The 56592-nt window shown below is 67.8% G+C and carries 50 protein-coding genes, 1 tRNA gene and 2 pseudogenes (2 of these 53 running past the window's edge); 28 read left to right on the plus strand and 25 right to left on the minus strand.

Features of this window, described 5'->3' with window-relative positions; all coding sequences use genetic code 11:
- Positions 1-832, plus strand: the 3' portion of a protein-coding gene (locus tag ACYQ6W_RS16230) for a LysR family transcriptional regulator (protein WP_459676769.1). It extends 74 nt beyond the left edge of the window; only the last 832 of its 906 coding nucleotides appear in the window; its start codon lies off the left edge, out of view; the stop codon is at positions 830-832.
- 22 nt (positions 833-854) lie between these two features.
- Here ACYQ6W_RS16230 and ACYQ6W_RS16235 read toward each other — a convergent pair whose 3' ends face one another.
- Complete coding sequence (locus ACYQ6W_RS16235; protein WP_459676770.1) at positions 855-1670, minus strand: MurR/RpiR family transcriptional regulator; 816 nt, start codon at positions 1668-1670, stop codon at positions 855-857.
- A 130-nt stretch (positions 1671-1800) separates the two neighbouring features.
- On the opposite strand from ACYQ6W_RS16235, the gene ACYQ6W_RS16240 reads away from it, so the two are divergent.
- Genes ACYQ6W_RS16240 through ACYQ6W_RS16265 form a run of 6 tightly spaced genes read left to right on the plus strand, consistent with a single transcriptional unit; the run spans position 1801 to position 8655 of the window.
- Complete coding sequence (locus tag ACYQ6W_RS16240; RefSeq protein ID WP_459676772.1) at positions 1801-3243, plus strand: extracellular solute-binding protein; 1443 nt, start codon at positions 1801-1803, stop codon at positions 3241-3243.
- 1 nt (position 3244) lies between these two features.
- On the plus strand, positions 3245-4171 hold the full coding sequence (locus ACYQ6W_RS16245; RefSeq protein ID WP_459676773.1) for a carbohydrate ABC transporter permease: 927 nt from the start codon (positions 3245-3247) through the stop codon (positions 4169-4171).
- The gene (locus tag ACYQ6W_RS16250) at positions 4171-4998 is read left to right on the plus strand and encodes a carbohydrate ABC transporter permease (protein ID WP_459676774.1); all 828 of its coding nucleotides are present in this window, start codon (positions 4171-4173) and stop codon (positions 4996-4998) included. Before ACYQ6W_RS16245 ends, ACYQ6W_RS16250 begins: the two co-directional genes overlap by 1 nt.
- 12 nt (positions 4999-5010) lie before the next feature.
- Positions 5011-6036 carry a Gfo/Idh/MocA family protein gene (locus ACYQ6W_RS16255; protein WP_459676776.1) on the plus strand — a complete coding sequence of 342 codons (1026 nt, stop codon included), beginning with the start codon at positions 5011-5013 and terminating at the stop codon, positions 6034-6036.
- A gap of 43 nt (positions 6037-6079) precedes the next feature.
- Positions 6080-6409 (plus strand): hypothetical protein, encoded by a 330-nt coding sequence (locus ACYQ6W_RS16260; protein ID WP_459676777.1) that lies wholly within the window; start codon positions 6080-6082, stop codon positions 6407-6409.
- A gap of 32 nt (positions 6410-6441) precedes the next feature.
- Entirely contained in the window at positions 6442-8655 is a 2214-nt protein-coding gene (locus tag ACYQ6W_RS16265) for a N,N-dimethylformamidase beta subunit family domain-containing protein (protein ID WP_459676778.1), read from the plus strand.
- A 51-nt stretch (positions 8656-8706) separates the two neighbouring features.
- Here the strand turns inward: ACYQ6W_RS16265 and ACYQ6W_RS16270 are convergent.
- Together ACYQ6W_RS16270 and ACYQ6W_RS16275 are read right to left on the minus strand one after the other, a co-directional pair.
- Positions 8707-8925: pseudogene (locus tag ACYQ6W_RS16270) on the minus strand (hypothetical protein); the annotation flags it as partial.
- Between the two features lie 339 nt (positions 8926-9264).
- Positions 9265-10065, minus strand: coding sequence for an alpha/beta fold hydrolase (locus ACYQ6W_RS16275; protein ID WP_459676779.1), 801 nt, complete (start codon positions 10063-10065; stop codon positions 9265-9267).
- Between the two features lie 119 nt (positions 10066-10184).
- Between ACYQ6W_RS16275 and ACYQ6W_RS16280 the strand changes: the two genes are divergently transcribed.
- Positions 10185-11105, plus strand: a complete 921-nt coding sequence (locus tag ACYQ6W_RS16280) for a LysR family transcriptional regulator (RefSeq protein WP_459676780.1) — start codon at positions 10185-10187, stop codon at positions 11103-11105.
- Between the two features lie 75 nt (positions 11106-11180).
- Positions 11181-11336: a hypothetical protein gene (locus ACYQ6W_RS16285; protein ID WP_459676781.1), complete on the plus strand. Its 156-nt coding sequence runs from the start codon at positions 11181-11183 to the stop codon at positions 11334-11336.
- A gap of 65 nt (positions 11337-11401) precedes the next feature.
- Here the strand turns inward: ACYQ6W_RS16285 and ACYQ6W_RS16290 are convergent, their stop codons facing one another.
- Positions 11402-13033: an amylo-alpha-1,6-glucosidase gene (locus tag ACYQ6W_RS16290; protein WP_459676782.1), complete on the minus strand. Its 1632-nt coding sequence runs from the start codon at positions 13031-13033 to the stop codon at positions 11402-11404.
- A gap of 11 nt (positions 13034-13044) precedes the next feature.
- Positions 13045-14529, minus strand: coding sequence for a rhamnogalacturonidase (locus tag ACYQ6W_RS16295; protein ID WP_459676783.1), 1485 nt, complete (start codon positions 14527-14529; stop codon positions 13045-13047).
- A 97-nt stretch (positions 14530-14626) separates the two neighbouring features.
- Here ACYQ6W_RS16295 and ACYQ6W_RS16300 point away from each other — a divergent pair, with 97 nt between their 5' ends.
- Positions 14627-15907 (plus strand): MFS transporter, encoded by a 1281-nt coding sequence (locus ACYQ6W_RS16300; protein ID WP_459676784.1) that lies wholly within the window; start codon positions 14627-14629, stop codon positions 15905-15907.
- Here the strand turns inward: ACYQ6W_RS16300 and ACYQ6W_RS16305 are convergent.
- The 6 genes from ACYQ6W_RS16305 to argH all read right to left on the minus strand — a co-directional run bounded on the left by ACYQ6W_RS16305 (position 15843) and on the right by argH (position 26185).
- A complete protein-coding gene (locus tag ACYQ6W_RS16305; protein ID WP_459676785.1) occupies positions 15843-17246 on the minus strand; it encodes an FAD-binding oxidoreductase in 1404 nt (467 codons plus the stop codon). The two genes, ACYQ6W_RS16300 and ACYQ6W_RS16305, sit on opposite strands and share 65 nt — an antisense overlap.
- Positions 17247-17317: 71 nt before the next feature.
- Positions 17318-20584, minus strand: a complete 3267-nt coding sequence (locus ACYQ6W_RS16310; RefSeq protein WP_459676786.1) for a Hint domain-containing protein — start codon at positions 20582-20584, stop codon at positions 17318-17320.
- 261 nt (positions 20585-20845) lie between these two features.
- Positions 20846-23347: a DUF4175 family protein gene (locus ACYQ6W_RS16315; protein WP_459676788.1), complete on the minus strand. Its 2502-nt coding sequence runs from the start codon at positions 23345-23347 to the stop codon at positions 20846-20848.
- Positions 23314-24672, minus strand: a complete 1359-nt coding sequence (lysA, locus tag ACYQ6W_RS16320) for a diaminopimelate decarboxylase (RefSeq protein ID WP_459676790.1) — start codon at positions 24670-24672, stop codon at positions 23314-23316. Before lysA ends, ACYQ6W_RS16315 begins: the two co-directional genes overlap by 34 nt.
- 2 nt (positions 24673-24674) lie before the next feature.
- On the minus strand, positions 24675-24803 hold the full coding sequence (locus ACYQ6W_RS16325) for an LPS translocon maturation chaperone LptM (protein ID WP_459676791.1): 129 nt from the start codon (positions 24801-24803) through the stop codon (positions 24675-24677).
- Positions 24800-26185, minus strand: a complete 1386-nt coding sequence (argH, locus tag ACYQ6W_RS16330; RefSeq protein WP_459676871.1) for an argininosuccinate lyase — start codon at positions 26183-26185, stop codon at positions 24800-24802. Before argH ends, ACYQ6W_RS16325 begins: the two co-directional genes overlap by 4 nt.
- A gap of 85 nt (positions 26186-26270) precedes the next feature.
- On the opposite strand from argH, the gene ACYQ6W_RS16335 reads away from it, so the two are divergent.
- On the plus strand, positions 26271-26882 hold the full coding sequence (locus tag ACYQ6W_RS16335) for a TlpA family protein disulfide reductase (protein WP_459676792.1): 612 nt from the start codon (positions 26271-26273) through the stop codon (positions 26880-26882).
- A 3-nt stretch (positions 26883-26885) separates the two neighbouring features.
- Here the strand turns inward: ACYQ6W_RS16335 and ACYQ6W_RS16340 are convergent, their stop codons facing one another.
- The gene (locus ACYQ6W_RS16340) at positions 26886-27602 is read right to left on the minus strand and encodes an SDR family oxidoreductase (RefSeq protein WP_459676793.1); all 717 of its coding nucleotides are present in this window, start codon (positions 27600-27602) and stop codon (positions 26886-26888) included.
- Positions 27603-27808: 206 nt separating this feature from the next.
- Here ACYQ6W_RS16340 and ACYQ6W_RS16345 point away from each other — a divergent pair, with 206 nt between their 5' ends.
- Both ACYQ6W_RS16345 and ACYQ6W_RS16350 read left to right on the plus strand, forming a co-directional pair.
- On the plus strand, positions 27809-29563 hold the full coding sequence (locus tag ACYQ6W_RS16345; protein WP_459676794.1) for an ATP-binding protein: 1755 nt from the start codon (positions 27809-27811) through the stop codon (positions 29561-29563).
- A gap of 48 nt (positions 29564-29611) precedes the next feature.
- A complete protein-coding gene (locus tag ACYQ6W_RS16350; protein WP_459676795.1) occupies positions 29612-32077 on the plus strand; it encodes a tetratricopeptide repeat protein in 2466 nt (821 codons plus the stop codon).
- 66 nt (positions 32078-32143) lie between these two features.
- On the opposite strand, the gene phaR is transcribed toward ACYQ6W_RS16350, so the two are convergent.
- Positions 32144-32824 carry a polyhydroxyalkanoate synthesis repressor PhaR gene (gene phaR / locus ACYQ6W_RS16355; protein WP_459676796.1) on the minus strand — a complete coding sequence of 227 codons (681 nt, stop codon included), beginning with the start codon at positions 32822-32824 and terminating at the stop codon, positions 32144-32146.
- A 388-nt stretch (positions 32825-33212) separates the two neighbouring features.
- Between phaR and ACYQ6W_RS16360 the strand changes: the two genes are divergently transcribed.
- The 7 genes from ACYQ6W_RS16360 (at position 33213) to ACYQ6W_RS16390 (ending at position 40495) form a co-directional block, all read left to right on the plus strand.
- On the plus strand, positions 33213-34475 hold the full coding sequence (locus ACYQ6W_RS16360; RefSeq protein WP_459676797.1) for an alpha/beta fold hydrolase: 1263 nt from the start codon (positions 33213-33215) through the stop codon (positions 34473-34475).
- Positions 34476-34596: 121 nt separating this feature from the next.
- The gene (locus tag ACYQ6W_RS16365) at positions 34597-35769 is read left to right on the plus strand and encodes an acetyl-CoA C-acetyltransferase (protein WP_459676798.1); all 1173 of its coding nucleotides are present in this window, start codon (positions 34597-34599) and stop codon (positions 35767-35769) included.
- A gap of 124 nt (positions 35770-35893) precedes the next feature.
- Positions 35894-37096: a pyridoxal phosphate-dependent aminotransferase gene (locus ACYQ6W_RS16370; protein WP_459676799.1), complete on the plus strand. Its 1203-nt coding sequence runs from the start codon at positions 35894-35896 to the stop codon at positions 37094-37096.
- Positions 37097-37175: 79 nt separating this feature from the next.
- A complete protein-coding gene (locus ACYQ6W_RS16375; RefSeq protein WP_459676800.1) occupies positions 37176-37418 on the plus strand; it encodes a hypothetical protein in 243 nt (80 codons plus the stop codon).
- Positions 37419-37449: 31 nt separating this feature from the next.
- Complete coding sequence (locus tag ACYQ6W_RS16380; RefSeq protein WP_459676801.1) at positions 37450-38655, plus strand: pyridoxal phosphate-dependent aminotransferase; 1206 nt, start codon at positions 37450-37452, stop codon at positions 38653-38655.
- Positions 38656-38762: 107 nt separating this feature from the next.
- Positions 38763-39851 carry a substrate-binding periplasmic protein gene (locus ACYQ6W_RS16385; protein ID WP_459676803.1) on the plus strand — a complete coding sequence of 363 codons (1089 nt, stop codon included), beginning with the start codon at positions 38763-38765 and terminating at the stop codon, positions 39849-39851.
- Positions 39852-40093: 242 nt separating this feature from the next.
- Positions 40094-40495: a VOC family protein gene (locus ACYQ6W_RS16390; protein WP_459676804.1), complete on the plus strand. Its 402-nt coding sequence runs from the start codon at positions 40094-40096 to the stop codon at positions 40493-40495.
- Between the two features lie 11 nt (positions 40496-40506).
- Here the strand turns inward: ACYQ6W_RS16390 and ACYQ6W_RS16395 are convergent, their stop codons facing one another.
- The 6 genes from ACYQ6W_RS16395 to ACYQ6W_RS16420 all read right to left on the minus strand — a co-directional run bounded on the left by ACYQ6W_RS16395 (position 40507) and on the right by ACYQ6W_RS16420 (position 45851).
- Positions 40507-41658: a GNAT family N-acetyltransferase gene (locus ACYQ6W_RS16395; RefSeq protein ID WP_459676805.1), complete on the minus strand. Its 1152-nt coding sequence runs from the start codon at positions 41656-41658 to the stop codon at positions 40507-40509.
- Positions 41659-41708: 50 nt separating this feature from the next.
- Positions 41709-41945, minus strand: coding sequence for a hypothetical protein (locus ACYQ6W_RS16400; RefSeq protein WP_459676807.1), 237 nt, complete (start codon positions 41943-41945; stop codon positions 41709-41711).
- A gap of 112 nt (positions 41946-42057) precedes the next feature.
- Entirely contained in the window at positions 42058-42522 is a 465-nt protein-coding gene (locus ACYQ6W_RS16405; RefSeq protein ID WP_459676808.1) for a RidA family protein, read from the minus strand.
- Positions 42519-42854, minus strand: a complete 336-nt coding sequence (gene fdxA, locus ACYQ6W_RS16410; RefSeq protein ID WP_459676809.1) for a ferredoxin FdxA — start codon at positions 42852-42854, stop codon at positions 42519-42521. Before fdxA ends, ACYQ6W_RS16405 begins: the two co-directional genes overlap by 4 nt.
- A 28-nt stretch (positions 42855-42882) precedes the next feature.
- Entirely contained in the window at positions 42883-43335 is a 453-nt protein-coding gene (locus ACYQ6W_RS16415; RefSeq protein WP_459676810.1) for an RNA-binding S4 domain-containing protein, read from the minus strand.
- On the minus strand, positions 43332-45851 hold the full coding sequence (locus ACYQ6W_RS16420) for a helicase-related protein (RefSeq protein WP_459676811.1): 2520 nt from the start codon (positions 45849-45851) through the stop codon (positions 43332-43334). The genes ACYQ6W_RS16415 and ACYQ6W_RS16420 overlap by 4 nt, the downstream gene beginning before the upstream one ends.
- A gap of 164 nt (positions 45852-46015) precedes the next feature.
- Here ACYQ6W_RS16420 and htpG point away from each other — a divergent pair, with 164 nt between their 5' ends.
- The 4 genes from htpG (at position 46016) to ACYQ6W_RS16440 (ending at position 50208) form a co-directional block, all read left to right on the plus strand.
- Positions 46016-47929 (plus strand): molecular chaperone HtpG, encoded by a 1914-nt coding sequence (htpG, locus tag ACYQ6W_RS16425; protein WP_459676812.1) that lies wholly within the window; start codon positions 46016-46018, stop codon positions 47927-47929.
- The gene (locus ACYQ6W_RS16430) at positions 47926-49350 is read left to right on the plus strand and encodes a leucyl aminopeptidase family protein (protein ID WP_459676813.1); all 1425 of its coding nucleotides are present in this window, start codon (positions 47926-47928) and stop codon (positions 49348-49350) included. The genes htpG and ACYQ6W_RS16430 overlap by 4 nt, the downstream gene beginning before the upstream one ends.
- A 208-nt stretch (positions 49351-49558) precedes the next feature.
- A complete protein-coding gene (locus ACYQ6W_RS16435) occupies positions 49559-49951 on the plus strand; it encodes a MarR family transcriptional regulator (protein ID WP_459676814.1) in 393 nt (130 codons plus the stop codon).
- Between the two features lie 181 nt (positions 49952-50132).
- Positions 50133-50208, plus strand: a tRNA-Lys gene (locus ACYQ6W_RS16440).
- A gap of 180 nt (positions 50209-50388) precedes the next feature.
- Here ACYQ6W_RS16440 and ACYQ6W_RS16445 read toward each other — a convergent pair.
- From ACYQ6W_RS16445 to fzlA, 3 genes are all read right to left on the minus strand, one after another.
- The gene (locus ACYQ6W_RS16445; RefSeq protein ID WP_459676815.1) at positions 50389-50721 is read right to left on the minus strand and encodes a hypothetical protein; all 333 of its coding nucleotides are present in this window, start codon (positions 50719-50721) and stop codon (positions 50389-50391) included.
- Between the two features lie 83 nt (positions 50722-50804).
- Positions 50805-51680 carry an NAD-dependent epimerase/dehydratase family protein gene (locus ACYQ6W_RS16450; RefSeq protein ID WP_459676817.1) on the minus strand — a complete coding sequence of 292 codons (876 nt, stop codon included), beginning with the start codon at positions 51678-51680 and terminating at the stop codon, positions 50805-50807.
- A 7-nt stretch (positions 51681-51687) separates the two neighbouring features.
- On the minus strand, positions 51688-52356 hold the full coding sequence (gene fzlA, locus ACYQ6W_RS16455) for an FtsZ-binding protein FzlA (RefSeq protein ID WP_459676818.1): 669 nt from the start codon (positions 52354-52356) through the stop codon (positions 51688-51690).
- Here fzlA and fdhD point away from each other — a divergent pair.
- On the plus strand, positions 52355-53230 hold the full coding sequence (fdhD, locus tag ACYQ6W_RS16460) for a formate dehydrogenase accessory sulfurtransferase FdhD (protein WP_459676819.1): 876 nt from the start codon (positions 52355-52357) through the stop codon (positions 53228-53230). The two genes, fzlA and fdhD, sit on opposite strands and share 2 nt — an antisense overlap.
- Before the next feature lie 9 nt (positions 53231-53239).
- Here the strand turns inward: fdhD and mobA are convergent.
- Positions 53240-53854, minus strand: a pseudogene (mobA, locus tag ACYQ6W_RS16465) (molybdenum cofactor guanylyltransferase MobA); the annotation flags it as partial.
- Positions 53805-54305 (minus strand): molybdopterin-guanine dinucleotide biosynthesis protein B, encoded by a 501-nt coding sequence (gene mobB / locus ACYQ6W_RS16470; protein ID WP_459676820.1) that lies wholly within the window; start codon positions 54303-54305, stop codon positions 53805-53807. The gene mobB and the pseudogene mobA, both read right to left, overlap by 50 nt.
- A gap of 96 nt (positions 54306-54401) precedes the next feature.
- Between mobB and ACYQ6W_RS16475 the strand changes: the two genes are divergently transcribed.
- Positions 54402-54614 carry a hypothetical protein gene (locus tag ACYQ6W_RS16475; RefSeq protein WP_459676822.1) on the plus strand — a complete coding sequence of 71 codons (213 nt, stop codon included), beginning with the start codon at positions 54402-54404 and terminating at the stop codon, positions 54612-54614.
- 24 nt (positions 54615-54638) lie between these two features.
- Entirely contained in the window at positions 54639-55739 is a 1101-nt protein-coding gene (locus tag ACYQ6W_RS16480; RefSeq protein WP_459676824.1) for a sensor histidine kinase, read from the plus strand.
- Positions 55740-55749: 10 nt separating this feature from the next.
- Here the strand turns inward: ACYQ6W_RS16480 and ACYQ6W_RS16485 are convergent, their stop codons facing one another.
- Positions 55750-56334, minus strand: coding sequence for a RecX family transcriptional regulator (locus ACYQ6W_RS16485; protein ID WP_459676826.1), 585 nt, complete (start codon positions 56332-56334; stop codon positions 55750-55752).
- An 84-nt stretch (positions 56335-56418) separates the two neighbouring features.
- Here ACYQ6W_RS16485 and ACYQ6W_RS16490 point away from each other — a divergent pair, with 84 nt between their 5' ends.
- On the plus strand, positions 56419-56592 hold the beginning of the coding sequence (locus tag ACYQ6W_RS16490) for an acetylornithine transaminase (RefSeq protein WP_459676827.1). It continues 1017 nt past the right edge of the window; only the first 174 of its 1191 coding nucleotides appear in the window; the start codon lies at positions 56419-56421; its stop codon lies beyond the right edge, outside the window.

Below are 56592 nucleotides of genomic sequence, written 5' to 3' on the forward strand. Positions count from 1 at the left end.
GGCCGTGCAGCTCGGTCGCTCGCAATCCGCCGTCAGCATGCAGTTGAAGCGCCTCGAAGACCAAGCGGGCCGCCCCCTCTTCCAACGCAAAGGGCGCGGCCTGATCCCGACCGAGGCCGGCGAAACTCTTCTCGCCTACGCGCGCCGGATGGTCGCGATCCACGACGAAGCGGCGATGGCACTGGGCGCGCCCTCGGCGCTGCCCGCTATCCGGCTCGGGCTGCCTCAAGACTTCTTCGAAGACGTCATGCCGGCGGCGCTCGCAGCCTTTGCGGATGTGCGGCCGAAAGCCCATGTCGACGTGCGGGCTGGCCGCAATTACGCGCTGGAGGAAGAGGTGACTGCGGGGCGGCTCGATGTCGCCCTCGCCTTCGCCGAGCCCGGCCGCGCCAGATCAGGCGTGCTGCTCTCCTTGATGCCGACACTCTGGTTCGGGCCTGACCGTCTCTCGCACGGGGCGCTCGCGTATCCGGGCGACCTGCCGCTCGTTCTCTTCGATTCCCCATGCCTGTTCCGGCAGGCAGCGCTCCGGTCTCTCGATGAGGCCGGCATCCGTTGGCGCCTGTCTCTGACGACGCCCAGCCTGTCAGGCATTTGGGCCGCGCTTCGTTTCGACCTCGGCATCACCGTCCGGACGGCGCATGGCGTGCCCCCGGGCATCGCGCGGCTCGATCACGCCCTGCCGGCCTTGGGCGCGCTGGAACTGCGCATGCTGACGGCAAGCGATCTGTCACCCGTGGCGATGGAGTTCGCCGAGGTCCTGCGCGCGACCACGGAGCGGCAGATCAGCGGGGGTGCCGAGAAGCAGCACCCTGCTGTTCCTAAGCGATGATGCCCTGGTCCGCGCAGCGGTCTCAGGGTTCCGTCTGATCGGCCGCGCGCGTCACCGCCTCCACGAGCGCCTGCAGCACGAAGACCTGAGCCACGAGCGAGGTGACGAATCCCGGAGCGGGCGGTTGCGCGATGGCACCCGTCAGCAGCAGATGGTCGGCATGGGCGGCAAGCGGGCTCGTGGGGCGGCTGGTGATGGCGACCGTATGCGCGCCGGCCCCTCGCGCCGCACGCAGCAGCCGGACGGTTTCCACCGTCGTCCCTGAATCCGAAATGGCGATCGCCACCGCTTCCCGCGAGACGGGGCCGATCAGTTCGAGCCCGAGATTGGCATCGGCATAGGAGACCGCCCAGATGCCGGCGCGCAGCAGCTTGGCGGCGAGGATTTCACCCACCATGGCGGACACGCCGCCACCATAGATATTGACGTGCCGCGCCCGCGCCACGGCCTGAGCCACCGCACGCAGCACGCTGCGATCGAGAAGGCTGCCGGTGCGATCGAGGCTGTCGCTCATCTCGCGCCGCAGCCGCTCCACCGCATCCGGCGCCGCGCCCTCCGGCAGGGCGCTCGCCGCCGCACCGCATTGCGCGGCGAGTGCGAGCTTGAAGGAGCGGAAACTGTCGAAGCCCAAACTATGCACCAGGCGCACGATGCTCGCCTGCCCGCTCTCCGTCACACGGCTGAGCGCTTCGATGGAAAGCGTGGTGGTCTCCAGCGGATAGTTGATGACGTGCTTGGCGACGCGGGCAAGCGCGGGGGGAAGCTCAGCGAATTGCATCTGTAGGCGGACCAGGATGGGCGGCCCGCCCCCTGCCTGCCAATGTCCCGAAGCGTCCATACCTTCATTGTCCCCTTGAATGTCTTGTTGACAACCCTGCAATGAAGGTGGAGCATTACTCCACATCGGCAGAGTAATCTGGAGCGTGCCCTCGTTCAACCCGCTATCCTGAAAGCCAAGGAGCAGTCTGATGTCGGCCAAGTTTTCCGCAGGATTGACGCGCCGTTCGGCATTGAAGGCAGGGGCCGCCCTCGGCCTTGCCGCTGCGCCCTTGGGCAAGCCCGCCATCGCGGCGACCGGCAAGACGGTCCGGGTCCTCGTCGTCGCCGATCCCTTCTATTATGCGCTGCGCGAAGTCATCCCGCAGTTCGAGAGTGAGACAGGCATTTCCGTCCAGCTCGAAAACCTCGCTTATGACGCGCTGCAGGCGCGCCTCGTCTCCTCCTCCATCGCGCGCAAGCCGGATGCCGACGTCGTCACCGTCGATCAAATGTGGACGGGACAATATCTCGACAACAAATGGATCAAGCCGCTCGACGATCTCATCAAGGCGGACAAGGATATCGACCTCAAGGACTTCATCCCCGAGGTTCTCTATTCGCTCAACACGTGGCGCGGCCATATGGCGACCCTGCCGATCGCGGCCTACGGCCAGGGCGTGATGTATCGTAAGGATGCCTTCTCCTCTCTCGGCCTCTCCATGCCGGATGCGAAGGATTTCACCTGGAGCGCCTATGCCGATCTGCTGAAGAAGCTCAATGGCGCGAGCGTCGGCGGCAAAAAACTCTTCGGCACGGTCGTCGCCGGATCACAGCCGCAGCCGATCGTTCATATGTATTCGCAACTTGCGGCGAGCCAGGGCGTGCGCTGGTTCAAGGATTTTCCCGCGGCCTCCCCATGGGATTTCACGCCGGCCATCAACACACCCGAGAATGTCGCCGCACTGACGATGTTCGAATCCTTCTACAAACTGTCTCCCCCCGAGGCGGTCAATTTCAACTGGTTCGACGCCGGCATGCGCTTCGCCCATGGCGATGTCGGCATGTTCTATTGGTGGACCTGCTACTTCTACCTGACGCAGCGCGACGGCTATATGACGGGCAAGGTCTCGCCCGTGGCTGATCAGATCGGCTTCGCCCCCCTTCCGCATGATCCGGCCCATGATCAGGTGATCAGCGCCGGCGGCTGGAGCCTCGGCATCCCGACCCTCGCACCGAACCAGGACAATGCCTGGGCCTTCGTGAAGTGGGCGACCTCGGCGAAAGCTCAGAAGGCCATGGCAAAGGTCACCAAATACGGGCCGCAGTTCTCGGATTTCTCCCGCGTCTCACTGTATCAGGATCCCGAACTCGGCAAGATCTATCCCTATCTCGCCCTGCAGCTCTCCCTGCTGCGCCAGTCGAACGGCAAGATCGTGCGACCGCCCGCCCCCGTCTACACCACGCTCGAAGGCATCTACGGCCTCAATCTCAACCGCGTGCTCGCGGGAAGTTCCTCGCCGCAAGCGGCCCTGTCGTCCAGCTCCGATCTGTTCGAGAACGTGCTGAAGGGCAATTACATGATTCCGTATCAACTGCCCTCTTATGACGATACCCTCGCCAATACCCAGGCCCTGATCGACAAGCTCGCCTGAGATGTCGGCCGTTCTCTCGCTGGATGCGCCAAACGGCAAGCGTGGCAGAGGCGCGAGGCGCCGCTCGCTTCTGCCACTACTGCTGCTTGCACCGTCCGTCGTGCTGCTGACCGTGCTGGTTGCCTTCCCGCTCGTCTTCTCGCTGCGCAACAGTTTCTATTTCTGGAATTTGCAGATGAGCCCGCAGCCCTTGGGCTTCATCGGACTCGGCAACTACAAGGCGGCCTTCACCCAGTCGGATTTTTTCCAGGCGCTTGGCCACACCATCGCGATTGCGCTGGTCGGCACCGTCATCGAAGTGGCGGCCGGTCTCGCGATCGCGCATCTGCTGATGGTACGGCTCCGCGGCGTCAATCTCTGCCGCACCCTGCTCATCATGCCGACGACGATCGCGCCCATCGTCACCGGATTTCTCTTTCGCTATCTCTATGATCCGCAGGGCGGTCTCATCCCCTGGCTTTTGCAGGTCGCTCATATCCCGATCCCGTCGCAAGGGCTGCTGGGCAGCGGGCAGACGGCGCTCTGGGCCATCCTCGCCGCCGATGTCTGGCAATGGACGCCCTTCTGCGCGATCGTGCTCTATGCCGGGCTGCTCTCGGTGCCGGACGACATCGTGGAGGCCGCGCGCATCGATGGCGCGAGCGGCTGGACGATCCTCTGGCGGATGACGATTCCGATGATCCGCAAGCCGATGAGCTTCGTCGCCGCTCTTCGGCTCATGCAGATCTTCAACCTCTTCGATCTCGTGTTGGTGCTGACGCGCGGCGGCCCCGGCTCCGCCTCCCGCACGCTCTCCTACAACCTCTATCAACAAGGCCTCGTCGATTTCAACATCGGGCTATCGAGCGCCAGCACCTGGCTCATCGTCATCCTCGTCAACATCCTGATCGGGCTCTTCGCCGTCTTCGCCTTCAAGGACATCGTCTGATGAGGATGAGCGCAGCCCGCCGGCTCTGGCTCTATCTCGCTTTGTGTCTGCTCATGCTCGTCTTCATCGGGCCGATCGTCTGGTTCTTCCTGCTTGCCATCAAGCCGCCGGACGTTGCCTTCGCACGGCCGCCGGCCCTCTTCTTCCACCCGAGCTGGACCGGCTTCTACGAGACCTTCATCGACCCTGGCCTCAATGCACGGCAGTTGCTCAACAGCATCATCGTCGCGGGGGGCGCCGTGCTGCTCAACCTGCCCTTCTCCATTCCGGCGGCCTATGCGATCTCGCGCTTCGCCTTCCGCGGCCGGCGCAACCTCATGCTCTGGTATCTCGGGTTGATGATGGCGCCGCCCGTCGCCTTTCTCATCCCCTATTTCATTCTGGCAACCGCAGTCGGCCTCACCGGCACCTATCTTGCCATGATCCTGGTGCTGCAAACCGTCGTCGTTCCCTTCTCGATCTGGCTGCAAAAGAGCTTCTTCGACGACATCCCGGTTGATCTCGAAGCCTCTGCGGCACTCGACGGTGCGCGGCTGCCGGCGATCCTCTGGCATGTCACCCTGCCGCTCGCCGCTCCCGGCCTCATCGTCACCGCGATGTTTGCCTTCGTCTTCGCCTGGAACAATGCCGCCTTCCCGCTCGTGCTCAGCAACCAGGCGACGGCGACGCTGCCGATCGGCACGCTCGGCTATTTCGGCAATACCGGCGTCACCTGGAACGACATCGGCGCGGCCGCTATCGCCGCCATGCTGCCGCCGATGCTCATCTTCCTGGCCATGGGCCGCTACGTCGTGCGCGGCCTCACTTTCGGATCACTCAAAGGATAGGAGCGTTCCCTCATGACGCAGACGGGATTCGCCATCGTCGGCGCGGGCCTCTGGGGCTCGCAGCATGCGCGGGTATTGAGCACGCTCCCTGCCGCTCGCCTCGTAGCCGTCTGCGACACCGACGGCGCGCGGGCGGAGGCGATGCGCGCCCAATTCGGCGCCGAGCGCGCCTATACGGATCTCGGCCAACTGCTCGCCGACCGCGAGGTGGATGCGGTGACGGTGGCGACGCCGGATTTCGCGCATGCCGCCATCATCCTCGCGGCTCTCGCGGCCGGCAAGCATGTGATGAGCGAGAAGCCGCTCGCGACCGATCTTGCCGAGACCGAACGCGTGGTCGCAGCCGCGGCGAACAGCGACCGTATCCTCATGCTTGATTTCCACAATCGCGTGAACCCTGCAGTCGCGGCCCTGCAGGAGACGGTGGCGCGGGGCGAGATCGGGCGCGTCATCCACGGCAATCTTCGTCTCAGCAACACGACCTTCGTGCCGCGGGAGATGTTGCGCTGGGCGGGACAATCCTCCGCCCTTTGGTTCCTCGGCAGCCATGCGGTCGACGCGCTGCGCTTCGTGACGGGCGATGAGGTCGTCGCCGTCCAGGCGGTGCGGCGCGATGGCTTCCTCAAGGGCCTCGGCGTGGAGACGGCCGATGTGCATCTCGCTTTGCTCCAATTGGCCTCGGGCGCGGTTGTCACGCTCGAAAACAGCTGGGTGCTGCCACCCGATTCCCCGATGCTCTACGATTTCCGGCTGGAACTGGTGGGGGAAGCCGGCGCCGTGCACGTCAGCACGGCGGATAACGGCGCCTTTCGCAAATTCACGGGCCAAGGCCTGCGGGCGACCGATCTCTTCGGCAGCACCCCGGCCGGCATCGGCCGTATCGGTGGCTTCGTCTATGAGGCCATCGCGCGCTTCGTCGATGCGGTCGTCGCCGGCGGCCCGCTGCTGGCGACCGCGGCCGACGGGCTGGCGGCAACCCGCATTCTCTCCGCCATCGAAGCGGCGGCCGCGAGTGGGGAGACGATCCGACTCGCTTGAGCGGACCGCTTGTTGATAGATTCCCTGGCGTGGGAGGCCGCTCATGTATCGCATCGATCCCGAGACCGACATGCAATTCGTCGAGGAGTTCCGCCGCCAGCCGGTCGGGCGGCACAGCCCGGGTCTCATGCGCGTGCTCAACACGCTACGCTTTGATCCGAGCGGCCGGCAGATCGTGCTGTTCTGCCGTGTGCCTTTTGCCGAATGGCAGATCGCGGAAATGCCGGCCGATCGGCGCGAGCCCTTGGTCTTCGAGGAGGGCGCGATCTTCACCGACAGGAACGAGGCCGAATGGGAAGTCTTCCGGCGTCGCTGGTACGCGGCGACGGGCCAGCACATCAACCTGCCGATGAGAGACGCGGACGAGGAATGATATCCCTCGCCCCCTTTGCCTAAGGAGCGCTCATGCTGAAGATCCTCGGCTATCCGGACCGCTACAGCGTGGCACCGGGTGAGCCCATCGCCTTTCATATCTCGCTTGAAGAGGGCGAGAGCTTTGCGGCGCGCATCGTGCGTGTCATCAATGGCGACAGCAATCCTGAAGGCCCCGGCCTCAACCTGCCGCATTATCCGAGCAGTCTTGACGGCCACTATGCCGGGCAGCCGCGCCGCGCGGACGCCGGGTCCTACCTCATCATCGAGGATTTCCCGAGCCTCGCCGATTACCGGAGCATCACCTTCAAAGCCTTGATCTGGCCGACGCTGCTCGCGCGCCAGGACCAGGTGATCGTCGCGCAATGGGATCCGGTGCGGCAAAGCGGCTTCATCCTCTCCGTCGATGAGCGCGGTCTCACACTCACCTTGGGCGACGGCACGGGGCGGACCGCGCGAGCAACCCTGCCCCTACGGCTTCTCGAGCGGAAATGGTATTCCATCGAACTGACCATCGACAGCGCCGCCGGTCGCTTCTCGCTCCGCCAGATGGCTCCGAAAAGAGATGTCGGCGTGGAGGATGATGGCAGCCAGGAAGACGCCTTGCCGCTCGCGCCGCAGTTCGGCGCGGTACCGCTCTATATGGCCGGGGCGCCGCAGGCAGACGGATCAATCGGCGCCCATTTCAACGGCAAGATCGAAGCCCCGGCCTTCCTCGGTGATGACGACTGCATCGGGTGCTGGGACTTTTCCAAGGACATCCGCTCCACCACCGCCACCGATACGAGCCCCTTCCGCCATCACGGTCGGCTCGTCAACCTGCCGACGCGCGGCATGAAGGGCATGCGCTGGACGGGCGAGCATCACAGCTGGCAGGCAGCTCCACGCGAATACGCCGCGATCCATTTTCATGAAGACGATCTCTATGATGCCGGCTGGCCGGCCGATCTCGTCTGGACCGTGCCGGAGGACGCGAAAAGCGGCGCTTACGCCCTGCATGTGACCTGCGGCGACAACGAGCCGATGGCCATGCGGGAGAGTTACATCCCCTTCTTCATCCGCCCGCCGCGGCAGCGGGCGCCGGGCTCGCGCCCGAAGGTCGCCTTCCTCGCGCCCACCTGCTCCTACATCGCCTATGCCAATCATGGCGAGCACATCACCGTGCGCGGCGTGGAGCGACTCATGGGCCGGCTTCTGCATTTCGGGCATCAGGATGTCTATCTCTACGATCATCCCGAGCTTTGCCATTCGCTTTACGACAAACACGCGGATGGCTCGGGCATCTGCTATTCCAGCCGCCTGCGCCCCAACATCAATTGCGCGCCGCGCTACCACTCCTGGCTCGGCGGTGATGGATCAAGTCTCTACCAGTACAACGCCGATACGCATCTCTTCGGCTGGCTCGACCATAACGGCATCGACTATGACGTAGTGACGGACGAGGACCTGCATCAGGACGGCTATCCGCTGATCGCGGATTACGACGTCATCCTCACAGGCTCGCATCCCGAATATCACTCCACCGCGATGTGGGATGCGATGAAGGCCTGGATCGATCGCGGCGGCCGGCTGATGTATATGGGCGGCAACGGCTGGTACTGGCGCATCGCCTTTCATGACGAACTGCCCGGCGTCATCGAAGTGCGCCGGGCGGAAGACGGCATCCGAACCTGGGAAGCCGAGCCTGGCGAATACTACCACTCCTTCACCGGCGAATATGGCGGCCTCTGGCGCCGCTGTGGTCGGCCGCCCAATCTCATGGCGGGCATCGGCTTCGTCGCTCAGGGCTTTGACGTGTCAGCGCCCTATCGGCGCGCGCCGGATGCGGACAATCCCCGCGCCGCCTTCATTTTCGAGGGTGTGACGGAAGAGGTGATCGGCGATTTCGGCCTCATCGGGGGCGGCGCCGCCGGAATCGAACTCGATTGCATCAATCCTCTGCTCGGCTCGCCGCCGCACGTCCTGCGGCTTGCCTCCTCGGAAGGCCATAGCCCGCTCATTCTTCTCGTCAACGAGGAGTTCACCGCGACCTTGCCCAATCTCGGCGGGGACCAGAACGACCGCGTGCGCGCCGATCTCAGCTTCTACGAGACGGCGGCGGGGGGCGCCGTCTTCGCCACCGGTTCGATTGCTTGGTGCGGGTCACTGCCGAGCAACGGGTATGAGAACAACATCGCCCGCATCACGTTGAATACGCTGAAGCGCTTCATGGACCCCGCGCCCTTCGCCGCGCCGCCGGCCGGCTGACCGTCCGGGCGGGCGGCAGGCTGCGCAGCGATGCGCGCTCTAGTGAGGCTGAGCCGCCTGTTCCTTCATATGCTTGCGGTATTCGTGCCGTTTGTACATTCCCGCCGCGCAGCCTGCCGCCGCGCCCAGCACGGCATGATGCCCAGCCACATGGCCGCCGACCGCGCCCACGGCGCCGTATTTCACGCAACCGCCGGGCTCCGCATGAGCCACGCCGGTGAACCCACCGAGGATCAGGGCCGTCATCGTCAGATACGTCCAGGAGCGCATACCGTCATCCATCCAAAGCAGCCGAGCCCGATGCTCTGCGCTGCAAGCGATAGATGGGGCGGTCGCGCCGAAAAGAAGACCCTGTGCGTTTGGCGTCGGAGACCCAGAGGCGAGCCTCCTCGTCTCAGCGCTCACGGCTCCGGGGCTCTGTCAAAGTCTCCGACATCACGCTCGATTGAGGGTTCATGCATTGGGGCCGCTTCGCGATGCATGACAAGTCTCTCTTCGGCGAAACGCCTTCGGGAACCACTCGAGCAGCCATCGACCGATGATACCGATGGCACGCCGATCGAATGGTCCGAGCAGAAACCGGTGGCCTCGCCCCCTGTCCGAATAGCCTCAGGCCTCCGTACCGCCGCCGTTCTCGACCTCCGCCACGAAAGCGAGGATCTGCGCCGCGACCTCCAAGGGCGCTTCCAGCGGCAGAAGATGCCCAGCGCCCTCGATCACCGTGAGCCGCGCTGCGCCGAGCGACGGAAGGACCAGGCTTTGCAACATTGCCACGCTGTCGACCTTGTCCATCTCCCCGCCGATGACGCGCACCGGCACCTCGATCCGGCCGAGATTTGCGCTGACATCCTCGGCAATCCCGGTGTGCGGCCAGGCGCGCTTGGCGGCCTCGGCACCGGCGAGACTGCCGGCGATGAGCTCCGCCCGAACAGCAGCGGGTAGAGGCCGCCCGCTGAGGATATTGTCCACCGTCCATTCTGCCGCCTCCGCACTGGCATAGGCGGCGGCCATCGCCTGCCGCTCCGCGAGAGGGAGACGCTTCCCCTGGGCCGGTGACGGCGCCACGAGGACGAGGCCGGCGAGCCCCGCCGGGCGCCTGGAGGCGATGAGCTGCGCCACCTTGCCGCCCATCGAATGGCCCACGAGCAGGTAGCGCTCCAGGCCGAGGGCTGCGATCGCCGCCTCTACGTCATCGGCCATCGTGCGAATGTCATAGCCATCCGCCGGACGGCCGGAGCGGCCCCAGCCGCGGGCATCCAGCGCCACGCTGCGCAGGGTCTCAGGCAGCGCGGCGATCACCGGCTGCCAGCTCCGTGCCGTGCCGCCCCAATAATGGAGGAAAACGAGAGCGAGGCCGTCCTGCCCGCTCATCTCCGCATGCAGGGTCATGCCGTTTGCCGTGATCATCATGAATGCATCTCCTGTCGTGGTTCGGGCCGAAAGCGCCAGGCAGGAGATGGAGCCTTTCCCACACGAGGATAATCACCTATTTTCTCGATTCACTCGATAATCAGATGATCGAATAGGGCATGGACCGCTTCCTCAGCCTCTCCGTCTTCCTCGCCGCGGTCGAAGGCGGCAGCCTCGCCGCCGCGGCGCGCGGGCTGGGCATGACGCCCGCCATGGCCGGGAAGCATCTCGCGGCGATGGAGGCCTCGCTCGGCGTCCGGCTGCTTCATCGGACCACGCGCAAGCTGCACCTCACGGAGGCTGGCGAGCACTATTACCGACACGGCCGCCTGATCCTCGATCAGCTCGATGAGGCCGATCGCGCCGCCCGCGCCCTGCAGGAGGAGCCGCGCGGTGTCCTGCGCCTCTCCGCGCCGAGCAGCTTCGGCGCGCTCCATCTCGGGCCGCCGGTCGCGGAGTACATGCGTCGCTATCCGGGCGTGTGGGTCGAGATGAGCCTAGACGACCGTTTCGTTGATCTCCTCGGCGGGGGCTTCGACTGCGCGATCCGCATCGGCAGCCTGCCCGATTCGAGCCTCGTCGCACTCCGCTTGGCGGAAAGCCGGATGATCGCCTGCGCGGCGCCCGCCTATCTCGAGGCGCACGGCCGACCCACCTCGCCCGCCGATTTGCGTGGTCACCATCGGCTCGCCTTCAGCCGCGCCACCTCGCCGGGCGATTGGACGTTCACCGGGCCCGATGGGCGCGCGGAACGGGTCACCGGTCCCCCGCGCCTGCTGGCGGATAATATGGAACTCCTCCTCGCCGCGGCGCTCGCCGGCGGCGGCATCGCCTATGGGCCCAGCTTCGTGCTTGGCCCGCATGTCGCACGCGGCGCCCTGGAGCGGATTCTGCCTGGCTATACGACCGAAAGCCTTGCCATCAGCCTCGTCTATCCCTCGGCGCGTCAGGTGAGCACCAAGCTCCGCCGCTTTGCCGACGTGCTGAAGGAACGGTTCGGCCCCATGCCCGAGGGGGCCTCGGCAGTTGCCAGTCCCTGAGCAATTGCCGGCTGCTGGAGCTGTTCGATAGTCTGGCAGCCGCACAGCAGAACCGGCGCAATCCCGAGGGAGGCCATGAAGCCCGTCATGGCGGTCACCGGCGAGCATTCCGCGGCCGTGCTCGCCGCGCGCGGGTGGGAGACGGTGCTCGGCGCCGCCATGGGGCTATTCATGGCCAGTGCGATCTTTCCGCTGCGGCCTGAAGTTCCCGCAACACCGAAGGTACCATGACGTGTCAACCCGACTCCAGGCCGCGGCTAGGGGCCTGAAGCGGCTGACCGACGCTGTGCTTCCTCCTACCCGCCGCGCGCCACGAGATCGAGATAGAGCGTCGCCGTCCAGCCGTAATCGTGAATCACTTGGCGGAACGGATTGTCCGGGTTGCATTCGCCCTTGCGCAGCAACTGCGGCGGGTCGGTCTCGGCAAGCGCGTCGTAATATTCGAAGAAGGTCGCATAGCGCCCGCACGCCGCTTCGACCGTCGCAATCGTCGCCGCGTCGAGTGCCGCGGCCCGCTCGGCGAAAGCCGCATCCTCCGCCGCATAGGATTCGAGACCGCGCGCGATGAGCCAGTTGAGATTGATCCAGCTCGGACCGCGCCACATGTCCTTCGTGTAGAACCGGCTGCCGGCCGCGACCGAGGGCACGGGAAAGGCCGTGCCGAAGGCCGCCGGATCCGCGAGATGCGCGAGCAAGCGCCGCGCGCGGGCGAGGTCCGGCGTGCGGGCCAGCAGCGGCAGGAAGCCCGCACTCGCCAGCACCGGCGAATGCTCGCCCCGCACGGCATCGAAATCGCAGTAGAACCCCGCCTCCTCGGACCACAGCCGCTCCTCGATCAGGCGGGCCAAGCGGTCGCTGCGGGCCTGCCACAGCGCGGCGTCCGACGCCATGCCGAGGCGGTTGGCAAAGCGGCAGAGCGTCGCGCATTCCAGCGCGAGGAAGGCGTTGAAATCCGTCGCATCCAGGGCCGTCGGATAGTGGAAGTCGAAGCGCGGGGAATTGTCCATGCCGCTTTCGCCGCTGCGGCCATGCGGGTCCCCCTCCATGAACCATTCGCAGAGGCCATCCGCATCGACGTCGCGATGCGCGAGATCCCACTGCACATAGGCGCACAGCTTGGGATAGAGGCGCGCGATCCAGCCCCGGTCGGGTGACAGCGCATCGACGCAGGCGACGCCATAGGCGAGCAAGGGCGGCTGCGTAATCTCGGATGGCCGGCGCGTCGGCGACATCTGATGCGGCACGAAGCCGCTCGTCTTCTGCCCGGCCAGCACCGCTTCGATCATGTCGCGCGCCAGCGGCTGATCAAGGTGTCGCCAGCCGATGGCGTGGAAGACCGAATCCCATAACCACATGTCCTTGTGCGGCCAACGGTCCGGCGTCGTCCAGCGCAGCGGCAGCGCGGCCTCCGCCGAACAGACCTGGCCCTTCATCACCGAGAGCGCGCGAAAGACGGTGTGCCGCCGCAGGCCCGTCTGCCGGGCGAGCAACGGCTGGCCCAGCACCCAGGCACTGCGCGCCGCGATCACCGCATCGAGTTCGGCCCCGAGATACTCCGGGCGGAAGGCAGCTGTGGTGCCGATAAGCAGGCGGTTCCCCGTCCGTTTGACGGCGAGCCCCGCATCCAGTGCACCCGCCTCGACCGGACCTTCGAGCAGCAGGTGATGCGCGTCCAACATGGCGCCACGCAGCAAGCCGGCGTCGGTCTCGGCCAGCAGACAGTCACAGGAGACGGCGGCCCGCCGCACGGCCGTGGTCAGGCGCAGCCGGCCCGAGGCGGGGAAGACGACGGCGATGCCGTCTGTCTCCGTCCGGCAGACGAGACCGCCGGCATCGTCCGTCCGGCTAGCCTCTTCCAGGCCCGAGAGCGCGATGAGCTGCCCGCGATGCCAGCCGGGCCAGAAGAAGGCGTCGAGTGTCTGCGGCATGGCAGTCTCCTTCATGGCCGTCTCAGCGGGCCGATCATGGTGAGGCGGCGCACCCACCCGGCCCGCTGCAGCAGCGGCGCGCGCAGACCCGAAACGTGGCGGAGGTCGAGCCGCATGCCGTCGACGTCATCGAGCCAGGCGAAGGGGCGGCCATCGGGGCGGGCGCAATCGAAGCGGAGATGCCGCAGGCTGAGCCCGCGGATGTGTCGGGCGAAGAGCCCGGCCGCCGGCAGAGCGAGGCCGAGCATCTCGGGGTCCGGATAGTCAGCGGCCGCTTCCGGCGGGCGGATGGCGCTGACGCGCGCCGGCGCCCCGCCGCGGCTGCGCAGATGAAGGTCCGAGAGCGTCACATCCTCGATCGGGTAGCCTGGCAGGCCCGCGATCAGCATCGGCATGGCGGACCAGGGCTGGTCGGCGGTAATGCCGCGCAGGGTGATGCCGCGCACCCGGCCGGGGCGGATGCCCGCGGGCCCCCGCAGCCGCGCGCCGAGGCGGATGAAGAGCGGCGCGTGGCGCACCTGGCGCAGGGTCACGCCCTCGGCACGCACGTCCTCGATGTCTCCCCCGTCCACCGTTTCGAAGGCCAGACCGCGGCAGCGCTCCAGCACACAGTCCGCGATACGGATACGGCGGAAACCGCCATTGGATTCGGTGCCGAACTTGATGCGCCCGGTGCGGTGCGTGACATTGGCGAAGGCTTCGCGCCGACCCTCGTCCAGCAGGCGGCGCGGCCCAGCGATGAGGCTTCCGGCTTGGAGGCTGCCGGAGACGGTGCAGCGAGTGATCTGCACGTCCTCGGTCGCGATTGGGCGCCCCAGCGCATAGCTGCTCTTCAGGCAGATGCCGTCGTCGCTCGGGGAGTTGACCCGGCAATCCTCCACGACCGCGTCCTGACAGCAATCGAGGTTGATGCCATCGCGATTCGTATCGATGGTCAGGTTGCTGATGCGCAGTTCCCGACAGCCTGTGGCGAGCACGGCGACGTGCCCGGCCTTCAGAATGGAGAAGCCGCGCAGCGTCACCCGCCGGCAGTCCCGCAAGGCGAGCACCTTGTTGCCCACGCCCGGCTGCATCGCCGGCAGATGCCCAGGCTCGTAGTCACCATTGACCAGTCCACGCCCCCAGATCAGGCCTGGGCCCTCGATCGTGACGTCCTCGAGGCCGATGCCGGAGAGCAGGCTGTTGCGCCAATGGCTGTGGCCGAAATCCTGGTAGGGGACGTGGGCGGCCGCATTCTCCTCCGGCAGATCGTAGCCGGGGCCTGCATCGGGCGTAGCCGGCGGATCGGCCGCGAGCAACACCGCGCCGCGGTCGAGCAGCAGGCGCACCCGGCTCGCCAGATGCAGGGAATGGCAGAGATAGGTGCCGGGACCGAACAGCACGGTACCGCCCCCAACGGCGGCCGCGGCCGCGATCGCGCGATTGATGGCCGCGGTGTCGAGCCTTCGCCCGTCACCTTCGGCACCATAGGCGCGCGGCTCGAAGACCCTATCCACGCAAGCGGTTTCCTTGCCCTCGCACGCGACGCGCCCCCAAGACAGAATCCTTCCCGCTGTATAAATGGCGACAACCGCCCGAAAGAAGGCCACCGCCGTGGATAACGCTTCCGAGACCGAAACGCCGACCGCCCGCGCCTCCTGGCGCGGCCTCCGGGCCTTCAATTTCTTCGCGGCCAGCCTGCAGACGGGATATGGCCCTTTTCTTCCCGTCTATCTCACCCGTGCGGGGTGGAGCCAGGGGCAGGTGGGCCTGGCCCTCAGCGTGGGCTCCATCGCGGGCATGGTGAGCCAGGTGCCGGCCGGGCTGCTGGTGGACCATCTGCCGCAGCGGCGTCTCGCCTGCGGCGTTGCGCTCGCAGGCTTCGCGCTCGGCATGCTCATCCTCGCGGTGCATCCGGGCTTCCTGCCGGTTCTGGGGGTGGAGGTGCTGCACGGCTTCGCCGCCGCCATGCTGGCGCCCGCCATCGCCGCGCTGACGCTGAGCCTCGGGGGGCGCGGCGAATTCGGTGAGCATGTCGGGCGCAACCAGCGCTACGCCTCGCTCGGCAACGCCCTCGCCGCCGCACTCCTCGGCCTCGTCGCCTGGCATCTCTCGATCCGCGCCGCCTTCCTGCTCGCGGCCGTCATGGCGCTGCCGGCCGCGCTCTGCCTCTTCGCCATACGGCCGGTGGCGCCGCCCCCACCTCAGGCGGCCGAACATCCGGCCATGCTGCATCCGAAAGCGCGGGACGCCCGCTTCTGGCAGGTCTTCTTCGAGGGGCACATGCATACCTTCGCCGTCTGCGTGACGCTCTTCACTCTGGCGAATGCGGCGATGCTGCCCCTCGCCCTCAATGCCCTCGCCCATCGCCATGGTGGCGCGGCCATCGCGACCACCGGCTCGATCATCGCGCTGCAGGCGGTGGTGGTGGTGCTGGCGCCGCGTCTGGGCCAGACTGCGGAGCGATGGGGGCGGCGGCCAGTGTTGTTGATGGGCTTCAGTTGCCTGGTGCTGCGCGCCCTGCTGCTCTCCACCAACCCGGGCGCCGCAGCGCTGATCGCGATCGAATTGCTCGATGGCGCGGCCGCCGCGAGCATAGGCGTGATGATCCCTCTCGTCGCCGCGGACCTGACCGAGAAGACCGGCTACCTCAACCTCGCCATTGGCTCCTTCGGCCTCGCCGGCAGCCTGGGCGCCACCTTCAGCACCACCCTCGCCGGCTGGATCGCCGATCGTTACGGCCTCGCCAGCGCCTTCTACGCCCTCACCCTGCCGGCGCTGCTCGGCATCGCCCTCATCCTGCTGCTGCTGCCGGAGACGCGCCCTGTCGCTAAATCACGCGCCCGGGGGAGAGTAGCCCCTGCGGGTCCAGCAGCCTCTTCAGACCCTGCATGAGGTCGCGCTCCACCTCGGGAAGCGTCTCCAGGAAGGCGGCGCGCTTGGAGCGGCCGATGCCGTGCTCGGCGCTGATCGAGCCGCGATGGGCGGCGGTGATCGTGAAGAGCCGCGCCTCGCAGGCCTCGAGCCGGGCTGCCAGCGTGTCCTCCGGCGTCCCGGGCTGCGGCAGCAGGTTGTAGTGAACGTTGCCGTCGCCGATGTGCCCGTAGGCAATGGGCCGCAACTCCGGAAACTCCCCTGCCACCATCGTGTCCAGCGCGGCGATGAAAGCCGCGAGCGCGGCCTGCGGCACGGACAGGTCGGTGCGCAGATGGCGCGGCGCCACCCGATACTGCGCTTCCACCAGATCCTCGCGGATGCGCCAGAAGGCAGCGCGCTGCGCCTCGCTCTCCGCCACCGCGCCGTCCAACACCAACCCCTCCTCCATCATGGCTTCGAGGAAGGCTTCGAGCCGGGGCCGAAGATCGAGCCCGCCGCTCACCGAGGTTTCGAGCAGCACATAGGCAGGCGCCGGCGCGGAGAGCGGATCACGGTTCTCCGGATAGGTCTCGAAGACCAGATCGAAGCAGGGCCGCGTCAGCAGTTCATAGGCGCTGAGCAGATCACAGAGCCCACGCCGCGCCTGCCCGAAGAGGGTCAGCGCCGCCGTCGTGGAGGGCACGGCCAGAAGGCAGGTCTCGACAGCGCTCGGCCGCGGGAAGAGCTTCAGGGAGGCGGCGGTGACGATGCCGAGCGTCCCCTCGGCGCCGATGAAGAGCTGCTTGAGGTCGTAGCCGGTATTGTCCTTGCGCAGAGTGGACAGCCCATTCCAGATGCGGCCGTCGGGCAGCACCACTTCGAGCCCGAGCACGAGATCGCGCATCATGCCCCAGCGCAGCACGTTGATGCCCCCGGCATTGGTGGCGACGTTGCCGCCGATCTGGCAGCTGCCCCGCGCGCCGAGGGAGAGCGGGAAGAAGCAGTCCTCGGCCAGCGCCCGGTCGATCACCGTCTGTAGCACGCAGCCGGCCTCGACGGTCATGGTGAAGCCGATCGGATCGACTGCGCGCACCCGATTGAGGCGTTCGAGGCTGAGGACGATCTCGTTGCCCTCAGCGGAGGGCAGGCCACCATCCACGAGGCCGCTATTGCCGCCCTGCGGCACCACGGGCTGTCCCGCCGCATGGCAGGCGCGGAGGACGGCCGCGACCTCGGCCGTGTCGGCAGGCCGCACCACCGCCAGCGGCCGGCCGTGCCACTTCCCGGTCCAGCCCTCGGCATAGCGGTGCACGTCCGCCTCCGCCGTGAGCACATGGGCCGGCCCGATCAGCCGGGAGAGGGTTTCCACCAGAGACATGCATCCTCCCGACGGCGGCGTTCCGCTGGTCCCATCGCTTAACTGAGATACCAGCGGCAGGCAACGCCGCGTCAGGCAGCGGGTGCCTCTTGCCGGTTGGAGGTCGCGGCGAGACGCGCGCGGATCCGGGCGATCTCCGGCCCGGTGACGCGCAGCGGGGCATAGCCCTCCGCCTCGAAGAGGAGCGAGACGTCCCGCGCTTCGCTGCCCCAGGCGGGATGGAAGGACAGGACATCACCGCCATTCGCGAAAGCGGCGCGATCCCCGGTGTCGAGATAGGTCTCTACCGGCAGGCCCTCGGCTAGGATCACGTCGTGGCTGTCGAGTTCGACATGGTAGTAGGTGACGGAACGCACCCGGCGCTGACGGATCGCGCCGCCATCGACGAGATGCTTGATGGGCACCAGCACGCCTTCGGCGAAGATCGCGTGGTCGGGTGACAGATCAAGGTCGCGCACTGGCAAGCCCGCGCCGAAGGCGCCGGCCCGGATGCGCACGGGGCGGACGGCATCGGGCGCCGGGTGGCGCGCGCAGTCGACCGTCCGGTGGCCGATCCAGCGGATCGGCCGCCATGCGCCGGAGACGGTGCGCAAACGATCGCCGACCGCCAGCCGCTCCACGGCCACACGCCCGGCGGCGGTCTCGATGCCGGTTCCTTCCGCGAAACAGGCCAGGGTCACGGTATTCGGCGCATTTACCTGCTGCGGGCTGTCCACCTCGAGATAGAGCGGCGTGCTCGCCTGCGTCGTCTGCGCCAGCGTGCCGTTCTGCTCGATCGCGCCGAACATGGTGATGGTGTAGGTGCCGTTGCCGAAGGCGAGCGCATTGCTCAGCCAGTTGCCGTCGACGTCCGCGGGCGTGATCACGGTCGTCGTCTGGCCCACGCCGTTGTCGATGAGGATGACGGCATCACCCCAGCCATCGACCTTGTTGGTATAGGCGCCGATATCGGCATAGGCGCCGGTGCCTGTGATGGTGGCGAGACCCGTGATCGCCTCATTCTCGCCGAGTTGCGGCGGCTGCACGGCTGCCGATCCGGTCCACCCATAACCATCCACCGTCGTCTGCGTCGTCGTGGTGTTGTTGACCACGTTAGCGTTGTATTCGACCGTGACGCTGTTCGTGTCGTAGCCTGCCCACCCCAGCTGGAAGTTGGTTTCGGGGGTCGTAATCGGGTTCCCCTGGCTACCAGCCGCACCCCCCGTCTCACCCGGGACGGTGGTGAGGGTGCCGTCGTTCATATAGTCGGCGACGACGGGCGTAGGAGCTGGGCTGGGATAGCCGACGCCGCCGAAATTCGCGTTCTCGCCGGTGTTCTTGACGACGAGACCCGGGTTGTAGGTGATGGTCGATCCTTTGGCGAAGCTGACCGTCAGAGTATTGGTGTATTGCGTCGGGCCGGACTGCGTGGAGGAGCCAGCAATGCCGGCCAAGCCGTCCACCGCCTGGGACGCAGATTGGCCGGTATAGGCCGGATTGACGAACACCCCCGATTCCGCATTGGCGATGGTCTGGCCGTTGACATCCGTGCCGGCCGGAACCTCGGCCGTCGTCGTGTAGAAATTGTAGGTCTTGGCGTCGGCCGTACCGGCGCCCACGGTGATCTGATACCAGGACACGCCCTGATCCGCCGTCGGCAGATTGAGAACCAAGCTTCCGGGTGCATTCGGGGTCGTCGTGTCCAGGGTCGCGATGGTCGAACCAGGAGCGATCGTCCATTGATTCCACAAGGTGGGCGCGGCGATCGAGTCGTTGCCGACGACGTAGGTGCCGGCCCCATTGATCGTCACGGTGTTCCACACGGGCGTGACGGCACCGGTGGTGGGATCGACCGTCTCTCCCGTAAGATAGCTGATGGCGATCGCGGTGGTCGGGTCGAGGTCGATGCCGGCATCAGCGCCGACCTGAGAATAGAAGGAGAGCGTGACGTTGGCGCCCGCCGTATTCGCGGTGGGCAAGGCATAGGTGTAGATGGTGCCGGCCGTCACCACCGTCGCCTCGGACGGCGCGATATAGTCATTGATCGTCGGTGTCACGTAGCCGGTCGGCGTCTCCGAACTGCCGAAGATCGTGAGATCGAGCGTCGAGACGTCGACACTCTCGGAATTGGCGACGCTGAGCAGCGGCCCGCCTGCCGTGTACTGGCTCATCAGCGCGTCGGAATAGGGTGAGCCGTAGGAGTTCGAGTCCTGAAAGAAGACCTTTGAATATTGATCATACGGCACGCCGTTGCCGGGGCTGACAACGGTTTCGGTATTGACGTGGAAGGCGTAGCTCGGGTCCCAGTTGTTGTTCTGATCGAGGCTGACGGTGCTGCCGATCTGGCTGTTCGGCGACAGGCCGGCCTGCCCGTAATAGCCACCGGTGAAGCCGGTCAGGAACTGGGCGAGCACGGCGCCCCATTGATCATTGGCCCCAACCGCGACCGTATCGATCAGCGTCGAACTGGTGGAGGCCGCGGTATAGATCGAGACCGAGCCGATCTGTGAATAGATGTTCTGCTCGATATCAGCAGGCGTCAGCAGGATATAGCCCTGGATCTCGCTGCTGCTCATCGGCGAGAGCCAGAAGTTCGTGCCGTCGAAGCTCAACGAATAGGCGTAGTAGCCGGCATTGTGCCAAATCCCCGTGGCATCGGCCGCGCCGTTGAACTGCCCGGTGATGGTGACCTGCGGCGCGATCGATTCGAGCGCGGTGAGGTAAGGCCCCCAATCCGCCTGCGGATAAGGGCCGGTGGTGGTTACTGGGCCGGGTTCGTTGACATCGGTCGGCGAGGTGACCGTCCGCGTCTCGCCGCTCAAGCCACCCGTCGTATAGGTGTTGACGATGCTGCTGCCGATCGTCGTGGTGAGCGTGTTCACCAGCGTGTCGGCCGAGACCTTGTAGCCGACGCTGCCATAGGCATCCGACAGTTCCATCGGCAGGGCGAAGCCGTTCACCGACGTCAGGTTCGCGGCGTCGGTCGACTTGTTCAGCAGGGAGACTTCCATGCTGTCATAGGCGAAGTCATAGCTCGTCGCGCTGCCGGGATTGATGAAGCTCTGGCTGGTGATCAGACTCGAGATGTCCTGGGTGCCGCTCTGCGCGATGATGTAGAGCTTGCCACCGTTCAGCGTCTCGCTGCCGGTCGTCAGCGGTATGGTATAGGCCTCTCCGCCCGTGAGCGTGCCGGAGGAGATGGCAGAGCCCGCAGCTGTCACGGCGCCGGAGGAGATCAAGGTGGTCACCGTGCCCGCGCCGCTTCCTGAGAAGAGCACGGCATAGACGTTCACGTCCGACTGCTCCCACTCCGCGAGACGCGCTGCCGTCAGCGAAAGATTGAGCGTGGTCCCGGACATGGTTCCGTGCCTTCCCCAAGCGCGCCTATCGCCCGGCGCAGGTTCATTTCAATCCAACAATGGTCAGAGTGGTCAGGCCAGGAGCCAGTCGACTTCCGGCTGATCCGCCGAATTTTCTACGAAGAGGACGTTATCTATTTCTGAATTTTTATGGAGGAAAATGATTCCTGATCGGAAACAGACCTTGTTGCGACTCCGAAGTCAACAGAGTCGTCCAGGGTGATGGGACGACAAGGCGGCCGCAGCGGTGGGGCGCCGGTCTCAGAACGGCTGCAACAGGCGCTCGATGTAGTCGAGGGCCGGTTTCGACAGGCTGCGATCCCCCGCGCGATCCCGCAGCTCCTGCAAGATGGCGCGGAGCTGCGCACGCTGCGCCCCTTCGGGCAGCGCCACGTCGGCGCCGATGCTCGACCCCTGGCCCTTGTCCAGCGGCCGGCCGAGCGGATCGGTCTGCCCGTCCTCCGACTGGTCGCCGAAGAGCGGCAGGCCGGTCTCCTGCCCGGCGCCCGTGCCGCCGCCCAGCTGGAACAGCCCGCCCCCCTGCCCTTGCTGGGAAAGCTGCCGCTGCAAGGAATCGGCCGCATGCTGCAAGGCCTGCAGCGCCTGCTGTTGGGACGCCGCGGCATCCCCATCCCGTCCGGCCTGCAATTGCTGGATCGCCCCGCCCATCGCCTGCTGCGCCGTTTTGGCACTGCCGCCCAACCGGCCGGCAAGGCCACCGAGCGTGTTGCGTAGCGCCGCCTGTGCCGTCGCATCGCGGCGCTGGGCCGCGGCATCCGGGCTCGCCGCTTCGGCGCGCTGGGTCGACCGGTCCATCAACCCTGCTTGCTCGCGCATCAGGGTCTGCAGGCTCTGCAAGTCCCGCCCGGCTTGCGCGCGGGCCGCTTCGGCCTTGGGATCGGGCTTGACGAGCCGTGCCTGCTCCAGCGCCGACAGGCTTTGCTGCAGGCTGGCCATGGCCTGGCGCATCGCCGCCGCATCGCCCGCACGCGCCGCCTCCTCCATCGCCTTCATCTGGCGGGCCAGACGCTGCAGGTCGAGCGGCGGCGCGTTGTTCGCCGTGCCCACCGCCGCACCCTGGCGCTGGGCCATCTGCAACAGCGTCGAAAGGTGCTGCAGCACGGCGGACTGCATCTGTTGCATCAGGCGCGACAATTCCGCGGACGAGGCGTGGCCGCCGGCCAATGCCTGCTTGAGCGCCGCCTCGGCCTGGGCCAGGGACTGGGCGCTGTCCGCCGCATCCCCCTGCTCGAAATGCAGCGCCACCTCCCACAGCGTGGCTTCCACCTCGGAGAGCACGTCAGCCCCCCGGTCCTGAGCAAGCTGCCAGCCCGCGGCGAGCAGCGGCAGCACGGTCTTGGGCGCCTTGCCGGCGGTGAGTGCGGCCGCACCCACCTGAAAGATCGCCTCGGCCCCTGCCTGCCTGCGCTGCGGCGTCAGCGGCGCCGGCATCGCGACCAGGGCGCGGCGGATCGCCGCCACCTCCTGCGCGAAGGGATCGGTGAAATGCCGCGCGGGAAGCGTGACCGTCTCGACCGGCGAGGTGCCGGTCTGCCCCGCCGCATCTCGCGCCACGAGATGCATCTGCACCGGCAGGCCGGCCCAGGGATTGGCGCTGAGGTCGGCGACTTGCACGGCGTCGATCTTGGGGGCCGGACCGGAGGGCAGCGTCAGCGGCAGAACCAGCGGTGGCGCTTCGGGATGGGCGACGAGCCGCGCCACCATCTGCGCCGAGACCACGCCGTAATCATCCGTCGCCTGCCAGGGCAGGCGCAGGCTGCGCCCATCCGAGTCGGCCGCCGGAAGGCCCGCGAAGTCGATGCTCGGCGGCCCATCCGGCTGCACCATCAGCGTCCAGCGTGCGAGCGTCGTGCCGCCGCCGTGCAGGGTCACGATGCCGCTGCGGTCGAGCTTGGCCTGAAACTGGAAGCTGCCGGCGTCGAGCGGCGCGAAAGCGCCGGCGAGGCCGTCGATGCGGGGGGCCCGCTCGAGCCCCGAGACGGTGACGGTGAGCCGCGCGCCGCTCGGCACCCGGCTGTTCTCGTCGCGGTCATGCAGCAGGATGGGCGGACGGCCTGTATAGGCCGGGGGCGTGATCCAGGCGGTGACCGCGGGGGGCGGCGCCGGCGGGCCAAGCAGGCGGGCCGGGTCGATCGCATAGCCTGAGGCGAGCCGCTGAGGCGCGGCCGGTCCGGCGACCCAGAGGCAAGCGATAAAGGCGGCAAGGATACCGCCGCGAAAGGCGAGATCGCGCGGGCGCGCCCGCCACGGCCAGGGCAGGCCGAGGCGGAGCCGGGCGGTCGCCGCCAGGCTCTGCGCGCGATGCGCGCGCCACAGCAGGAAGGCAGCGTGATCCGTCTGCGCCGGGGTATCCTCGAGCGCCGCCAGCGGATCATGCGCAAGGCCGGAGGCGCGGCGCAGCCGCGCGCGGACCGCGCGCGCATCGGGCAGACGCAGACGCACCGCGCCCCAGATCAGCAGCGCGAGGGCGCCGACGAGATCCAGCATTCCCAGCAGCGTGGTGAGGAAGAGGCCGCCGCGCTGCGGCAGGCCGAGCAAGGCGGCACAGGCATAGAGGGCGAGCAGGCCGAGTGGCGGCCAGAGGATCGGCCAGATGGCCTCATAGATCAGCAGCCAGCGCGCCGCCCTCTCCCAACGCTGGAGGCGACGCGGCAAGGGCGCCGCCACCGGGGCCGCTGCCCCGGGCGGACGTTGATCGGCGGGCTGGCTCAGCCCGCGCTCGTGTCCGCGGGCGTGAGCCATGCCGGCACCGCTTCGCGTGACCAGAGGGCCGAGACGTCCTGCCGCGGCGTGATGGTCGCCCAACGCGGGCCATCGACCAGCGCCGCCGCCGCCAGGGGCCGCGCATTGTAGGTAGAACTCATCACGGCACCGTAGGCGCCGGCGTCGAGAATCGCCACCAGCGCGCCGGGCGCGAGGGGCGGCAGGAGGCGGCCTCGCGCGAAGGTGTCCCCGGTCTCGCAAACCGGCCCAACCACGTCCACCGGCACGCCGGCACGGGCCACGTCCTCCGCGTTGACGGGGACGATGCCGTGCCAGGCGTCATACATCGCCGGGCGGACGAGATCGTTCATCGCCGCGTCCAGCACTAGAAAGCTGCCATTGCCGGTCTTCTTGGCGAGCACGACGGAGGCCAGCAGCACGCCCGCCGGCCCCACCAGCCAGCGCCCCGGCTCCATCATCAGATCGAGCCCGAGACCGCCGAGGTGACGCGCCATGACGGCCGCGAAATCCTCGACGGAAACCTCCGGCCCGGCCTCGTAGGAAATGCCGAGGCCTCCACCGCAATCGAGCCGCGTCACCCGGTGCCCTGCGGCGCGCAGCCGGCCAACGAGGCCCGCCATGCGGGCGAAGGCCGCGTCGAAAGGCCGGGTCGAGAGGATCTGGCTGCCGATATGCATGGCAAGCCCGAGGGGGTTCAACCCCGGCAAGCTGGCCGCATAGGCATAGACCGCCTCCGCCTCTTCCCAGGCGATGCCGAACTTGTTCTCGGCGAGGCCCGTGGTGATCTTGGCATGGGTTTCGGCATCGACGTCCGGATTGACGCGCAGCACGAGATCGACGCGGCGGCCGGCCGCCTCGGCGACGGCCGAGAGCATGGCGAGTTCCTCGCGGCTCTCGACGTTGATCTGGCCGATGCCTTCGGCGACGGCGCGTTGCAGGTCGGCGGCCGACTTGCCGACGCCCGAATAGACGATGTGCGCAGCCGAGATACCGGCATGGCGCGCCCGGGCCAACTCGCCACCGGAGACGACGTCCGCCCCCGCCCCTTCGGCCGCGAGCAGCGAGAGGACTGCGAGATGGTCGTTCGCCTTCACCGCGTAATGGATCTGCGTGCTGCCGATCCCGGCAGCCAACAGGGCTGCCCGCAGGCGGGCGAGGCGCGCGCGGATGGTGCCTGCGCCATATACCCAGGTCGGAGACCCGAGAAGCGCGGCGATATCGGCGAGCGCCACCCCCTCCAGCATCAGCCCCCGATCGGGGTCGAGCGTGAGGTGCGGCCGGGACGCGATCAGCGCCGCGACATCTGGTTCGGCCCCGGGCGCGGGGCCGCTAAAATCCGCCATGGCTACTGCGCCGGATAGGGAAGGCGAGGATAGATGATGTCTGAGGCCGGGCCCGGTGGCTGGTTGGGCCCGACCTTGCCGCAAGCGGCGAGCGCCAGGAGACCGGCGAGCAGCAGCAGACGCATGGTCATGCCGCGGCCTCCTTCTCCAGGACGTCCCGCCAGCGGGCGGCCTGGGCCGCGACATTCTCCGGCGCGGTGCCGCCATAGCTGCGGCGGGACGCGACGGACGCCGCGACGGTCAGCACGGAGTAGACGTCTTCCGTGATACCAGGCTCGACGGACTGCATGGTGGCCAGATCGAGATCGGCGAGGTCAACCTCCCGGCTCTCGGCAAGGGCCACCAGCTTGCCGGTGACATGGTGAGCCTGGCGGAAGGGCAGTTTCAGCGCCCGCACCAGCCAGTCCGCGAGGTCGGTCGCGGTCGCGAACCCCTGGCCGGCGGCGGCAGCCATCCGGCCGAGTTCCGGCATGAGGTCCCGCACCATCCCTTCGGTCGCGGCCAGCGACAGCGCCAGCGCATCCGCCGCCTCGAAGACCGGCTCCTTGTCCTCTTGCATGTCCTTGCAATAGGCAAGCGGCAAGCCCTTCATCACGGTGAGCAGGGCGATGAGGGAGCCAGCGATGCGCCCGGTCTTGGCGCGCACCAGCTCCGCCGCGTCCGGATTGCGCTTCTGCGGCATGATGGAACTGCCGGTGGTGAAGGCATCCGACAAGCGGACGAAGCGGAAGGGCGCGCTGCACCAGATGACGATCTCTTCCGCGAAGCGCGAGAGATGCGTCGCACAGATCGCCGCCGCCGAGAGGAATTCGAGCGCAAAATCGCGGTCGGACACCGAATCGAGGGAATTGGCAGTCGGCCGGTCGAAGCCCAGCGCCGCCGCCGTCATGTGCCGGTCGATCGGGAAGGAAGTGCCGGCGAGTGCTGCCGCACCCAGCGGGCACTCGTTCAGCCGGGCGCGGCAATCGGCGAGGCGCGCACGGTCCCGCCCCAGCATCTCGACATAGGCCATGAGGTGATGGCCGAAGGTCACCGGCTGGGCCGTCTGCAGATGGGTGAAGCCGGGCATGGGGTCGGCCGCATGTTCGGCGGCACGCTCCACCAAGGCGCGCATGGTGGCGGTGATCTGGGCCGAGAGGCCGTCGATCGCATCGCGCACCCAGAGCTTGAAATCCGTCGCCACCTGGTCGTTGCGGCTGCGCCCGGTGTGCAGGCGGCGTCCGGCATCGCCGATGCGATCGGTCAGCCGCGCCTCGATGTTCATGTGGATGTCTTCGAGAGCGGTCTCGAAGGGGAACCGGCCCGCGGCGATCTCGCCTCCGATGGCTTCCAGCCCCTCGGCGATGGCCGCTTCGTCTGCCGGGGTGAGGACGCCTGCGTGTACGAGCATGGCCGCATGGGCGCGAGATCCCGCGATGTCCTGCCGCCACATCCGCTGGTCGAAGCCGATCGAGGCGTTGATGTCGCTCATGATCTGCGCGGGGCCGCCCGCGAAACGGCCGCCCCATTGCACATTGGCGCCGGAGGCGCTTGTTTCGCCGGAATGAGAGAGGGTGGCCGGCGGGGGCTGGCTGGTATCGGTCAAGGAGCTGATCCTAATGAACACATCATCGTCGCGCCGGCCCCTCTCGCGCCGCGGAGCCCTCATCGCGGCGGCGAACCTAGCCGCGGGCGTCGCGGTGGGCAATCTGGGCCTTCCGTCAGCCCGAGCGCAGTCTCTGCCGGGGCTCGACGGGCTGGAGACCTTCCCTACCGGAACCCGCCTTCCCGCCATCCGATTTTACAAGCCGGACCAGCAGGCGCTGACGCTTGCCCATTACCGCGGCAAGGGCGTGGTCCTCAACCTCTGGGCCACTTGGTGCGGCCCCTGTGCGGCCGAGTTGCCGACGCTGGACGCGCTCGCCGCCGCGGTGCGGGCGGACGACATCGTGGTTCTGCCCGTCTCCTCCGATGCCGGCGGCGCGGCGACCGTGCGGGCCTTCTACGACCGCCAAGGCATCGACCATCTGCCCGTGCTGCTCGACCCGCAGGGCGCGATCGTGCAGGCCTGGAGCGTCCCGGGCATTCCCTTGACCGTGGTCTTCGACCGCAGCGGCCAGCCCCGCGCGCGGCTGATCGGCGGCGCCGACTGGGGCACGGAGGCGGCCGCGGCCAAGGTGCGGGCCCTCTGCGGGCCGGGGCTCGACGTGAAGCCGACCGTCACCCTCTGAGGATCATTCGACGTAGATCATCTTGCGGGTCATGCCGCCGTCGACGACGAATTCGGCACCCGTGACGAAGCCGCTCTCGGGGCTGAGCAGCCAGGCGGCGAGGCTTGCCACGTCCTCCGGCCGGCCGACCCGGCCCGCCGGATGCTGGGCGTGATCCTCTGGCGAGCGTGCTGCCCCTTGCGTGTCGATCCAGCCGGGGCTGATGCAGTTCACCCGGATGGCGGGGCCGAGGCTGATAGCCAACGCGTGGGTCAGGGCGAGCAGACCGCCCTTGGAGGCGGAATAGCTCTCCGTGTCGGGTTCCGACTGATGGGCGCGGGTGGAGGCGATGGTGAGGATGGCACCGCGAGCCTGCCGCAGCAGCGGGGCCGCCGCCCGCGCGAGCAGGAAGGTGCTGGTCAGATTGGTGGTGAGCACGGCGGTCCATTCCGCGAGGCTCAGGGTCTCGAGCGGCTTGCGGATCATGAAGCCGGCATTGCAGACGAGCGCATCCAGCCGCCCCTCCTCCGCGCTGATCCCCGCGAGAAGAGCCGTCACCGCAGCCTCCTCCCCGACATCGGCGTTGACAAAACGGTGAGGTGCGGGCGTGCTCTGCACGGCCGGTGGCGCGCGATCGGCCACCACCACGCGCCATCCGGCCGAGGCCAGATGATCGGCGATCCCCCGGCCAATGCCGCGGCTTCCGCCGGTGACGAGGGCAACCTTGCGTTCTTCCGTCATGCCTTGTCCCCTTTTCCCGCCGCAGCCAACGTCAAGGTCCGGCCACGGCCCGGTGAGCCCAAGCCCGCCTCTTTTTTGTTGCGCCGCAACAGATATGCTTAATACTTCCCAAATCTTAACTAACCAAACCTTCCGGGACGGCTAGTCTGCCGCCCCGTTCACACGTCGTTCAGGCTTTCGCCCGAGCCGACAATGCCGGAGTCTTCATGTCCGACACCGCCCAGATTGCCCCGCTGAAAGTGGCGAACGAAGCCTTCCTCGTCGCCAGCATGATTGAGCGCTGCCCCAAGACCATGATGATCCGCGAACTCGTCGTGAACGGTTTGGAGGCTGCGGCGCATGCGCCTGCCGGGGAGCGCCGCGTGCTCATCGATTCGCGCCGCCACGAGGGCGGCCGCAAGCTGCGCATCTGGAACACCGGCCCGGGCCTGACCGCGGCCGAGCTGCTTCAGATCACCGACCTCGCCTCCTCGCTGCGCAAGCAGAACGCGCTCGACCAGAATTTCGGCATGGGCGCCAAGGTCGCCTCCCTGCCCTCCAACAAGCACGGCCTGCGCTACCGTTCCTGCGTCGCGGGACGGGTGAGCGAAGTCGTCATGGGCTATCGCGACGGCACCTATGGTCGCCTGCGCATCGGGCCGGAGCGGGCCGAGGTGGTGGACGCAACGGAGGCCTGCCGCAGCGAAGGCGGCTACGACCTCTCTCAGGATTGGACCGAGGTTCTCCTCTGCGGCAACAGCCCGGACCAGGACACGGTCACGGCACCCTATGGCCCCAGCCTGAGGGTCGAGCCGGACTGGCTCGGCGACTATCTGGAGAACCGCTTCTTCCGCCTCTCACAGGATGTGAGCCTAACGCTCGCGCCGGAGATTTGGGGCGGTTCTGGCCCCCGCGCCATGGTCGGCCTGGATGACCGGCGCGCCGATTTCGGCCGCACCGAGACGCGCACGACGCCAAGCGGCGTGAAGATCCACTACTATTACGATCCGGCCCGCGGCGAGAGTACGAAATCCGCGGCAGGCGCACTGGGCCGAGGCGGCGCGCGCGCCGCCATCGTCTTCCGCAACGAGATGTACGACGTGCGCTCCGGCGATGCCTGGACGCAGGAAGCGCCGAATTTCGCGATCCCCTTCGGCGCCAAATACATCTCGGTCTTCGTCGAATTGCCGGATGACTATCTCGTCTGGCCGGAAGCCTACCGCCAGTTCCTGCGCTTCCGCAGCCATGACCAGCGGCAGGTCCATGTCGGCGAGTTCAGCGCCCTGGTGCGCACCTACATGCCGGCCTGGCTCGCCGAGATCATCCGCAGCCTCGGCCCAACCCAGGCGAATTATCTCGACGAGATCAGCGACGAGCTTAAGGAGTTGCTGGCCGCCCTCGGCGTCGAGGCGCAACGGCCGCCGAGCGAGCCGCCCGGTCTGCCGCAGAAGCCGAAGCCGGTCGAAGACCGCACGCGGGACCAAAAGGACGCAGAGGACAGGCCCAAGGCGGATACGGAAAAGACGCCGCCCAAGCCCAAGCCGCCAACCTACGAGAAACCGCCGGAGATCATCGGCCTGCGCACCCCCGAGCAGGTGCGCGAGCGCGCGCTGGAAGGCCGCGCTGCCAAGTTCTACCCGGCCTCGCATCAGATCTTCCTAAACCTCACCTATCCGGCCGTGGCCGACATGGCCGCGGCGCTGGTTTTGTCCCAGCAAGAGGGTGACGGGGATGCCGACGAGGTGACGCGCCGGATCGCCAGCGAGATCGCCGAGTGGGCCTTGACGAAACGCGTGTCCCGCGCCGTCGTCTTCAGCATGGCGAAGAAGAAGCTCGGATGGAGGACGGAAGAGGTGGTGCGGGCGCAATCTCCCGAAAGCCTCAGCCTCGCGGCCGACGACTGGCTCGGCCTGATGGACGTGGCCCAGACCCGGATGGCGGAGGCTTTGTCGGCCTACCGTCCTATCCGGTCGGCTGCCTGAGGCAAAGCGTAGCTTCCCCGACTTCGACCCGAAGAGATGGATTGACTGATGAGCGACCTGTCTGGCGCGACCGCGGATCCCACCAACCCCGGCGCAACCTTGCGCGCGGTCAGCGAAGCCCTGCGGTCGGGTGATACGGCGACAGCCGAACGCCTTCTCGGCTGGGCGCTGGACTTCAATCCGGACCATGCCAGCCTGCTGCGGCGCATGAGCGAGGTGCGGCTGCTCCAGGGCGACCGGACCGGTGCGATGGAGTGGGCACAGCAGGCCGTCGCCGCCGCCCCTGGGGAGGCCGACCCTTATGCGCACCTCGCCCGTTTGCTGCGTGAAGAGGGCCGCTGGGACGAAGCGGAAGAGATGCTGGAGCACAGCGTCGAGCTGAAGCCGGACCATCCGGCCTATCTGCGCCAACTCGCCGACCTCAAGCAGCATCTGGGCAAAGGCGAAGAGGCGCTTCCGCTTGCGGAAAAAACCGTCCTGCTGGCGCCAGGCGAGGTGTCGCCGCTGCATTTTCTGGCGGGTCTGCAAGAGCGGCATGCCGATTTCACGGGCGCGGAAGCCTCGCTCCGCACCGCGATCGACCACGCGCCGGAACAGCCGTTGGCGCTCCGTCGCATGAGCCTGTTCCTGCTCGGGCGGGGTGATCTCGAGGGGGCAGCTCTCTGGGCGGAACGCGCGGTTGAGGCGGATCCGGGCGATGCGCCGAGTTATGAAGTGCTCGCTCAGGTCGCGACCGCCGCCGGCAATCCCGATGCTGCGCGAGCCGCGCTGGAAAAAGCGGCCCGCCTGCAGGGGCCGGGCGGCAATGCCGCACGGCAGCTCAGCCGACTGATGCTGGAACAGGGAGACGTTCAGGCGGCACTCGCCTGGGCCGAAGCACCCGACGCGAGCGCGGCAAATGCCCATTTGGATGGGCACCGCGCCTTCCTGCATCAGCGCCAGGGAAACCTCCACACGGCGGCCGAGGTTCTGACCGAGGCGCTGGAGCGTGCCCGCACGCCGCGTGAACAAGCCATGCTGCTGCGCCGGCTCAGCGAGATCGCACGCGACCAGCGAGACCAGGACGCCGCGCGGAGCTGGGCGGAACGCGCGGTCGAGACGGATCCCTTCGATGCGATGAATCACCATCACCTCGCCGGCCTCCACCATGCGGCAGGCGATTTGGAGGCCGCTCGGGCGGCGCAGAGCCGCGCCGTGGCGCTGGCACCCGCCTTCGGCCCCTACCTGCGGCGGCAGAGCGACCTTGCTCTGGCCGCAGGCGCCGTCGAGGAAGCTCATGCCTGGATCGAACGGGCCGTCCGCAGCCACCCGTCCGATGCCCAGAACTATGCGCATCAGGCGAGACTGCTGCAGCAGCAGGGGAAGCTCGAGGAGGCCGACGCCGCGCTCTCCCGTGCCGTCAGCCTCGCGCCGCGCGATGCCGGCCTTCTGCGGCAGGCAAGCAACCTCAAGGCGCGCCTCGGCGAATGGACGGAAGCACAGGCTCTTGCCGAAGCGGGGATCGCGCTGCGTCCGGCGGATGTCGGCGGCTACCTGCACCTCGCGACGCTGCACCAGCAGCGCGGCGATTGGGACGGTGCGACCAACGCGCTGCTGCTGGCCGTGGAACGCGCCCCGCAGGACGTGGGGCTTCTGCGCCGGCTTGCCGATCTCGCGTTGCGCCGTGGCGAACAGCGTGAAGCCCTTGCCTGGCTGAAGCGTGCACTCGAAGCCGATCCGCGGGACCCGCGCACCTACGACCAGCTAGCGACTCTGGAACTCGCGCGCGGGGATAGCGCCGCGGCGGAAGCTTCCCTCACCCATGCCACGGAGTTTGCCGGAAGCAATCCCGCCTTCCATCGCAGGCTCAGCGACGTGCTGATGCGGCGCGGCGACCGCCAGGGCGCCTTCTATTGGGCCAACCGTATGGTGGAAGAGTTTCCGGCTTCACCCGCGGGCGCCCAGCAACTGGGCAATCTGCATTTCGGGGCCGGTGAACTGGATGAGGCCGAGGCTGCCTTCCGCCAAGCGCTGCAGCTGGCCGAGGGCACGCCAGCCACAACTGCCTTGATGCAGCGCCTTGCTGAAATCGCGAACCGTCGCGGTGACGTCGGCGGCGCCTTCGGCTGGGCCCAGCGCGCCCTTGCCGCGGCCCCCAAAGATCCCGGCGCCTTCAACTATCTCGCAGCCTTGCACGTCACCTATGGCAATCTTCCTGCCGCGCGGACGACGGCGGAACAGGGGCTGGCCGTTGCGCCCTCCGACGTGGGTTTGCTGCGTCGGCTCTCGGACGTCGCCGTGCGCAGCGGGGACATGAGCGCGGCCCTGGCCTGGGCGAAACGGGCGACCGCCGTCAATCCGGCCGACCCCAACAATCATTTCCAGGAGTCCACGGTGCTTCTGGCGGCCGGGGACATGACGGCGGCAGCCGATGCGGCAGCGCGGGCGCTGAAGCTCGATCCGTCCAACGCCCTGCTCGCGAAGCGACTTGCCTATCTGGAGGCGATGACCGGCGGCAGCTCGGCCGCCGCCTGAACGAAAAAGCCCCGGCGCGCCACAATGGCGGCCGGGGCTGATCGTGGAGGCGAAACGCCGCCGCCCTCAGTCGGCGGCGGATTTCCCCGCGAGGCTGCGCTTCGCCGCAGGTGCCGCCGCTTCCTCGGCGAGCTGCGCCCGGGTGTCGTGCAATTCCTTTTGCAGCCGGGCGAGTTCCCCGCGCAGCACCGCCACTTCGCGTTCGAGATCGGGGTGGCGGGCATCCGTCGGCTCCGCCGCCTGTTCCGCCTGCACTTCGGTGCCGCGGTAGAAGGGGCTGAACATCGACATCGCCCGCTCGATCATCGCCATGTTCTGGCGGCCCATCTGCTCGATGTCGAAGGGAAAGAGATTGCCCACCGTCTGCTGCATGGCCTGGCGCACCTGCTGCTGCTGATGGGCGAAATTCGCCATCGACTGCTCGAGGTAGCGCGGCACCACGGTCTGCATGCTGTCGCCGTAGAAGCCGATCAGGCTGCGCAGGAAGGTCGTCGGCAGCAGGGCGCTGCCCTTGCTTTCCTCTTCGACGATGATCTGCGTCAGCACGCTGCGTGTGATGTCTTCGCCCGTCTTCGCGTCATAGACGACGAAATCCCGCCCGTCCCGCACCATCGCAGCCAGATTGTCGAGGGTGATGTAGCTGGAGCTCTCTGTATTGTAGAGCCGGCGATTGGCGTATTTCTTGACCACGACGGGTGGCTTGGAAGCGTTGTCCGGACCACCGGCAGGCATTGCAGCTTGCGACATCTTGCACCTCTGATGGGCGTGTCTTGGAACCGTAGCATGAAGCCTTCGGCGCCGCGATAGCACCATTTGCAGTGCATCATAGACCTTCGGCCTACCTGCGGGCAGGACTTGGCGACGCGGCTGAGCTATGAAGGCGGCATGGATGACGGTGACGACAGCGCGGCCCAGGACGACCGCCCCGCCAACCCGGGCGGCCCAGGGCCCGCACCGGGATCGGAGGAGGATTTCCGGGCCCTGGCCGAGGATTGGATCGCCATATGGCAGAGCGAAATCACCGCCTATCTGATGGACCCGGAGACACAGGCGCAATGGGCGGCGCTCACCGCGCTCTGGGCCGAAGCCGCGCAGGCCATGCTACGCGGCATGCCCGGCGGATTCGGCAGCAGCCGTGAGCGCCGTTCCACCCCTGCGACACGGCCTGCCGCCCGGCCCGATGCTGCGCCGGGGGCCGCGCCCGCTCCTCCTGCACCTGACCCTCGCGATGATGAGGTCCGCCGTCTCGAGCAGCGTGTGGCCGAGTTGGAGCGCCGCCTGGCCGGGCGCGACGGGCCAAGCGACTCCGGACGGCCGCGCGGCGCTGCGGGCGCAGATCGCCGCGCGCGTGGCCCAGGGCGGCGCCGAAGCTGAGGCGCGCTTCGCCGAAGCGGTGCTGAGCGAGGCTTGGGCGCAGGACCGCGCCTTCCTCGCCGGGATCGCAGCCTATCGGCGCCATCCCTATGTCCGCCGACAGGAGGAACCGCCCGTGCTCTGGGCGGAAGGTGGCAGCCGCCTTCTGGACTATGCGCCAACGGCCGCCCGCGCGCCCATCGTCCTCACCGTGCCGAGCCTGATCAACCGCGCCTATATCCTCGACCTGAAGCCCGAGAGTTCGCTGATGCGCTTTTTGGCGGCTCAGGGTCTGCGCCCTCTGCTGCTCGACTGGGGCGAGCCGGGTGCCGCCGAACGCCGCTTCACCCTCACCGACTACATCGCAGGCCGTCTCGAACGTGCCATCGCTGCGGTGGGCGCGCCTGTCATCCTCGTGGGCTATTGCATGGGCGGGCTGCTGGCGCTGGCTGCCGCCCTCCGCCATCCCGGCTCCATCCGTGGCCTCGTCCTGCTCGCCACGCCCTGGGATTTCCACGCGCCTGATCCAGAGCGGGCACAGGCCGTGGCGGCCATCCTGCCGGCGCTGGAGACGGCGATGGCGCCCACGGGCCTGCTCGCGACCGATCTCATCCAGATGCTCTTCGCCTGCCTCGCGCCCTACGAGACGCCCGTGAAATATCGCCATTTTGCCAAGCTCGCGCCCGAGGGGGCGGCGGCCGCGCTTTTCGTGGCGCTCGAAGATTGGCTGAACGACGGCGTGCCGCTCGCAGCCCCCGTGGCGCGCGCCTGCCTCGGCGAATGGTATGGCGAGAACACGCCCGCGCGGGGCGAGTGGGCGATCGCGGGCGCCCCTGTCGACCCACGCCACCTCACCTGCCCGAGCTTCGCGGCGATCCCGAACCGCGATCGCATCGTGCCACCGGACTCCGCGCTCGCGCTTGCCACCCAACTGCCCGGCGGGCAGGTGCATCGCCCTGCCGCCGGCCATATCGGCATGGCTGCGGGCAGACGCGCAGAAAGCGAATTGTGGCGTCCGCTGGCGGCCTGGTGCCTCGGCCTTTGACGCGCGTCAGCCTTTGGTTTCGCCTATGGCGCGAGCGGAGCCGAGCAGCCTAGATTACGGGCGGTCGGACCAACCATCAGACATAAGAGAGGGACCGCACCGGGTCCCGAGGAGCACCGCCATGGACGACATCGTCATCGTCTCCGCCGCCCGCACCCCGGTCGGCAGCTTCAACGGCGCCTTCGCGTCCGTGCCCGCCCATCAGCTTGGCGAGGTTGCGATCAGGGCCGCCTTGGAGCGCGCACAGCTTTCTCCGGAAGAGATCGACGAAGTCATCCTCGGCCAGGTGCTGACCGCGGCCCAAGGCCAGAACCCGGCGCGCCAGGCTGCCATTCTCGCGGGCATTCCCGAAGGCCGCACCGCCTTCGGCATCAATCAGGTCTGCGGATCGGGCCTCCGCGCCGTGGCGCTCGCCGCCCAGCAGGTGATGACGGGCCAGAGCAACATCGTGCTCGCCGGCGGCCAGGAAAGCATGACGCTGTCGCCCCATGCCGCCTATCTGCGCGCGGGCACCAAGATGGGCGATCTCGGTCTGGTCGACACCATGATCAAGGACGGCCTGTGGGACGCCTTCAACGGCTACCACATGGGCGTGACGGCCGAGAACGTCGCGCGGGAGTTCCAGATCACTCGCGCGCAGCAGGATGAATTCGCGGCCCAGTCGCAGAACAAGGCATCGGCCGCGCAGAAGGCTGGCCGTTTCAAGGACGAGATCGCCCCGGTCACGGTGAAGAGCCGCAAGGGCGACGTCGTCGTCTCGGATGACGAGTACATCCGTCACGACGCCTCCCTCGAAACCATGGCCAAGCTCCGCCCAGCCTTCAACAAGGAGGGCACGGTGACGGCGGGTAATGCTTCCGGCCTGAACGATGGCGCGGCCGCGCTCGTCGTCATGTCCGCGCAAGAAGCGGCGAAGCGCGGGCTCACCCCGCTCGCCCGCATCGCGAGCTTCGCGACCGCCGGCGTTGACCCGAAGGTGATGGGCACCGGGCCGATCCCGTCCTCGCAGAAGGCGCTGGCGCGCGCCGGCTGGAAGGCGGCCGATCTCGATCTCGTGGAGGCGAACGAAGCCTTCGCCGCCCAGGCCTGTGCCGTGAACAAGGAGATGGGCTGGGATACCGCGAAGGTGAACGTGAATGGCGGCGCCATCGCCATCGGCCATCCCATCGGGGCCTCCGGCGCCCGCGTGCTGACGACGCTTCTGTTCGAAATGCAGAAGCGCGACGCGAAGAAGGGCCTGGCCACCCTCTGCATCGGCGGCGGCATGGGCGTCGCCATGTGCGTGGAGCGCTGAAGCAGTCCTGACGACCGGCGGCGGCCATCGCCGCCGGACTTCTGCCCTGCATGCCGAGCGTTTGCACGGCTTTCGGCCCAGGCTTACGGTTCCGCGCCGTTTTTTGACAACGAGGTGTTGATCCGTGAGCCTGACCGCCGAACGACTGGACCGCGTGAGCCCCAGCCAGACCATCGCCATCTCCTCCAAGGCGCGGGCCTTGAAGGCGGCCGGCCGGGACATCATCAGCCTGTCCGCCGGTGAGCCCGATTTCGACACCCCGGACAACGTCAAAGCCGCAGCGATTAAGGCGATCCAGGCCGGCGACACGAAATACACCGACGTTTCCGGCACGCCCGCGCTCAAGCAGGCGGTCATCGCCAAGTTCAAGCGGGACAGCGGCCTCGACTATGCCGCGAACGAAGTCATGGTCTCGACCGGCGGCAAGCAGGTGATCTTCAACGCCATGCTCGCGACGCTCGACGCCGGGGACGAAGTGGTGATCCCCGCGCCGTGCTGGGTGAGCTACCCGGACATCGTGGCGCTCGCCGACGGCAAGCCGGTGATCGTGCCCTGCGGCCCGAACAGCGGTTTCAAGCTGCAGCCCGCCGATCTCGAAGCCGCCATCACGCCGAAGACCAAGTGGCTGATCCTCAACAGCCCGAGCAACCCGACGGGTGCGGCCTATTCGGCGGCGGAACTCAAGGCTCTGGCCGAGGTGCTGCTGCGCCACCCGAACGTCTGGGTGCTGACGGACGACATCTACGAAAAGCTGGTCTACGACGATTTCGAGTTTGCAACCATCGCGCAGGTCGAACCGAAGCTGCGTGACCGGACGCTGACCATGAATGGCTGCTCCAAGGCCTATGCCATGACCGGCTGGCGCATCGGCTTCGCCGGCGGCCCCGCCCCGCTGATCAAGGCGCTCGACAAGCTGCAGAGCCAGTCGACCTCCAACACCTCCTCCATCAGCCAGGCGGCGGCGGTGGAAGCGCTCAACGGTCCGCAGGACTTCCTGAAGGACTGGACGGCGACCTATCGCGCCCGGCGCAATCTCGTCGTCGAGATGCTGAACCAGGCCGAAGGCATCCATTGCCTGACGCCGGAAGGCGCCTTCTACGTCTTCCCGTCCGTCGCCGGTTGCATCGGCAAGACCAGCCGCAGCGGCGTCGCAATCACGGATGACGAAGCTTTCGTGACCGCGCTGCTGGAGGAGGAGGGCGTTGCCGCCGTCCATGGTGCCGCCTTCATGTATCCGGGCCATTTCCGTATTTCTTACGCGACCGATACGGACTCTCTGAAGAAGGCCTGCGAGCGCATCCAGCATTTCTGCGCCGGGCTGAAGTAACCACCTCGATCGGGTACCGGCCGAGGGGCCGGCCCTGTCACCGTTTCCAATACGGTGATCGCGCAAGGAAGCCGCTCCGTTGGGCAAAACCGTCCGGGCCGAAGGGCGCCGCCGCACCCTGTTGATCTATCTCGTCGCCGGTGTGCTCACCTGGCCCGTCGTGACCCTCATGCTGTATTGGGGGGATCGCCTGACCAATGCCATGCCGGGTGTCGCGGAAGGCACCGATGCCATCGGCTTCTGGGCCGCCGGTGGCTATGCGCTGTTGGTCTCCGTCCTCATCCTGGTCGCCGGCTGGCTGCAATCGACCTTCCGCTCCTGACCGTTCGTTTCTTCCTGCAAGGGACCCCTGCGTGATGCCCGCCCTCTCCGCCCGCCTCGGCCGCGCCGAGACCGCCGCCGCCGTCATGATGTCCACGCGGGCGCGGGAGATGCGGGCCGCGGGCCACCCGGTCATCTCGCTCGCCATCGGTGAGCCGGATTTCGCGACGCCGGAGGTCGCCATTGAGGCCGCCGCCCGCGCCGCACGGGACGGGCTCACCAAGTATCCGCCGGTGGATGGCCTGCCGGTGCTGAAGGCCGCCATCCAGCGGAAATTCGCGCGCGACCAGAAGATCGACTTCGCGCTGAACGAGATCATGGTTTCGAACGGCGGCAAGCAGGCGATCTTCAATGCCTTCGCCGCCACCGTGGATGAGGGGGACGCGGTGGTGATCCCCGCGCCCTACTGGTCCTCCTATGCGTTGACGGCGCAATTCCTCGGCGGTGTCGCGGTGCCCGTCTCCTGCCCCGCCAATAACGGCTTCCACCTGCGGCCCGAGGATCTGGAGGCCGCCATCACCCCGCGCACCAAATGGGTGGTGCTCAACGCGCCGAACAACCCGACGGGTGCTGCCTATTCGGCCGAGCAGCTGCGAGCGCTGGCCGCGGTGCTGGAGCGGCATCCGCATGTCTGGATCTTCTCGGACGAAATCTACGAGCATCTGCGTTACGACGGCGCAGGCTCCGTCAGCCTCGCCGCGGTTGCCCCAGAGTTGCGCGACCGCACGGTTGTCATGTCCGGCGTCTCCAAGACCTACGCCATGACGGGCTGGCGCATCGGCTTCTCCGGCGGGCCGGCCAACTTGATCCGCGCCATGACCACGGTGCAGAGCCATGCGACGGCCGGCATTTCGACTGTCGGCCAGGCGGCGGCGGCGGCCGTACTCGATGCCGAACAAGGCATGGTGGCGGAGATGGTCGCGGCCTATCACCGCCGGCGTGACGCGGTGGTGGCAGCGCTGCGCCAGGCGCCGGGCCTCACCTGTGCGGTGCCCGAGGGCGCCTTCTACGTCTTCCCATCGGTCGCCGGCTGCCTTGGCCGAACCACGCCGGGCGGTCACCTGCTGGAGACGGACCGGGATTTCTGCCTCGCGCTGTTGGAGGAGGCCTTCGTCGCGACCGTCCATGGCGCGGCCTTCGGCATGAGCCCGCACATGCGCATCTCCTACGCAACCGACGACGCCTCCTTGGCCGAGGCGTGTCAGCGCATCATCCGCTTCTGCGAGGGCTTGCGCTGACGCAGCCCCGCCGTCTCTGCATTTTCGCTGGCCAAGCGACAGCCATCCCCGTTTGATCGGGGCGCGGCCGATCCGGCTCCGCCCCGATTCGACACAGGGACATCGCCATGAGGCTGCCTGCGCTCGCCCTTCTGCCGCTCGCCGCCTGGATGATGGTGTGTCTCGCTCTCCCCGGAGCCGCCAGGGCCGCGGGCCCCAGCCTGCGCGTCGCGGCGCTCGCCAATCCGCCTTTCGTGGTGCAGGGATCGGATGGCCTAAGCGGCCTCAGCATCGCCGCCTTCGACGTCATCGCCGCCCGCCAGGGCTGGACGGTGCATTATGTTCTCGAACCCAATCTCGATGCCCTGACCACCGCGATCATCACCCATCAGGCCGATATCGGCATCGGCGGCATCACGCCGACACCCGAGCTGAGCCTGATCGTCGATTTCAGTGACGCCAACCAGGTGGTGCCGCTTGCCCTCGCCGTCCGTCGCGAAGGTGCCGTCTCGCGCCGCCTGCACGTCATCGAAAACGCGCTCTCGCTTCTCTTCAGCAGCGAGATGCTCATCCTTCTGCTGCTCGGCCTCGTTGCCTCGCTGATGGCGGGCTTCATCATCCGGCGGATCGAACAGCGGCGCAACGGCCAGATGTTCCCGCCGGTTTTCCGCCACAACGCCTGGTGGGCGGCGCAGACGCTGATTGCCCACAACTGCGGCGCCAAGCTGCCCGAGACCGAACGCGGGCGGTATCTCGCGATCGTGTTGATGCTGGGCGGCACCGTCTTCACGGCAGAAATCACCGCCGTCCTCACCACCGGCCTCGCCGCCTCCATCCGCGCGACGGCGCCCATCACCAGCATCGGTGACGTCGGCACCCGCCCGATCGCGACGGTCCGGGAGTCCTATGCCAAGACCTGGCTGCAGCAGAATCTCGTCAATGTGCGCAGCTTTCCGACGGCCGCCGCCGCGGTCGCAGCCCTGGAAGATGGAACGGTCGCCGGTGTCGCCTACGACCAGCTCGCCCTGAACCAGGCGCTGCGTGCACCGCAGGCCGCCGGTCTCATGCTGGTCGGCGACAGTTTCGGCAGCCACCCGCACGCCTTCATGCTGCCGAAACGCAGCCCCTACCGGGATGCGTTGAACGAGAGCCTCACCGCCCTCCTGCCGACGCCGGAATGGCAAGCCCTGATCCAGACCTGGCTGGGCCGGCCGTAGGCCGGGGGAGGCGCAGGCCTTGCGTGAAGCGCGGGCAGGATCAGCCGTCACGGCGGCTTGATCCCGCCCGAATATTTCCGCAACCTTACGATCAGCGTCATGCAGCAAGGACAGAACAATGACCACCTGCGACCGTTCGCGGCCGTTTGGGCTGTCTCGGCACGGCGCTTCCCGGCACGCCCAGGCGCGACCGGCACAAAGACGAGCGGGCCGCAACGCGCCCTTCTGCACGGGAGAGTAGGATGGATTTCAGTCAGCTTCACGCCATCAGCGACATCTGCCTCCTGGTCCAGGATCTGGACCGCTCGGTCGCGTTCTACACGGAGAAGCTGGGCTTCACTGTGACCCGAAGGGTGGAAGGGTTCGCCTCCTTCGACAGCCGCGGGGTCAGTCTCGTAGTGTGGGAGACGGGGCATGTTCCGGACGAGCCGCGCCCGACCCTGCTAGGCCCGCGTGAAGCCGGCCATCGGGCCTGCCTCTCCGTCAAGCTTCCGTCGCCCGCGGCCGTGGACGAGATGCACGAGACGCTGGTCGCGCGCGGCATCGCGGTGCGGCGGGCACCGGCCGATTACCCCTGGGGGGCGCGCTGCTGCTACTTCGCCGATCCCGACGACTATCTCTGGGAAGTCTATGCCGATCTCTGAAAAGCCCCGCCTCACTCCTCCGTCTTGAAAGGCGATAGGGCCGCAAGCTCGTCCATGTGCTGCAGGATGGCCGGGCGCTCCTCGTCGAGAAACTGGGCGATCGCCCGGCGCAGGCCCGGATGCCTGATCCAGTGGCACGAGAAGGTGGGCTGGGGCAGGTAGCCGCGCTGGATCTTGTGTTCGCCCTGCGCGCCCGCCTCGACCCGCGCCAAGCCTTCGCCGATCGCAAAATCGATCGCCTGATAGTAGCAGAGTTCGAAGTGCAGGAAGGGCCAGTCACCGTTGCAGCCCCAGTTGCGCCCATAGAGCGTGTCGGTGCCCACGAGGTTGAGCGCACCTGCGACCGGCGTCGTGCCGTCGAAGGCCATCATCAGCACCACGCGGTCACCCAGGCGCTCTCCCAACATCGGGAAGAAGCGCCGCGTAAGATAGGCGCTGCCCCATTTCCGGTCGACGGTCGACTGGTAGAAGCGAAAGAAGGCATCCCAATGGGCGCGGGTGATGTCGCCGCCACGGAGGGCGCGGAAGGTGAGGCCCGACCCCTGGGCATCCCGCCGCTCGCGCTTGATGGATTTGCGCTTGCGCGACGCCATGGCGCCCAGGAAATCGTCGAAACTGCCGTAGCCCGCATTGCTCCAATGAAACTGCGTGCCGAGGCGCGGAAGCCAGCCGGCAGCAGCCAGCGCCGCCCATTCCTCTTCCTGGCAGAAGGTGACGTGGACGGAGGAGAGATCGAGTTCCTCGCACGCCTGCACGAGCGCCTGCCCCAGCGCCGCCACGGGCACCGCGGAGCCAGGGCGGCGCAGCAGCCGAGGCCCCGGCACCGGGCTGAAGGGCACCGCCGCCTGAAGCTTCGGGTAATAGCTGCCGCCCGCCCGCTCGAAGGCATTGGCCCAGCCGTGATCGAAAACGTATTCGCCGTAGGAATGGGATTTGGCGTAGAGTGGCACGATGCCCTCGATTCCACCGGCGCCGTTCCGCAGCACAGCGTGCTGGGGGAGCCAACCCGTTCGGCTGCCGGCCGAGCCGCTATCCTCGATCGCACTCAGAAAGGCGTGGCTCACGAAGGGATTGTCGGTGCCGGCGCAGGCGTCCCACTCCCTGGCCTCGATCTCATGGATCGAGGGGTAGAGGCTGAGCGTCAGACTGTCACCGTCGGGCATGGGGCCAAGATAGTGCGCTGCGGCAAAATTTGCACCGCCGACGGTGGTGATCAGACCTCGATCAAACCGAGGCGCCTGTCGATGCGGTCGAGGCGCGTCTCGATCCTGTCGGCGCGCAGTGAGAAATTAGCGTAATGGCCCATCTCGCTGGCGGCCAGATTGCTTACGGCGATTTCGAGCAATGTCAGCCGGCGGCCTTGATCAGCCTGCATCTCCAAGACGCGATCCAGCTTCTCGTCGAGACGGCGCATATAGGCCAGAAGAAGATTATCCGGTGCATCGCTCATGGCGGCCTCCTGGCCGGATTATGCCTGAGAGATGGTATGGAAATCACGAAAGAAAAGGCGGCCCCAGGGTGCCCCGGCGCCGCCTCCATCCATCCCGAGAGCCGCGACCGCCTCAGGCGATGGCGAAAAGCCCCTCGACCTCGACGGCGGCGCCCAGCGGCAGGGCCGCAACGCCAAACGTAGAGCGGGCATGGCGGCCGACATCGCCGAAGACCTCGACGGCGAGATCGGAAGCGCCGTTCATCACGGCCGCCTGGTTGGTGAAGTCGGGCGCGGAGGCGATGAAGCCGCCGAGGCGCAGCACGCCTGTCACGCGGTCCAGATTGCCGTCACAGGCAACACGCAACTGCGCCATCAGGTTGATGAAGCAGAGCCGCGCGGCGAAGCGGCCGGTATCCACGTCCACCTCTGCGCCGAGCTTGCCGAGGGCGAAGATCTTGCCGTCCTGCAGCGGCAACTGGCCGGAAATCGTCACCAGCCCGTTATGCACCGTGAAGGGAAGATAGTTGGCGACCGGTGCGGCAGGTGTCGGCAAAACGATGCCGAGGGCCGAGAGACGCTCGTCGATGCGGCTCATGAGGGGCTTCCGGGCTCGGGAGAGAAGAGCGCTTCTTTGCCCGGCTTATCCTTCCACTCGTCGGCATCGGCCGGAGCCGTGCCCTTACGGGTGATGTTCGGCCAGGTCTGGGAGAAAGTGCGGTTCCGCTCGGCCCAGGCGCTGGCCCGATCGTCACTGTCCGGAAAGATCGCCTCGGCCGGGCATTCCGGCTCGCAGACGCCGCAATCGATGCATTCGTCCGGATTGATCACCAGCATGTTCTCACCGACGTAGAAGCAGTCCACCGGACAGACCTCGACGCAGTCCATGTATTTGCAGCGAATGCAGTTTTCGGTGACCACGTAGGTCATTCAACGCTCCTGGAGATGGTCCGCGGGATCAGCGCTCCGGCGCTCCCCCGCGATCCAGCGGAAGGGCGGGAGACGCATCCCCGCGAGTGCCGGAGTCCGGCGCTTCATGCAGGCTCCCGTATGCCGTCGCACTTTCGTTCGTGCAAGGCCCGTCCCCCGGAAACGGCGCAGGCCCGCGTCCCGGCTCCAGCACCTCTTCGTAGAGCAGGCGCGCTTCCGGTGCGGGCCCGCGCCGCTGGGCCAAAGCCAGAACGCGCCACACCCGAACCTCGCCGCGCAGCGCCATGGTCAGCACGTCGCCCACCCGCAGCTTGGCGTGAGGCTTCAGCGTCGGCTGGCGGTTGAGCCGGAGCCCGCCCTCCTCCACCAGCCGCGCACAATCGGACCGCGCGCGAGCGACGCGGGCGCACCACAGCCACATGTCAAGCCGCTGGAAGCTGTCCTCCCCGGCACCGCCCGGCTTGCCGCCACGCCCGCTCATCGCCGCCGCCCGGAACCCGTCGGGCGGAACTGCGCGAGGGTCGCGAAGGGGCTGTCGGGCCGCGGCGGCTCGGGGCGCCGCTCGGTCTCGGCCCGGCCGCGCGCCCGTCCGGGGCTGAGCGGCGTGATCATCGGCGGCGCCGGCGGACCGTATTCGCCATGGGCGAAGCTTGCCGCGGGAATGAGGCGGAAGCCGAGGGAGCGCAGCACGACGGGCAAAGCCTCCGCCTTCACCGACAGGCGTGAGGCGAGCCCGCGGGGCAGCGGCATGCGGCCGCCTTGCGACCGCGCCTCGCTCCGCAACTCCCGCGCCAGCTTCTCCGCGACGTCGAGGCGGAGCAGGACCGGCCCAGCCGGTACCCAGCCGAGGGCTTCGGCGAAGCCCGCCGGCCAGGCTTGGCCCGCGGGAATGGCGGTCAGGCTCGGCGCGGGCAAAGCCGGCGTCGGAACCCCGTGAAGCAGCGCGAGCAAGGCCGCGCGCAAGGCCATCGGCCGCGGCTTCATCAAGGGCGGCAGGAACCAGGCGAGGCCGCCGCCCGAGAGCCGGACGGCGCCATGCACCGGACGATCTTCGGCCTCGGCACGGGCCACGCCCAGGCCCTCACCCAGACGATGCAGCAGCCCGCGCGCTTCCGGCCGCGCGCGGCCGGCTTCCAGCGCCAGGAAGAGCGGCGCGAAGGTCTCGGCGATCTCGGCGTCGATGAAGGCCTGACAGCGGCGACGCACGCGCTCCCGCAACGGCCCGTCGAGGAAATCGCTCGCGATCACCTCGACCATTGGGCGCAGCAGCGAATGGCCGGGGCGCAGCTTCGCGACCTCTTGGCCCTGCCAGACCAGCCGGTGCCGCTCCGTCCGCGTGATCTCGGCATCGGGGGCGGCCTCGAACTGGCCGACGCGGCGCGGCATCTCCTCCCCCAGCGCCCGGCGGGCGGCGCGCATCACCATGCGCCGCTCCTCGCCCACCGCCGCCGGATCGGGCAGGAAGGAGAAGGCCGCGACATGGCCCACGGAATGGCCTTCCACCACCACCTCGCCACGGCCGGTGACGGCGGAGAGCAGTTCCTGCCCCTCCTTCTCCTCCAGCCGGCGCATCAGCAGCGCGGCGCGGCGATCGACGAAGCGCTGCATGAGCTTCTCGTGCAGGCTGTCGGAGATCATGTCCTCCACCGCCCGCGCCCGGCCCTGCCAATGGGCGGCATCCCGCACCCAGTCGTCGCGCGCAACGATGTAGGACCACACGCGCACGCCCGAGAGACGCTGCATCAGCGTGTCGATATCGCCTTCCACCCGGGCGAGACGATCGATCTGCCCGCCGATCCAGTCGACCGGCAGATGGCCCTGCTCGGCCACGTGGCGAAAGACGCGGGCGCAAAGGGCGGCGTGGCTGTCATCGGCGATCTTGCGGAAATCGGGAATCTGGCAGCAGTCCCAGAGCAGGCGAAGCCGCCGGCGCCCCTGGGCGCGGGCCCGCACCTCCACGTCCCGCGCGAGCGTCATCAGCGTCTCGAGATCAGAGGCATCGTTGCCGCGCACGAGGCCGCGCCGCGGCGGTGGCGCCAGCAGGCTGGCCAGCAGCCCGTCGATGGAGGCGAAGTCCAGCTCGCTGTTGCGCCAGCAGATTTGCTCGATGGCGTCGAAATCATGCGTTTCGACGGCTCGTACCATCTCCTCCGGCAGGGCCGGGCATTCCCCGGTGCTGCCAAAAGTGCCATCCCGCATGCCGCGCCCGGCGCGGCCGGCGATCTGCGCGGCCTCCGGCGCCGTCAGACGCCGCAGCTTGTGGCCGTCGAACTTCGAGATGCCGGCGAAAGCCACATGATCGACATCCATGTTGAGGCCCATGCCGATGGCATCCGTCGCCACCAGGAAATCGACCTCCTTCTCTTGGTAGAGAGCGACCTGGGCATTGCGCGTGCGCGGGCTCAACCGGCCCATCACCACCGCGCAGCCGCCCCGACGCCGGCGGATCATCTCGGCAATGGCGTAGACTTCGGCCGCGGAGAAGGCGACGACGGCCGAGCGCGGCGGCAAGCGGGTGAGCTTCGCAGGCCCGGCATGATGCAACTGGGAGAGGCGCGGCCGCGTCTCGATCACCGCATCGGGCACCAGGCGCTGGATCAGCGGGCGGATCGTCTCCGCCCCCATGAACATGGTCTCCACCATGCCCCGCGCCCGCAACAGCCGGTCGGTGAAGATGTGGCCACGGTCGGGATCGGCGCAGAGCTGGATCTCGTCGACCGCGACGAACTCGACATGGCGGTCGAGCGGCATCGCTTCCACCGTGCAGGCGAACCACCGCGCCTCGGGTGGGATGATCTTCTCCTCGCCGGTGATGAGGCCGACGAACCGTTCACCCTTGCGGGCGACCATGCGGTCGTAATTCTCACGCGCCAGAAGCCGCAGGGGAAAGCCGATGATTCCGGAGGAATGCGCCAGCAGACGCTCAAGGGCGAGATGAGTCTTGCCCGTATTGGTCGGTCCGAGGACCGCTTTCACGCGCGGTGAGAATCCGTGCATGGGTTGAGCTTCCGCGCTTCCCCCCACATTTGCAAGCGGCATTGCACAAAAGCCCAAGGCCGCACCGATCACGGATGGTTGCATTCACGGGCCGTTGCGACACATACGGCAACGCAACGGCCCCAGGGGCCGTGCCACGCATCCATGACGACGGGAAGCAGACGATGGAACAGGATCAGGCGGCGCCGCAGGGCGCCGAGACACGGGAATTCAGCGCCGAAGTCGGGCGGCTGCTCGACCTCGTGGTCAATGCTCTCTATTCGGATCGCGAGATCTTCCTTCGCGAGCTGGTGGCGAATGCCGCGGACGCCATCGACCGGCGGCGCTTCGCCTCCCTCACCGAACCGAGCCTTGCGCTGCCGGCCGAGGCAGGCGTCACCATCACACCCGACAAGCCGGCGCGCCAGATCACCATCAGCGACGATGGGCTGGGCATGAGCCGCGAGGAACTGATCGCCAATCTCGGCACCATTGCGCGCTCCGGCACCCGGGCCTTCGGCGAGACGATCCGCGATGCCAAGCCGGAAGACCGGCCAAGCCTGATCGGCCAGTTCGGCGTGGGCTTCTACTCCGCCTTCATGGTGGCGGAGCGCGTAGAGGTCACCTCCCGCCGCGCGGGCGAGGACACCGCCTGGACCTGGAGTTCGGAAGGTCACGGGAATTTCGCGATCGCCCCGGCCGAACGCGCGGCTGCCGGCACCGACATCGTTCTTCACATGAAGACGGATGCCGAGGAATTCCTCGAGCCGATGCGGCTGCGCACCATCATCCGCAAATGGGCGGACCACATCTCCGTGCCGATCCGCCTGGTGCAGGACGGCAAGGCCGAAGCGGCGAACGAAGGCACGGCCCTGTGGCGCCGCCCGAAATCCGAGGTCACCCCCGAGGAATATGAGGATTTCTATCGTCACCTCGGGCATTTCTTCGACAAGCCCTGGGCCATCATGCATTGGCGCGCCGAAGGCACCATCGACTATTCGGCCCTGCTCTTCATCCCCGATTCGCCGCCCTTCGACCCGGTGGAGGGCGAGCGCCGCTCGAAACTGCGCCTGCATGTCCGCCGCATGTTCATCACCGATGAGGCCGACCTGCTGCCGCCCTGGCTGCGCTTCGTGCAGGGTGTGGTCGATACCGAGGATCTGCCGCTCAACGTCAGCCGCGAGATGCTTCAATCGACGCCCGTCATGGCGCGCATCCGGAAGGCCGTGCAGAACCGCGTGCTGACGGAACTCAAGACTCGCGCGAAAGAAGAAGCCAAGGCCGAAGCCGGCCCCATCGCGGCGGAGGACGAGGACGCGCCCGCCACCGAGCCGAAGATCGACGGCTATCTCCGCTTCTGGGAAAATTTCGGCACCATCCTCAAGGAAGGGCTGTGGGAAGATGCGAGCGCGCGCGCGGATATCGCGCCGCTGCTGCGCTTCCGCTCGACGACGGAAGAAGGCTGGACCTCGCTCGCCGATTACGTCGCGCGCATGAAGCCCGAGCAGACGGCCATCTACCTGCTCGCCGGCGACGACATCGAGCAGTTGCGCCATGCGCCGGTTCTGGAAGGCTACAAGGCGCGCGGTTTCGAGGTTCTGCTGCTGACGGATGCGATCGACGCCTTCTGGCCCGAGCGCATGGGCGACTTCGAGGGCAAGCCGCTGAAGAACGCCCGGCAGGCACTCGCTGATCTCGGCGCCGCCGCGGAAGTGCCGGAGAACCTCAAGCCGCTGATCGACGGCATTCGCAACGCGCTGACGGAAGAGATTGCCGAAGTGCAACCGGCGGCACATCTCACCGAAAGCCCGGTCATGCTCGTGTCCAGCGCCGAAGGGGCCGACCTGCACATGCAGAAGCTGCTCCGCCGCGCCGGGCGTCCTGCCTGGGGCGGTAAGCCGAAGCTCGAGATCAATCCGCGTCATCCCTGGATCGAGGCGCTGGCGGCTCGGGCCGCGACCGGCGAATCGATCGAGGAGGAGGCGCGCTTGCTACTGGATCTCGCACGTGTGCAGGAAGGGGAGGCACCGGCCGAGCCCGGCGTTTTCATCCGCCGCGTCGTCGGCGCGATCACCGCAGCCGGGAAGACCTCCGCGTGAGCGCCGTGCCGCCGCTGCGCGAGATCGACTGCCTCTTCGACCTCGGCGCCGCGCGCGCCGAGGGCCGCACCATCCACCGCCTGCACGCGGTCTCTCTGGCCGGCCTCGACGGCTTTCTCGACAGCCTGAGCGAGGCGGAGGGCCGCTTCCTTCGCGCTACGGGCTTCACCGCCAAATCCGGCAGTATCGCCCTGCTGCCGGGTGCCGAGCCCGGCGCAATGCAGGCCGTGCTCGGCCTCGGTGCGGAGGAAAGCCACGTGCCCTTCGGCGCCCTGCCCCATGGGCTGCCGCCGGGGACGGACTGGGCGTTGGTGACGCCGGGCATCGACCCCGCGCGTGCGACGCTCGGCTTCTGCCTCGGCGCCTACCGCTTCGGCAGCCTGAAGACGAAGCCGGCGCGCCCGGCGCGCCTCGCCCAACTCCCCGGCGTGGAGGAGGCCATCGCTCAGGCCCGCGCCATCTGGATGGGCCGCGACCTGATCAATACCCCGGCCAACCTCCTGGGCCCTGCCGAACTCGCCGCCGCCGTCACCCGGCTCGCCGAGCGCTTCGGGGCGCGGTGCGACATCATCGAAGGCGAGGCGCTTACTACGAACTACCCGACTATCGCGGCCGTCGGCGCCGGCTCCGACCGCGGCCCTCGCGTTGCGGTGCTGCGGTGGGACGCTCCGGGCGCGCAGGCGGAAACGCCGCTCCTCTCGCTTTGCGGCAAGGGTGTGTGTTTCGACTCGGGCGGCTACGACCTGAAGCCGTCCTCCGGCATGCTGCGGATGAAGAAGGACATGGGCGGCGCTGCCGCCATGATGGCCTTGGCAGCCCTCGTCATGGAGCAGCGCCTGCCGGTGCGCCTCGTGCTCAGGGTCGGCTGCGTGGAAAACAGCGTTTCCGGCCATGCCATGCGCCCGCTCGACGTCATTCGCACGCGCTCCGGCCGAACGGTGGAAGTCGGCAATACCGATGCAGAGGGCCGTCTCGTTCTGTGTGACTTGTTGGACGAAGCCTGCAGCGAAAACCCTGACCTGCTGATCGACGCGGCGACGCTGACCGGCGCGGCGCGTGTTGCCCTCGGGCCAGAGCTTCCGGCCCTGTTTTCGAGCAACGAAGCCTTGTCCAACGCCGTTTTGGCTGCCGGCCGCGCGGTTCACGACCCCGTTTGGCCGCTGCCGCTCTGGGCTGGTTATGATGACTGGTTGGACAGTTCAATCGCAGATTTGAATAACGTCTCCACGAATGGTTTCGCGGGAGCGATTACTGCGGCTCTTTTTTTGCAAAGGTTTGTTACTTCCGCGGAAAATTGGCTGCACATCGATCTCTACGCCTGGAACGATAAAACCCGCCCGACAGCCCCTGAAGGCGGCGAAGTTCAAACTGTACGAAGCCTTTTCTTGGCGTTACGGAACCGATATAACCACGGCGCATAGGGCCTATACTGCGCCCACGTGACGATTTGTTACCTTTTCTCGCCTACACGTGACCTCCTTTCGTATGGCAAATGTTGCAAAACTAATTTCTAGGGCGGGTCGTGTCGGGTTGTAACCGTTTCAGCCCGAAGACCCCAAGATTCGCAGGATTTCGCGTGCGCGACCGATTAGCGGTCACGTTTAGATCTACATGAGAAAGGACTGCCGCATGGCATCTTCAGCCGCTTCCGATCAGCTGGTCGGCGTTCTCCGTGACACCATCGTGGCCTTGGTCCGCCGGGACGGCCCGGATCTGTCGGCCCGCCAGCTCGGCGTCTTCCTGACCTGTTACCTGACCGACAAGGCGCATACCGTGCGCGGCCTCGCCGCCGATCTGGACGTGTCGAAGCCCGCCATCACCCGCGCGCTCGACCGCCTGTCCGAGTTTGAACTGGTCCGCCGCAAGATCGACCCGGCCGACCGCCGCAGCGTCCTCGTGCAGCGCACGCTGAAGGGCTCCTCCTTCCTCCGTGAGCTTCGCTCGATCATGACCGAGGCCGCCTCCGGAAAGCTCTCCGTCATCGGCGAAAGCGCCCCCACGGGCCGTCGCGCGGCCGGCTGAGCGACCCGCGGCAGCGCAGCGGGGCCGCGGTTCCGGGCAGGTTCGGGACCTCCCGCCCTCCCCTGCGCTCGGACGCACCGCGTCCAGCGCAAACCTCCCCTGCCGGCGGCTTTTTCCTCCGGAATTTCGTCATCGGGGGTTCACAGATGGGTTCGGGGCGGCTATACGCCCCTCCCACGGAGGGCGCATAGCTCAGTTGGTAGAGCAGCTGACTCTTAATCAGCGGGTCCAAGGTTCGAGTCCTTGTGCGCCCACCACGTCTCCTTTCGGATCACGTGCTCCGTCGTTGCAGCGGCAACACCCCTCCTCCCCGATCATCCAATGATGGCTGCTATTCGGCCCCAGCTCCGAACGCTCCGCGCTTCGCCCTCACGTTGTGAGAGCAAAGCGGGCTCTTGCCGGATACGGCCCTCGCGCCCTGCGCTAAGCGGCGTCGCTCAGTTGCCGGAGACGGGCGGTGCGCCCTTCGGCTCCTTCGGCAGTTTCGCATCCATTAGCTGCTGGCCGATCTGGTTCAGCTGATTATTGATCTGGTTCTGCTGCTGAAGCGTACCCTGCGGCACCTCGGCCTCGGTCGGTTGATGATCCAAGCCATTCCACACGTTCCCCTCCGAGGTCGGGACCGTCCCGTTCACCGTGGCGGCAGGATTGGCGCCGTTCTGCGCCCAGGCAGGTGCAGCCACGGCCAACGCAGCCACCACGGCGAAACCCATCATCGCACCGCGCTGGATCACCCAGGCCATCTCGTTTCGTTGGACAATCGTTCGCATGGCCGCCCTATCCCCGTCCCCGCACAATCTGCACGGAAAACTTAGGCAGGTGCGGGGCTCTTGTCACCCACGCCGGAACGAAATCAGCCCTCGCCGCCCTCGGCCGCAAGAATGGCCGCCAAGCCCTCGCGATAGGTCGGGTAGCGCCAGCGCCGCTGCAGGGCCGCCTGCGTTGCCGTGCTGCGCACTCGACGGCTTTCCGCCCAGAAGCTGCGGCCCATCTCGGACATGCCGGCCGCGGCTTCGGCAAAGGGGATGAGCGGCGGCAGCGCGACGCCGAGCAGCCGGGCCGCCTCCGCCACGACCACGGCGGGTTCGGCAGGCTCGTCATCGTTGAAGTTGAGCACACGGGTGCCAGCCAGAACCTCGGCCTGGCGCATCGCCGCAAGCGTTCCCTCCGCGATGTCGGTGCGGTGGATGCGGCCGAAGGCATGGCCCGGCTTGTCGATGCGCCGCGCGCGGCCTGCCCTGAGGTCGTCGAAGGCCGAGCGGCCCGGCCCATAAATGCCGGCGAGGCGGATGAGGTCGACCGGGGTGCCACGCTCCGCGCCCAGCGTCTCCCAGGCCCATTCGGCGGCGCGACGGGCGGTCGCGCGCCGCGAGGTCGGCCGGGGTTCGGCCTGCTCATCCACCCAATGCCCGCCGCGATCGCCATAGACACCGGTGGAGGACAGGAACCCGACCCAGCGGAGCTTTGGCGCCGATGCGATCAGCGCCCCGTATCGGGCGAGGACGGGGTCCCCCTCCTGGTCCGGGGCCGCGGTGAGCACCAGATGCGTGGCCGCTTCGATTGCCGCATCCGCGGACCCGAAGGGGACGAGGGCGACGCCCGACGGCGGCACGGTCTCTGCCTGCCGGCTGGTGCCGCTGACCGTGAAGCCGGCATCCCGCGCGGCCTCCGCAATCGCGCGACCGCTGTAGCCGAGGCCGAAGACCAGAAGATGCCCAGGGCCAGCCATGGGCGGCTCAGAAATCGAGGTCGGAGTAATGGGCCGGCGGGTTCACCCCGGCCATCCGGTCCGCCAGGATCGGGCGGAAGCTCGGGCGGGACTTGATGCGCGCATACCATTCCCGTGCCGGCTGGGAGATGGACCAATCGACCTCGCCCGCGAAATCCAGCGAGGACAGATGTGCCGCGGCGGCGAAATCCGCGAGGGACAGGTTAGCGCCCGCCAGCCATTTGCGCCCCTCCGCCAAATAGCCGAGGTAGTCGAGATGGCTGCGCAGATTGGCGTAGCCCACACGCAGCGCCCCGGTGTCCGGCTGGCCGCGCCCGGCCACGCGCTTCATGATCTTCTCGCCCAGAAGATGCCGCGTCACTTCGTGATTGAACTTGAGGTCGAACCAGGCGACCAGCCGCCGCACCTCCGCCCGTTCGGCCAGCGTGCGCCCCAGCAGCGGCAGATCGGGATAGGCCTCGTCCAGATATTCGCAGATGGCCGCAGATTCGGCGATGATCAGGCCATTCTCGTCGGCCAGCACGGGCACGGTGCCCGCCGGGTTGAGGTCGAAGAAGTCCGCCCTCTGCTCCCAGGTCTTTTCCAGCCGCAGTTCGAAGGGCAGCCGCTTCTCGGCAAGCACCAGGCGGACTTTGCGGCAGAAGGGCGAATGGGGCAGATGGTATAGGAGGCGCATGCATGCCGATTATCCCATTCCCGCAGAAGGGGCCAGCACCGTGAGGCCGGGTTCCGAGGAAAATGAAGGCCCTGCGGCAGCAGCCGATAGCCTGCCCCTGGTCTGGCGGGGACAGGGCTTTGCTGCCCGCTCGCGCCGGCTCGCCGAAGAGACGCCCGTTGCCCTCACCTACAACCGCGTATCGCATGCGGTGATGATGGCGACGCCGCGGGACCTCGCCGACTTCGCGCGCGGCTTCAGCCTCAACGAACGCATCGTCGAGCGGCTGGAGGAGATCGAGGAACTTGAGATCGTGCCCGCGCCGCGCGGTGCGGTGGAACTCCGCCTCTGGATCACCGAGGCGCGCATGGAAGCGCTGGACCGCAGGCGACGCAATCTGACCGGCGCCATGGGCTGCGGGCTTTGCGGACTCGACAGCCTGGAAGAGGCGATGCGGCCGCTTCCGTCCGTGCCGCAGGGCCTGCGCGTGTCTCCCGAAGACGTTGCCGCGGCTTGCGCCGCCCTCTGGCCGGCGCAGACCCTGGGACTCGAGACGCGGGCCGTCCATGCCGCGGGTTTCTGGCGGCCAGGGCCTGCGCTCGTCGCACTGCGCGAGGACGTCGGTAGGCACAATGCGCTGGACAAGCTGGCGGGCGCGCTGATCGCGGCGGGGGAGGATGCAAGCGCCGGGCTGCTGGTGATGACGAGCCGCGTCTCCATCGAACTCGTGCAGAAAGCCGCCGTAATGGGCGTTCAGATTCTGGCCGCCGTCTCAGCCCCCACCCTGCTCGCGGTGCGCGAGGCCGAGGCTGCCGGCATTACCCTGATCGGCATTGCGCGGGACGATGGATTCGAGGTCTTCACCCACTCCGAGCGTCTGTTCGGCGCGGGCTAGCGCCCCCGGCGTGTTGAGGTTGAAGAAGGGGTCCCGCCCCGCCGTGATCGGGAAATCGACCACGGCGTGGGGAAAGCGGCGGTAGAAGCGCCGGATCGACAGATCCTCCGCCGCCTCCACCACCGCGCCGAGATCATCGGCGAGTGTCACGTCCCAAAGAGCGACCGCCGGATGCTCGGCCCCGCCCGAGGCGGCGACGACCACCCGGGCATCCCCCATCGCCCCGCGCGCCGCCAAGCGCGGCACAAGGTCGCGCGGCAGAAAGGGGCAATCGACCGGCAAGCTGAGCAGCCACCCCGGCGCAGGATGCGCCGCACGGCACCAGTCCATCCCGGCCAGGATGCCCGCGAGCGGGCCGCGCCGGTCGGCGTGACGATCGCAGAGGTGCGGCAGGCCGGGCGCGATCGCCGCCAGCCCCTCCTCCGCCGTGGCGAGCGCGAGGGCCGACACCTGACCCTCAAGCCGGGTCAGAACGTGCTGCAGCAACGGCCGGCCGCCGAGCATGAGCCGCGCCTTGGACCGCCCGCCCATGCGTCGTCCCTCACCGCCCGCGAGAATGACGGCGGCAACGACGTCAGAGAGTGCCGGCATGGGCGTCCACGAAACGCGCGATACCCGCTGCATCTTCCAGCGTGAAGTGCGGCCGGCCGCTCTGCGGGAAGGGCGTATCAGTCGCGAGCGCCAGGATGCTCGCATCCTCCGGATGCAGCGGCGGCTTGCCGTTCGCCGCCCGATAGACCTCGATCTTCGGGAAGGCCGTGCGCTTGAAGCCCTCGATCAGAACCAGATCGGCCGGCCCGAGCTTGGCCAGAAGCTCGGGCAGGCTCGGCTCCCGCGCGCCGCGCAATTCATGCATCAGCGCCCAGCGCCGGTCCGAGACGACGAGCACCTCGGTAGCGCCGGCCGCGCGATGTTCCCAGGAATCCTTGCCCGGTTGATCAATGTCGAAATCATGATGCGCATGCTTGATGGTCGCGACGCGATGCCCGCGCCCGACGAGATCCGCGATCACCTGCCGGATCAGCGTCGTCTTGCCCGCGCCGCTCCATCCGGCGAAGCCGAAAACCCTGGTCACACCCGGTCCTTCCTCTCAGCCATCACAGCAGCTTGCGGCGGATCTCGCGAAAGTCCAATGATGCCCAAAACTATGTCGCCTGCACGGAGTATGCGGATGTCGTCCTGCCCCTGGCTCAACGCGCGCTGCCCCGCGGCGGACGAGATGCTTGGAGCCCTCGGGCACCACATCATGGCGGCTGCCGACGCCGTGGAGGACGGCCTTGCTGCCGTGTCCGACGAGGCTCGGGCAAATCCGAAGCAAGCCTTGCTGATCGCGGGAGCGGCCGGCCTCGTGCTCGGCCTCATCCTGACCAGCCGGCGGCGCTGACGGGTCGCACGGCGGATCACGCGAATGAACGACGCTCCTGAAAATCAGCCGGAAGAGCAGGTCGAAGCTCTGCTTGCGACGCCAGGTCTGGCCGATGCTCTGGAAAGCGAGCAGTTCCGCCACTTCCTCGACCAAATCCCGATCGCCATCGCGGTTGCCGAGATGCGCGGGCCTGAGCGCATCATCTACGCCAATCCGACCTTCGAGCGGCTGACCGGCCTCGGTCTGGACGCGATGCAGAACCGTCCCTGGGATCATCTGGCCGATCTCGGCAGCCCGGCGGAGGGCGGCCCGGGCCTCGGCATCGCCATCGTGGAAGGTTCAGACTGCATCGGCACCTTCCGCTTCACGCATGAGGGCGGCGAGACGGTCGTCGTCGACGCTTATGCCAACGTGATCGAGGACGAGGCCGGGACCCCGGCCTACAGGCTCGCGGCGCTCGTGAACGTCACCGCCCATCATGGCGCGGATGAGGAGAGTCTGACCGAGCAGTTGCGGCGCAAGGACACGCTGCTGCGCGAAGTGCAGCACCGGGTGAAGAACAACCTGCAGATGATCACGGCGCTGATCCGCATCGAAGCGCGCGACGCTGGCTTCCGCTCTGATCCGGAGAGTTTCGATCGGCTGGCTGGGCGGATCGAGGCGATCCAGCTTCTCTACGACCTGCTGTCGGAGCAGGATTCGGAGGAGGAGATCGACCTCGGCATCTATCTCGGCAAGGTCGCGACGGCGGTTCTACGGTCCCAGGGTGCTCCCGGTATCCGGCTGGACATGACGGTCGACATCTATCCCGTCTCGGTCAATGTCGCGATGCCAACGGGCCTCGTCGTCAACGAGCTGCTCACCAACGCGCTGAAACACGCCTTCCGGGACCGGGAGGGCGGCACCATCACCCTGCACAGCCTGACGGATGCAGAGGGCTGCTGCATCACCATCGCCGATGACGGGCCGGGCCTGCCCGAGGGCATGACCTGGCCGCAGCGGGGCAAGCTCTCCTACGCGATCATGGCCTCTCTGCAACAGAATGCGAAGGCGCAGGTCGAGGTGCAGTCCCGGCCCGGCGAAGGCATGCGGGTCGTCATTCGCTTCCGCCGGGCGCATGCGACGCCCGAGGCCGCGGGGTAGGCGCTGCCCCCTAGTCCCCGCGTGCCGCACGCAGCACGGCTTCCGCCTCCTCGCGGTCGCACGCGAGCGCACGCCGCGCCACGCCACCGCTGAAGCCCGCGCGGCCAAAGGCCATCAGGATGCGCGGCATCTCGGCCGCCTCGGTCTCCTCCCGGGCAAAAGGCCCGAGCCGCCGGCGGCGGGCGAAGGCAAGCGCGGCGGCGAACTCCGCCTCCCCATCCTCCGGCACGGCCTCGGCGGCAGAGGCGCCATCCACGCCCTTGGCGGCGAGATGGGCGAGCACCGCCCGGCGCGACCGCCCGGCGCGCCGCAGCCGCCGGGCCCGGCTTTCGGCGAAAGCCGCGTCGTTCACCGCCCCCATGGCGACGAGATCCGCCGCCACCCGTGCGGCGAGCTCGCGCAGCCGGGCGGCCTCCGCCGCAATGGCTGAGCGGTCCGCCCCCTCCCCGGCAGTGAGGGCATCCGCCCAGCGCCGGATGCGCCGGTCGAGGGCACGATGAAGCGCCGCTTCCGTTCCGCCATACCGCGTGACATAGGCGAGCGCCGCTTCCCGCAGCGCCGATTCGTCGAGGCGTGCGGTTTTTGCCTGCGTCATCTGTGTGATGCTTCGCGCTGATTCATTGACGGCATCGGCCATGGCTCTCATACATCACTGCTTTCCTTCACCGGAAGGCGACTGATGATCCCTGCCCTGATGCCGAATTACAACCGCGCCGACCTCGCTTTCGAGCGGGGCGACGGCGCTTGGCTGTATGCGACGGACGGGCGACGATTCCTCGATTTCGGCGGCGGCATCGCCACCTCCTCCCTGGGCCACGGCCATCCCGGGCTGACGCAGGCGATTGCCGAGCAG

Source organism: Acidisoma sp. 7E03 (genome assembly GCF_054665075.1).

What these genes read in the sequence shown, in the direction of transcription:
- ACYQ6W_RS16350 (WP_459676795.1), top strand. Translation starts at nt 29,612, where the DNA reads ATGAGCGACCTGTCTGGCGCGACCGCGGATCCCACCAACCCCGGCGCA.
- ACYQ6W_RS16305 (WP_459676785.1), bottom strand. Translation starts at nt 17,246, where the DNA reads ATGTCTCTGGTGGAAACCCTCTCCCGGCTGATCGGGCCGGCCCATGTG.
- lysA (WP_459676790.1), bottom strand. Translation starts at nt 24,672, where the DNA reads ATGGCGGATTTTAGCGGCCCCGCGCCCGGGGCCGAACCAGATGTCGCG.
- ACYQ6W_RS16250 (WP_459676774.1), top strand. Translation starts at nt 4,171, where the DNA reads ATGAGGATGAGCGCAGCCCGCCGGCTCTGGCTCTATCTCGCTTTGTGT.
- ACYQ6W_RS16435 (WP_459676814.1), top strand. Translation starts at nt 49,559, where the DNA reads ATGGCATCTTCAGCCGCTTCCGATCAGCTGGTCGGCGTTCTCCGTGAC.
- ACYQ6W_RS16390 (WP_459676804.1), top strand. Translation starts at nt 40,094, where the DNA reads ATGGATTTCAGTCAGCTTCACGCCATCAGCGACATCTGCCTCCTGGTC.
- fdhD (WP_459676819.1), top strand. Translation starts at nt 52,355, where the DNA reads ATGCATGCCGATTATCCCATTCCCGCAGAAGGGGCCAGCACCGTGAGG.
- ACYQ6W_RS16365 (WP_459676798.1), top strand. Translation starts at nt 34,597, where the DNA reads ATGGACGACATCGTCATCGTCTCCGCCGCCCGCACCCCGGTCGGCAGC.
- htpG (WP_459676812.1), top strand. Translation starts at nt 46,016, where the DNA reads ATGGAACAGGATCAGGCGGCGCCGCAGGGCGCCGAGACACGGGAATTC.
- ACYQ6W_RS16240 (WP_459676772.1), top strand. Translation starts at nt 1,801, where the DNA reads ATGTCGGCCAAGTTTTCCGCAGGATTGACGCGCCGTTCGGCATTGAAG.
- ACYQ6W_RS16445 (WP_459676815.1), bottom strand. Translation starts at nt 50,721, where the DNA reads ATGCGAACGATTGTCCAACGAAACGAGATGGCCTGGGTGATCCAGCGC.
- ACYQ6W_RS16275 (WP_459676779.1), bottom strand. Translation starts at nt 10,065, where the DNA reads ATGATGATCACGGCAAACGGCATGACCCTGCATGCGGAGATGAGCGGG.
- ACYQ6W_RS16395 (WP_459676805.1), bottom strand. Translation starts at nt 41,658, where the DNA reads ATGCCCGACGGTGACAGTCTGACGCTCAGCCTCTACCCCTCGATCCAT.
- fzlA (WP_459676818.1), bottom strand. Translation starts at nt 52,356, where the DNA reads ATGCGCCTCCTATACCATCTGCCCCATTCGCCCTTCTGCCGCAAAGTC.
- ACYQ6W_RS16420 (WP_459676811.1), bottom strand. Translation starts at nt 45,851, where the DNA reads ATGCACGGATTCTCACCGCGCGTGAAAGCGGTCCTCGGACCGACCAAT.
- ACYQ6W_RS16385 (WP_459676803.1), top strand. Translation starts at nt 38,763, where the DNA reads ATGAGGCTGCCTGCGCTCGCCCTTCTGCCGCTCGCCGCCTGGATGATG.
- ACYQ6W_RS16405 (WP_459676808.1), bottom strand. Translation starts at nt 42,522, where the DNA reads ATGAGCCGCATCGACGAGCGTCTCTCGGCCCTCGGCATCGTTTTGCCG.
- ACYQ6W_RS16475 (WP_459676822.1), top strand. Translation starts at nt 54,402, where the DNA reads ATGTCGTCCTGCCCCTGGCTCAACGCGCGCTGCCCCGCGGCGGACGAG.
- fdxA (WP_459676809.1), bottom strand. Translation starts at nt 42,854, where the DNA reads ATGACCTACGTGGTCACCGAAAACTGCATTCGCTGCAAATACATGGAC.
- ACYQ6W_RS16260 (WP_459676777.1), top strand. Translation starts at nt 6,080, where the DNA reads ATGTATCGCATCGATCCCGAGACCGACATGCAATTCGTCGAGGAGTTC.
- ACYQ6W_RS16245 (WP_459676773.1), top strand. Translation starts at nt 3,245, where the DNA reads ATGTCGGCCGTTCTCTCGCTGGATGCGCCAAACGGCAAGCGTGGCAGA.
- ACYQ6W_RS16325 (WP_459676791.1), bottom strand. Translation starts at nt 24,803, where the DNA reads ATGACCATGCGTCTGCTGCTGCTCGCCGGTCTCCTGGCGCTCGCCGCT.
- ACYQ6W_RS16480 (WP_459676824.1), top strand. Translation starts at nt 54,639, where the DNA reads ATGAACGACGCTCCTGAAAATCAGCCGGAAGAGCAGGTCGAAGCTCTG.
- ACYQ6W_RS16280 (WP_459676780.1), top strand. Translation starts at nt 10,185, where the DNA reads ATGGACCGCTTCCTCAGCCTCTCCGTCTTCCTCGCCGCGGTCGAAGGC.
- ACYQ6W_RS16290 (WP_459676782.1), bottom strand. Translation starts at nt 13,033, where the DNA reads ATGCCGCAGACACTCGACGCCTTCTTCTGGCCCGGCTGGCATCGCGGG.
- ACYQ6W_RS16255 (WP_459676776.1), top strand. Translation starts at nt 5,011, where the DNA reads ATGACGCAGACGGGATTCGCCATCGTCGGCGCGGGCCTCTGGGGCTCG.
- ACYQ6W_RS16340 (WP_459676793.1), bottom strand. Translation starts at nt 27,602, where the DNA reads ATGACGGAAGAACGCAAGGTTGCCCTCGTCACCGGCGGAAGCCGCGGC.
- ACYQ6W_RS16400 (WP_459676807.1), bottom strand. Translation starts at nt 41,945, where the DNA reads ATGAGCGATGCACCGGATAATCTTCTTCTGGCCTATATGCGCCGTCTC.
- phaR (WP_459676796.1), bottom strand. Translation starts at nt 32,824, where the DNA reads ATGTCGCAAGCTGCAATGCCTGCCGGTGGTCCGGACAACGCTTCCAAG.
- ACYQ6W_RS16310 (WP_459676786.1), bottom strand. Translation starts at nt 20,584, where the DNA reads ATGTCCGGGACCACGCTCAATCTTTCGCTGACGGCAGCGCGTCTCGCG.
- ACYQ6W_RS16265 (WP_459676778.1), top strand. Translation starts at nt 6,442, where the DNA reads ATGCTGAAGATCCTCGGCTATCCGGACCGCTACAGCGTGGCACCGGGT.
- ACYQ6W_RS16415 (WP_459676810.1), bottom strand. Translation starts at nt 43,335, where the DNA reads ATGAGCGGGCGTGGCGGCAAGCCGGGCGGTGCCGGGGAGGACAGCTTC.
- ACYQ6W_RS16335 (WP_459676792.1), top strand. Translation starts at nt 26,271, where the DNA reads ATGAACACATCATCGTCGCGCCGGCCCCTCTCGCGCCGCGGAGCCCTC.
- ACYQ6W_RS16285 (WP_459676781.1), top strand. Translation starts at nt 11,181, where the DNA reads ATGAAGCCCGTCATGGCGGTCACCGGCGAGCATTCCGCGGCCGTGCTC.
- ACYQ6W_RS16235 (WP_459676770.1), bottom strand. Translation starts at nt 1,670, where the DNA reads ATGGACGCTTCGGGACATTGGCAGGCAGGGGGCGGGCCGCCCATCCTG.
- ACYQ6W_RS16485 (WP_459676826.1), bottom strand. Translation starts at nt 56,334, where the DNA reads ATGACGCAGGCAAAAACCGCACGCCTCGACGAATCGGCGCTGCGGGAA.
- ACYQ6W_RS16315 (WP_459676788.1), bottom strand. Translation starts at nt 23,347, where the DNA reads ATGGCTCACGCCCGCGGACACGAGCGCGGGCTGAGCCAGCCCGCCGAT.
- ACYQ6W_RS16345 (WP_459676794.1), top strand. Translation starts at nt 27,809, where the DNA reads ATGTCCGACACCGCCCAGATTGCCCCGCTGAAAGTGGCGAACGAAGCC.
- ACYQ6W_RS16450 (WP_459676817.1), bottom strand. Translation starts at nt 51,680, where the DNA reads ATGGCTGGCCCTGGGCATCTTCTGGTCTTCGGCCTCGGCTACAGCGGT.